The organism is Streptomyces sp. NPDC051064, assembly GCF_044455985.1.
Classification (GTDB): domain Bacteria; phylum Actinomycetota; class Actinomycetes; order Streptomycetales; family Streptomycetaceae; genus Streptomyces.
In genome coordinates this window covers 110,334-166,481 of sequence record NZ_JBITFK010000002.1, presented here as the reverse complement: position 1 = coordinate 166,481, position 56,148 = coordinate 110,334, and the positions used below count along the sequence as shown (strand labels likewise).

Below are 56,148 nucleotides of genomic sequence, written 5' to 3'. Positions count from 1 at the left end.
GACCTGTCGCTCCGTGCCGGGAGCGGCCTCGGTCACCAGACCGCGGTAGTAGTCCTGTTCGTCCATGCCGGGGAAGGTCGCGTGCGGGCTGTCGACCATGCCGTCCTCGAGCCCCGCGAGCAGCTCGTCCTTGGTGTAGATGAGGCTCTCGCGGGTGGTGTTGGCGAGCTCGAAGTCGTTGGTCATGGTCAGTGCCCGGGTGGGGCACGCCTCGATGCAGAGCCCGCACAGGATGCAGCGTGCGTAGTTGATCTGGTAGACGCGGCCGTAGCGCTCGCCCGGGGAGTAGCGCTCCTCGTCCGTGTTGTCCGCGCCCTCGACGTAGATCGCGTCCGCCGGACACGCCCAGGCGCAGAGCTCGCAGCCGACGCACTTCTCCAGCCCGTCCGGGTGGCGGTTGAGCTGGTGCCGGCCGTGGAAGCGCGGCGCTGTCACCTTCTGCGTTTCCGGGTACTGCTCCGTGAGCCGCTTCTTGAACATGGCCTTGAAGGTCACGCCGAAGCCGGCCACTGGATTCTGGAACTTCTCCCCTGAGGGTTCTGATGACTCAGACACCGTCAGCCTCCCTTCCGTCGCTCGAACTTCCGGCACCCACCTGGTCGTCACTCCGAGTGTCCGGCCCGCCACTGACAACGAGCTCCCGCTCGCGTCGCGGCCTGCGGCGCGGCACCGGCGGCAGGGACTGCCCGGGCAGTGGCGGCACCGGATAACCGCCCGCCATCGGGTCGAACGCCGGCTCCGGTCCTGCCGCCTCCTCGGCGGCCTTGGCCTTCCGGTCGCGGAACATGTCGGCGACGAAGGAGATCAGCAGGACCGCGATCACGGCTCCGGCGACGTACAGCAGGATCTTCGAGTAGTCGTAGCCCTCGTTGTTCAGCGCCCTCACGGTGGCGACCAGCATCAGCCAGACCACGGAGACCGGGATCAGGACCTTCCAGCCCAGCTTCATCAGCTGGTCGTAGCGGACGCGTGGCAGCGTGCCGCGCAGCCAGATGAAGAAGAAGAGGAGCAGCTGCACCTTGATGACGAACCAGAGCATCGGCCACCAGCCGTGGTTCGCGCCCTCCCAGAAGGTGCTGACCGGGTACGGAGCCCGCCAGCCGCCCAGGAAGAGGGTCACGGAGACCGCGGAGACGGTGACCATGTTGACGTACTCGGCGAGCATGAACATCGCGAACTTGATCGAGGAGTACTCGGTGTTGAAGCCGCCGACCAGGTCGCCCTCGGACTCCGGCATGTCGAACGGGGCGCGGTTGGTCTCACCGACCATCGTGATGATGTAGATGATGAAGGAGACCGGCAGCAGGAGGATGAACCAGCGGTCCTCCTGCGCCGCCACGATCTCCGACGTCGACATCGAGCCCGAGTAGAGGAACACCGAGGCGAACGCGGCGCCCATCGCGATCTCGTAGCTGATCATCTGGGCGCAGGAGCGCAGACCGCCGAGCAGCGGGTACGTCGATCCGGAGGACCAGCCCGCCAGCACGATGCCGTAGATGCCGACGGAGGCGACCGCGAGGATGTACAGCATCGCGATCGGCAGGTCGGTCAGCTGCATCGTCGTACGGTGGCCGAAGATCGAGACCTCGTTGCCGGACGGGCCGAACGGGATCACCGCGATCGCCATGAACGCCGGGGCGGCGGCGACGATCGGGGCCAGGATGTAGACGACCTTGTCGGCCCGCTTGACGACGACGTCTTCCTTGAGCATCAGCTTGATGCCGTCGGCGAGCGACTGGAGCATGCCCCAGGGGCCGTGCCGGTTGGGGCCGATGCGCAGCTGCATCCAGGCGACGACCTTGCGCTCCCACACGATGGCGAAGAGCACGGTCACCATCAGGAACGCGAAGCAGAACACCGCCTTGACGACGACGAGCCACCAGGGGTCGGTGCCGAACATCGAGAGGTCCTCGGCGGCGAGGACGGTGCCCTGCGGTGCCGCGGCGAGTTGGGCGAGGCCGGTCACTCTCCTACCTCCGTAGTCACGACGTGGGAGCCCGGGGCGGCCGGACCGATCCGGACGAGTCCGCCCGGCTGGGCGCCGGTGTCGGCCGGGACGCCCCGGCCGACGGAGTTGAGCGGCACCCACACGACCCGGTCCGGCATCTCGGTCACCGCCAGCGGGAGTTCGGTGGTGCCCGCGGGGCCGGTGACGGCCAGCAGATCGCCGTCCTTCACTCCGGACTCGGCCGCGGTGGCCGGGGAGAGCCGGGCGACGGCCGCGTGCCGGGTACCGGCCAGCGCCTCGTCACCCTCCTGGAGCCGGCCACGGTCGAGCAGCATCCGGTGGCCCGCGAGGACCGCCTCGCCGTCTCCGGGCCGGGGCACCGGGCGGGACGTCGCCCGCGGGTCGTCGGCGTAACCGCCCTGCCGGCCGCCGAGGCGGTCGAGTTCGCGGCGGGCCGCCCTCAGGTCGGGCAGTCCGAGGTGTACGTCGAGGGCGTCGGCCAGCATGTGCAGCACCCGCGCATCGGCCGGGCAGAGCGTCCTCGGCAGCTGCTCGGGCTTCAACGCCGCCTCGAACATCCGCGCCCTGCCCTCCCAGTTGAGGAAGGTGCCGGGCTTCTCCGCCACGGCCGCGACCGGGAGCACCACGTCGGCGCGCTCGGTCACAGCGCCGGGCCGCAGCTCCAGCGAGACGAGGAAGCCGACCTCGTCCAGTGCCTCGATCGCGCGGGCCGGGTCGGGCAGGTCCTCGGGGTCGACCCCCGCGACCAGCAGCGCGCCCAGCTCACCGGTGGCCGCTGCCTCCACGATCTGGCCGGTGTCGCGGCCGAAGCGGGCGGGGAGTTCGGCGACGCCCCAGACGGACGCCACCTCCTCCCTGGCCCTGGGGTCCGTCGCGGGACGGCCGCCGGGCAGCAGGGACGGGAGGGCGCCCGCCTCCAGTGCGCCGCGTTCGCCGGCCCGGCGCGGGATCCACACCAGTGCGGCCCCGGTCGCGGTGGCGGTGCGCAGGGCGGCGGTCAGTCCGCCGGGCACCGCGGCGAGCCGCTCGCCCACCACGATCACGGCGCCTTCGCCGCGCAACGCCTCGGCCGCTGCGGCGCCTTCGGCCTCCAGGCCGACCCCGCCCGCGAGGGCGTCCAGCCATTCGGTCTCGGTGCCGGGAGCCGCGGGGAGCAGGGTGCCGCCCGCCTTCTCCAGGCCCCTGCTGGCGTGCGAGGCGAGCGCGAACGTCCGCTGCCCGTGCTTGCGGAAGGCCTTGCGGAGCCGCAGGAAGACGCCGGGCGCCTCCTCCTCGGACTCGAAGCCGGCCAGCAGGACGGCCGGCGCCTTCTCCAGCGCGGTGTAGGTGACCCCGCTGCCGTCCAGGTCGCGGCCGCGCCCGGCCACCCGCGCGGCGAGGAAGTCGGCTTCCTCCCCGCTGTGGACGCGGGCCCGGAAGTCGATGTCGTTGGTGTCGAGGGCGACCCGCGCGAACTTGCTGTACGCGTAGGCGTCCTCGACCGTCAGCCGCCCTCCGGTGAGCACGCCGGTCCTGCCGCGCGCACCCGAGAGTCCGGCCGCCGCGGCTTCCAGCGCCTCCGGCCAGCTCGCCGGCTCCAGCACTCCCTCCGCGCTGCGTACGAGCGGAGTGGTGAGCCGGTCACGCTGCTGGGCGTAGCGGAAGCCGAAGCGGCCCTTGTCGCAGAGCCACTCCTCGTTGACCTCGGGGTCGTTGGCGGCGAGCCGCCGCATGACCTTGCCGCGCCGGTGGTCGGTCCGGGTGGCGCAGCCGCCGGCGCAGTGCTCGCACACCGAGGGCGTCGACACCAGGTCGAAGGGCCGGGAGCGGAAGCGGTACGCCGCCGAGGTCAGCGCCCCGACCGGGCAGATCTGGATGGTGTTCCCGGAGAAGTACGACTCGAAGGGGTCGCCCTCGCCCGTACCGACCTGCTGGAGCGCACCACGCTCGAGCAGCTCGATCATCGGGTCGCCCGCCACCTGGTTGGAGAACCGGGTGCAGCGCGCGCAGAGCACGCACCGCTCGCGGTCCAGCAGCACCTGGGTGGAGATGGGGACGGGCTTCTGGAAGGTGCGCTTCTTCCCGTCGAAGCGGGAGTCGGCGTCGCCGTGCGACATCGCCTGGTTCTGCAGGGGGCACTCGCCGCCCTTGTCGCAGACCGGGCAGTCCAGCGGGTGGTTGATGAGCAGGAGCTCCATCACCCCCTTCTGGGCCTTCTCCGCGACGGGCGAGGTGATCTGCGACTTCACGACCATGCCGTCGGTGCACGTGATGGTGCAGGACGCCATCGGCTTGCGCTGGCCCTCGACCTCGACGATGCACTGCCGGCAGGCGCCGGCCGGGTCGAGGAGCGGGTGGTCGCAGAAGCGCGGGATCTCGATGCCGAGGAGCTCGGCGGCGCGGATGACCAGGGTTCCCTTGGGGACGCTGATCTCGATGCCGTCGATCGTGAGCGTGACGAGGTCCTCGGGCGGAACGGCCGCCTCGCCGCCCCCGGAGGGCGCACTCGTGGTGACTGTCATGCGTTCACCCCCCGGTGAGCGTTCTTGTCGTCTTTGTCGTCGGCCCAGAGGGTCGACCTGGCCGGGTCGAAGGGGCAGCCCTTGCCGGTGATGTGCTGCTCGTACTCCTCGCGGAAGTACTTCAGCGAGGAGAAGATCGGCGAGGCGGCGCCGTCGCCGAGTGCGCAGAACGACTTGCCGTTTATGTTGTCGGCGATGTCGTTGAGCTTGTCGAGATCGGCCATCCGGCCCTTGCCGGCCTCGATGTCGCGGAGCAGCTGGACGAGCCAGTAGGTGCCCTCACGGCACGGCGTGCACTTGCCGCAGGACTCATGGGCGTAGAACTCGGTCCAGCGGGTGACGGCCCGCACCACGCAGGTGGTCTCGTCGAAGCACTGCAGCGCCTTGGTGCCGAGCATGGATCCGGCGGCGCCGACGCCCTCGTAGTCCAGCGGGACGTCGAGGTGTTCGTCGGTGAACATCGGGGTGGAGGAGCCGCCGGGCGTCCAGAACTTCAGGCGGTGCCCGGCCCGGATGCCGCCGCTCATGTCGAGCAGCTGCCGCAGGGTGATGCCGAGCGGGGCCTCGTACTGACCGGGGCTGGTGACGTGCCCGCTGAGCGAGTACAGCGTGAAGCCAGGGGACTTCTCGCTGCCCATCGACTTGAACCAGTCCTTGCCCTTGTTCAGGATCGCGGGAACCGAGGCGATGGACTCCACGTTGTTCACGACAGTGGGGCAGGCGTACAGACCGGCGACCGCGGGGAAGGGGGGTCGCAGCCGGGGCTGGCCGCGCCGTCCTTCGAGCGAGTCGAGCAGCGCGGTTTCCTCACCGCAGATGTACGCCCCGGCACCCGCGTGCACCGTGAGTTCCAGGTCGAGCCCGGAACCCAGGATGTCCGTCCCGAGGTAGCCCGCCTCGTACGCCTCACGCACGGCCTCGTGCAGCCGCCGCAGTACGGGGACGACCTCGCCGCGCAGATAGATGAAGGCGTGCGAGGAGCGGATCGCGTAACAGGCGATCACGATGCCCTCGATGAGGCTGTGCGGGTTCGCGAAGAGGAGCGGGATGTCCTTGCAGGTCCCGGGCTCCGACTCGTCGGCGTTGACCACGAGGTAGTGCGGCTTGCCGTCGCCCTGCGGGATGAACTGCCACTTCATCCCGGTGGGGAAGCCCGCGCCCCCGCGTCCGCGCAGACCGGAGTCCTTGACGTACGCGATGAGGTCGTCGGGCGCCATGGCCAGGGCCTTGCGCAGACCCTCGTATCCGTCGTGGCGGCGGTAGGTGTCCAGCGTCCAGGACTCCGGCTCGTCCCAGAAGGAGGAGAGGACGGGGGCCAGGAGCTTCTCCGGGCTGGTCCCGTTCTTGTCGATCTCGGCTGCCAAGGTCATCACTCCCCCTCCTCGGCGGCGGGCCCGGCCGGGTGCTCCGGGTCGGAGGCCGAGGTCTGCTGCGGTGCGTCGTGCGAGCTGAGGTGCTCGGAGCCCTTCTGCGGCTGTGCGTCCCGGGGTGCCTCGCCCCTCTGTCCGACCACGCGCGCGTGCGGTGCGCCCTCACCCCTGGCCAGCTTCAGGCCGACCAGGGAGGCGGCGCCCGCTCCGCCGCTCGCCTCGACGGCGCCGGGGCGTTCGTCGGGGAAGCCGGCCAGGATCCGGGCGGTCTCCTTGTACGTGCAGAGGGGAGCGCCCCGGGTGGGCTCTACGGTGCGGCCGGCGATCAGGTCGTCGACGAGGCGCGTCGCGCTCTCCGGCGTCTGGTTGTCGAAGAACTCCCAGTTGACCATCACGACGGGCGCGAAGTCGCAGGCCGCGTTGCACTCGATGTGTTCGAGGGTGACCTTGCCGTCCTCGGTCGTCTCGTCGTTGCCGACGCCCAGGTGGTCCTTGAGCCGGTCGAAGATGGCGTCGCCGCCCATCACCGCGCACAGGGTGTTGGTGCAGACGCCGACCTGGTACTCACCACTCGGCCGGCGGCGGTACATCGTGTAGAAGGTGGCGACCGCGGTGACCTCGGCGGTGGTGAGTCCGAGCTGGTCGGCGCAGAAGGCCATGCCCGTACGGGAGACGTACCCCTCCTCGGACTGCACCAGGTGCAGCAGCGGCAGCAGGGCGGAGCGGCTGCCGGGGTAGCGGGCGATCACCTCCTTCGCGTCCGCTTCGAGCCGGGTGAGCACCTCGGCCGGGTAGGCGGGGGCGGGGAGCTGCGGCATCCCCAGGCTGACTTCTTGGTTGGACGCGGTCACCGGTCGACGCCTCCCATCACGGGGTCGATGGACGCGACGGCGACGATGACGTCGGCGACCTGGCCGCCCTCGCACATCGCCGCCATGGCCTGCAGATTGGTGAAGGACGGGTCGCGGAAGTGGACCCGGAAGGGGCGCGTGCCGCCGTCCGAGACGACGTGCACGCCCAGTTCGCCCTTGGGGGACTCTATGGCGGTGTACGTCTGCCCGGCCGGGACCCGGAAGCCCTCGGTCACCAGCTTGAAGTGGTGGATCAGGGCCTCCATGGAGGTGCCCATGATCTTCTTGATGTGGTCGAGCGAGTTGCCGAGTCCGTCGGGTCCCAGCGCGAGCTGCGCGGGCCAGGCGATCTTCTTGTCGGCGACCATGACCGGTCCGGGCTCCAGCCGTTCCAGGCACTGCTCGACGATCCTCAGCGACTGGCGCATCTCCTCCAGCCGGATGAGGAAGCGGCCGTAGGCGTCGCAGGTGTCCGCGGTGGGCACGTCGAAGTCGTACGTCTCGTAGCCGCAGTACGGATCGGTCTTGCGCAGGTCGTGCGGGAGCCCGGCGGACCTGAGGATCGGGCCGGTGGCGCCGAGCGCCATGCAGCCGGTCAGGTCGAGATATCCGACGTCCTGCATACGGGCCTTGAAGATGGGGTTGCCGGTCGCGAGCTTGTCGTACTCCGGCAGGTTCTTCTTCATGGTCTTGATGAACTCGCGGAGCCGGTCGATCGCGCCCATGGGCAGGTCCTGGGCGAGGCCGCCGGGCCGGATGAACGCGTGGTTCATGCGGAGGCCGGTGATCAGCTCGAAGAGGTCGAGAACGAGTTCACGATCGCGGAAGCCGTAGATCATGATCGTCGTGGCGCCGAGCTCCATGCCGCCGGTGGCGATGCACACCAGGTGCGAGGAGATCCGGTTGAGCTCCATCAGGAGCACCCGCAGGACGGTGGCCCGGTCCGGGATCTGGTCCTCGATGCCGAGGAGCTTCTCGACCCCGAGGCAGTACGCCGCCTCGTTGAAGAACGGGGTCAGATAGTCCATGCGGGTGACGAAGGTGGTGCCCTGCGTCCAGTTCCGGAATTCGAGGTTCTTCTCGATGCCGGTGTGGAGGTAGCCGATGCCGCAGCGGGCCTCGGTGACGGTCTCGCCGTCGATCTCCAGGATGAGCCGCAGCACGCCGTGCGTGGACGGGTGCTGGGGACCCATGTTGACGATGATGCGCTCGTCGTCCGACTTCGCGGCGGACTCGACGACCTCGTCCCAGTCGCCGCCGGTGACTGTATATACAGTCCCCTCGGTCGTGGCCCTGGGATCGGAGAGGGGCGTCCCGGAGGGACCCGATGAGGGGTGGTGGCCGGGTGACGGGTGGGCATGGGGAGTAGTCATCAGCTGTACGACCTCCGCTGGTCCGGAGCCGGGATCTGGGCGCCCTTGTACTCGACGGCGATGCCGCCGAGGGGGTAGTCCTTGCGCTGCGGGAAGCCCTGCCAGTCGTCCGGCATCATGATCCGGGTCAGGGCGGGGTGCCCGTCGAAGATCAGGCCGAAGAAGTCGTAGGTCTCGCGCTCGTGCCAGTCGTTGGTCGGATAGACCTCGACCAGGGACGGGATGTGCGGGTCGCTGTCCGGGGCGGACACCTCCAGGCGGAGCAGCCGCCCGTGGGTGAGCGAGCGCAGGTGGTAGACCGCGTGCAGCTCGCGACCCTGGTCGCCCAGGTAGTGGACACCGCTGACGCCCGTGCAGAGCTCGAAGCGCAGGGCCGGGTCGTCGCGCAGGGTGCGGGCGACCTGGACCAGGTGCTCGCGGGCGATGAAGAAGGTGAGTTCGCCCCGGTCGACGACCGTCTTCTCGATGGCGTTGTCCGGGAGCAGGTCCTGTTCCTCCAGGGCCCCTTCCAGCTCGTCCGCCACCTCGTCGAACCAGCCGCCGTACGGGCGGGAGGTGGCCCCCGGCATGGTCACCGTGCGGACGAGTCCGCCGTAGCCGGAGGTGTCACCGCCGTTGTTGGCGCCGAACATGCCCTTGCGTACGCCGATGACCTCACCGGAGTCGTCGGGCGGGACGGGCACCTGGCCGCTGCTGCTTTCGGGTGCGTCGCTCATCGCAGCAGCCCCTTCATCTCGATCAGGGGAAGTGCCTTGAGGGCCGCCTCCTCCGCCTCGCGGGCGGCCTCCTCCGCGTTGACCCCGAGCTTGGAGCCCTGGATCTTCTGGTGGAGCTTGAGGATGGCGTCGATCAGCATCTCGGGACGCGGCGGGCATCCCGGCAGATAGATGTCGACCGGGACAATATGATCAACACCCTGAACAATGGCGTAATTGTTGAACATTCCGCCAGATGACGCGCAAACCCCCATGGAGATGACCCACTTGGGGCTCGGCATCTGGTCGTAGACCTGCCGCAGGACGGGCGCCATCTTCTGGCTCACCCGCCCGGCGACGATCATCAGGTCCGCCTGCCGCGGCGACCCGCGGAAGACCTCCATGCCGAAACGGGCCAGGTCGTACCGCCCGGCGCCGGTCGTCATCATCTCGATGGCGCAGCAGGCGAGGCCGAAGGTGGCAGGGAAGACGGACGACTTCCGTACCCAGCCGGCGGCCTGCTCGACAGTGGTCAGAACAAAGCCGCTCGGCAGCTTCTCTTCGAGTCCCATGGTGTGCCCCTCAGCCCCTCAGTCCCATTCCAGGCCGCCCCGGCGCCACACATACGCGTAGGCGACGAAGACGGTGAGCACGAAGAGCAGCATCTCCACGAGCCCGAAGATCCCCAGGGCGTCGAAGGTGACCGCCCAGGGATAGAGGAAGACGATCTCGATGTCGAAGACGATGAACAGCATCGCCGTCAGGTAGTACTTGATGGGGAAACGGCCGCCTCCGGCTGGAGTGGGGGTGGGTTCGATACCGCACTCGTACGCTTCGAGCTTTGCTCGGTTGTACCGCTTCGGGCCGATTAGCGTGGCCATGACCACGGAGAAGATCGCAAACCCTGCCCCGAGGGCGCCGAGCACGAGGATGGGCGCGTAGGCATTCACGCTCCTCGCTCCTTCCAGTCGTCCTTGACCGTTGGACCGCATCGGGCGACCGGCTCGCCACCTCATCAAGATCGTGCACATGTGAGGCAGTTCACAAGCCCGACTGCCCCGCATCCTATGCCTGCCGTCCTGTGATCTGCGACACGGGGTGCACCAACGTCTTTGTGATCTCCACCACCTGACGAACGATCATGAAGTCGGATGAGCGGTGATCTTCGTACGCGAAGCGGCCGTGTGGTTACGAGACGTGACATCTCGCGGCGTCACCGCTGGTCAAAGGCGCATGGCTCTATCAATCGACGGACCGTACAAGCAAATTGGCGATGGACACCGTACTGGTGATATAGGGATCGACCCCAGGCGGGAGACACCCGGACGGGGGGCCTCCGGTACCGATGTGGACAATGCGCACGCATTCACGAAGTTCCGGGCGGCCGGAGAGCGCCGGACCCGAGCGCGTCGCCCGGACGCGCGGAGCGGTGGAGCCTTCCTCGGCCGGGCCATCCGCGAACGGGCCACGCGAGCGCCGACGGGCGGCCATGGAAACGGACATGACTCATCAATGGGGCAGGTCGTCGCGAGGTGGCGGCCGGCCTCGCTCCGCACGCGGCGCGCGACCGCGCGGTTGCCTCTCACAGGAGAGCCATGCTGTGACCTGCACCACTCCATGGACGCTTCAAGAGAAGCGGGCTTGGCCAACCGTGTGAACGGATGGTAAGCGACGGGCAATTCGGGCGTATTGAAAGAATGCCGTGATCACAGCGGTGCGCAGACGTGCCCGTTTTGTCCGTTAGGGCGTCAATAAGGGCCCGTAATAAGCGGATTCATAGATTCCGAACGTAACTGTGTCGCAACACACGTTTCTTGATGGGACCCCTACGGCCCTGATAGCGCTAGTACTCATGTCCCACACCGCTCACATACCCAGCCACCGGAAGCCCCGCCAGAGTGCCTCGAAGACGGCGCTGCGGGCAGGAGTTGCCGGTGGCGTCCTCAGCACCATCGCGGTCGCAGGTGCCGCCGGTCCGGCTCAGGCCGAGCCGGTGACCCAGACCATCGAGATGCCCACCATCACGGCCGGGCTCTCCACTTCCGTCGCCGCGTCCGCGCAGGCAACCCAGGCGGTCGCCCTGGACCTGGAGACCCAGGCACAGGAGGACGCCGCCGCCCAGACCGCCGCCAAGGCCGCCAAGAAGGCCAAGGCCGAGGCGGTCCGCAAGGCCGAGGCCAAGAAGAAGGCCGAAGCAGCCGCCAAGGCCAAGGCGGAGGCCGCCGAGCGCGCCTCCCGCACCGCCGAGCGCACCACGCTCAGCGCGGCCTCCGACTCCTCGTCGTCCTCTTCCTCCTCCTCGTCGTCGAGCGCCACCGGCTCCGCCGCGTCCGTCATCGCGTTCGCGCAGTCCCAGGTCGGCGACGCGTACGTCTCCGGCGGCACCGGTCCGAACTCGTGGGACTGCTCGGGCCTGGTCCAGGCCGCCTTCGGCTCGGTGGGCATCGACCTGCCGCGCGTCTCGCAGAGCCAGTCGACGGCCGGGACCCAGGTCTCGCTCGACAACCTGCAGCCCGGCGACATCCTGTACTGGGGCGGTGCCGGCAGCGCGTACCACGTCGGGATCTACGTGGGCGGCGGCGAGTTCGTCGGTGCGCAGAACTCCAGCACCGGCGTCGTGCAGAAGTCCCTGGACTACGACCCGCCGTCGGGCGCCGTCCGCGTTCTCTGATTCACAAGCTCCGCACGCCTGAGCACGACCGCGGGCCGTCACTCCTCCACCCGGAGTGACGGCCCGTCATCGTGCTCGGGTGACGTCCGCCTCCACGTCCGCTTCCACGTCCGCCTCCACGTCCGCCTCCACGGCGGCTTCCGCCGGCAGGCGCTGGCCCGGCACGTGGCCGCGCCCCGCTTCGGCCCTTTCCCTGCGCAGGAGCACCAGGCCCGCCACGCACACGAGGGCGGCCAGCACGAAGCCGTACGGCGGGGTCGAGCCCTTGGGCTGCGTCTCGTAGACGAGCGCGGCCGACAGCACGGTCACCGCGGCCACCGCCCGGCCGCCGCTCACGGTGGCGGCGAGCACCGCCGTCGCCCACAGCAGGTACCACGGCTGCACCATCGGCGAGAGCGCGACCAGGGCCAGCAGCGCGAGGCCCAGGGCGGGGACGGGTTCCGTACGCCCGGTCGTCGCCTGCCAGGCGAGGCGGGCGATCAGCACCAGGGCGACCAGCAGACCGAGGTTCTGCACGGCGGACTTGACCGGATCCGGATCGGTCCCGGCCAGCAGCCGCAGGAGTTCGCCCAGCCCCAGGCCGAGGTCGCTGCTGACGGAGAGCGCGGTGTGGATGCGCCCCGCGACGCTCTGGGTCCCGATCCAGCCGAAGCCCGTGCCGCCGAGGAACGTCACGCCGACCACGACCGCCCCGGCGACCAGCCCGGGCGCCAGCAGCCCCTTGGCCACCCGCCGTACGACCGGACCGCTCGCGGCCCGGCCCACCACGACGCCGACGAAGAGCAGCGCCACGCCGGCGGGTGACTTGACCATCATGGCGAGCCCGACGAGCGCCGACCCGGCGATCCACCGCCCGCGCAGGGCGAGCAGCACACCGGCCAGCATGAGGCCGGTCATCAGCCCGTCGTTGTGGACGCCCCCGACCACATGGATGAGCAGCAGCGGGTTCAGTGCCCCGAGCCACAGGGCGGCGCTCTCGTCGCGGCCGTGTTCCCGGGCGAGGTTCCGCAGGGCCCACACGATCAGCACCAGCGCGCCCAGGGCGATCAGACGCATCCCCAGCACGGCCGGCACGATCGTGCCGTCGGTCGCCCAGGCCACACCCCGCGCCAGGATGAGGAAGAACGGGCCGTACGGCGCAGGGGTGTCGGTCCAGTGGCCGCCGACGCTCGCCGCGGCGTCTCCGCCCGGCCCTGCGGGGTCGAGGACGGACGGGCCCACCTCGTAGACGTCATGGCCTTCGAGGACCATCGCGCCCTGCGCGATGTAGCTGTAGACATCGGCGCTGTAGAGCGGTGGGGCCACCACGAACGGCGCGGTCCACCACCCCACGGTGACCAGACTGTCCCGTACGCCGGCGCCGGTCCTGCCGTACATCCACCACGCGACGACGAGCACGGTCAGCCCGCCGTACGCCAGGGCGTAGCCGACCGCTGTGACGGTGGTGCCGTGCGGCACCCAGAGCCCCCACGGGTCGTGCGCGGGCAGCGTTCCGACGGCCCAGCCGCCCGCGACGGCCGCCGTCGCCCCTGCCGCCCCCAGCAGGCGGTACCTTCCGCCGTCCCCTGTCCCCGTTGCCCGCATGGTCCGCAACCTATCGCAGCGGGTCCGGACGGCCTGCCGGTCCGTGCGCCCCGATGGTTCCAGCGGGACGCGGGGGAACAGGCACCCGCGGGCTGTCGCACCGCGGGCCGGGGCCCGGGCCGCCCCCGGCCCGTCGGATCAGGCCTTCGGGGCGACCTTCGAGAGACCGTTGATGATGCGGTCCATCGCGTCGCCGCCCGTCGGGTCGGTGAGGTTGGCGAGCATCTTCAGCGTGAACTTCATCAGGACGGGGTGGGTCAGACCGCGCTGCGTCGCGATCTTCATGACCTTCGGGTTCCCGATCATCTTCACGAAGGCGCGGCCCAGCGTGTAGTAACCGCCGTAGGTGTCCTTGAGGATCTTCGGGTAGTGGTGCAGGGCCAGTTCCCGCTGGGCCGGGGTGGCGCGAGCGTGCGCCTGGACGATGACGTCCGCGGCGATCTGGCCCGACTCCATGGCGTACGCGATGCCTTCGCCGTTGAACGGGTTGACGAGACCGCCCGCGTCACCGACGAGCAGCAGGCCCTTGGTGTAGTGCGGCTGGCGGTTGAAGGCCATCGGGAGCGCGGCGCCGCGGATCGGCGTCGTCATGTTCTCGGGGGTGTAGCCCCAGTCCTCCGGCATCGAGGCGCACCAGGCCTTGAGCACCTCGCGCCAGTCGAGCTCCTTGAAGGCGGACGAGGAGTTGAGGATGCCGAGGCCGACGTTGGACGTTCCGTCGCCCATGCCGAAGATCCAGCCGTAGCCGGGCAGCAGACGGTCCTCGGCGCCGCGGCGGTCCCACAGCTCCAGCCAGGACTCCAGGTAGTCGTCGTCGTGGCGGGGCGAGGTGAAGTACGTACGGACCGCGACGCCCATCGGGCGGTCCTCGCGGCGGTGCAGGCCCATGTGGAGGGAGAGCCGGGTGGAGTTGCCGTCGGCGGCGACGACGAGCGGGGCGTGGAAGGTGACCGGGGTCTTCTCCTCGCCGAGCTTGGCGTGGACTCCGGTGATACGGCCGGTGCGCTCGTCCTTGACCGGCTCGCCGACGTTGCAGCGCTCGTACAGCCGGGCGCCCGCCTTCTGGGCCTGCCGGGCGAGCTGCTCGTCGAAGTCGTCGCGCTTGCGGACCAGACCGTAGTCCGGGTACGAGGCGAGGTCCGGCCAGTCCAGCTGGAGGCGGACGCCGCCGCCGATGATGCGCAGGCCCTTGTTGCGCAGCCAGCCGGCCTCTTCGGAGATGTCGATGCCCATGGAGACGAGCTGCTTGGTGGCGCGCGGGGTGAGACCGTCACCGCAGACCTTCTCACGGGGGAAGGCCGTCTTCTCCAGCAGGAGGACGTCGAGTCCGGACTTGGCGAGGTGGTACGCGGTCGTGGAGCCGGCTGGGCCCGCTCCGACGACGATCACGTCCGCGCTGTGCTCGGAGAGGGGCTCGGTCACGGTCGGATCTCCCGAAGACTCGAATTCGCGTGCCGCGCGGCACATGTCGCGTGCAGTCTATGGGTGCCTGCTGATCAACCTTCCGAAGGGCTCCCCGATGCCGCACGTGCCTGACTCGACTCCGTCCGTCCATCTGCGTGTCCCCACCGACGAGGACGCCATGGCCTGGCACCGGGTGTTCGACGATCCGGAGGTGATGGAGTTCCACGGCGGCCGTTCGGCGGAGTACTCCGTGTACGAGGAGTTGACCGCCCGCCAGCGCCGCCACGACGCGGAACTCGGCCACTGTCTGTGGACGGTGCTGGACGACGCCGGCGAGGTGCTCGGCTTCACGGGCGCCCAGCCGTGGCCGCACGAGTCGTTCGGACCGGTGGGCGAGATCGAGATCGGCTGGCGGCTGGGCCGGGCCGCCTGGGGGCGCGGTTACGCGACCACAGCGGCGCGCCTCACGCTGGAGCGGACGAGGGCGCTCGGGTTGCGGGAGGTCGTCGCGATGATCAACACGCGGAACGCCCGCTCGGTGGCGGTGGCCGTACGCCTCGGCATGCGGCAGGCCGAGACGTACACGTCCCCCGTGACGAAGCAGGAGGCGTACTGCTTCCGGCTGGAGCTCTGAATCCGGCCGGAAGGCCTCAGTCGCGTACGCCCCGGTGGAGTGCCACCACTCCGCCGGTGAGATTGCGCCAGGCCACCTTCGACCAGCCGGCCTTCTGCAGCAGTGTCGCGAGGCCGGCCTGGTCGGGCCAGGCGCGGATCGACTCGGCGAGGTAGACGTAGGCGTCCGGGTTGGACGACACCGCCCGCGCCACCGGCGGCAGCGCGCGCATCAGGTACTCGGTGTAGACGGTCCGGAAGGGCGTCCAGGTCGGCTGGGAGAACTCACAGATCACGACCCGGCCGCCGCGCTTCGTGACCCGGTACAGCTCGCTCAGCGCGGCGCCGGTGTCCTGGATGTTGCGCAGCCCGAAGGAGATCGTGACGGCGTCGAAGGTCTCGTCCTTGAACGGGAGCTTCGTGCCGTCGCCCGCGGTGAACGGCATCCACGGGTGGCGCGCCTTGCCGACCCGGAGCATCCCGATCGAGAAGTCGCAGGGCACCACATAGGCGCCGGCCTGGGCGAACGGCTGCGAGGAGGTGGCCGTGCCGGCCGCCAGGTCGAGGATCTTCTGGGCCGGCCGGGCGTCGACGGCCCGGGCGACCTCCTTGCGCCAGAGCCGCGCCTGTCCGAGCGACAGCACGTCGTTGGTGAGGTCGTAGTTCGCCGCCACGTCGTCGAACATCGAGGCGACTTCGTGCGGCTGCTTGTCCAGGGATGCTCGGGTCACCCTCCCATTCAAGCAGCCCCGCCCCCGATATCCGGCGGCGGCGTGGACGACGCGTGGAACGGCCTTTCGAATTCGGGAACAGCAACGCCCGGATCGTCGTCTCTCCCGACGAGAAGAAAGGGGTTTCCGCCCCGGTGACACCCAGCAACTCCTGTACGGCGTGCGGGAGAACGGACCGCTGGACATCGTGCGGCAGGCGGACGAGCACCCGGTGCTCGAGGAACAGGTCAGCGTGCGGGGCGGGTGATCATCCGCCCTGGACGGCCACACCGAGACCACGGATACTCACCACAACATGCACAGTGACGACACACATCGAATACGGAACGCCGCCGGCTCCCGGCGGGGGGCCGGGACGCCCGCCCAGGAATCCAGACCCTCGCGCGCGCAGTCCCGGAAGCGCTCCACGGCCCTCCGAAGACGGACGCGGCGACGGCGCGCGGCCCTCGCCGGGGCGGTGGTCGCGGTAGCCGCGGCCGCGACGTTCCTCCTTGTCGACCCACCGTGGCAGGACGACGGCGCCGCCGTGGCGGCCGACCGGACCACCCCGCCGCCGGCCACGACCGCACCGGAGGCTTCGGCCTCACCGAAGGCCCTGGTGAGCCCCGAGGCGTCGAAGTCCCCCACGGCCCCGCCGAGCGCCTCGGCGAGCGCCGAGGAGTCCGTCGATCCGGACTCGGTTCCGAAGTCGGGGTCCGGCACCTTCACCGTGGCCGGAGAGGGCGCCTCGTCCGGCGGCGACGGCAGCCGCTACCGCGTGGAGGTGGAGGACGGCATCGGCGTGGACCCGGACAGCGCCGCCGAGGACGTGGCGGAGATACTCGCCGACCCACGGGGCTGGAGCAAGGGCGGGACCCGCACCTTCACCCAGGTCGACGACGATTCGGCCGGGCTGGTGATCAAGATAGGGACGGCGAAGACCACCGACCGGCTCTGCGGGCAGTACGGGCTGAACACCGGGGGCGAGGTGAACTGCCGCGGCGGGAAGAACGTCATGGTCAATCTGGACCGGTGGCAGCTGGGTTCACCGACCTTCGACGGTCCGGCGACCGAATACCGCGCCCTGATCATCAATCACGAGGTGGGCCACTGGCTCGGGCACGGTCACGAGACCTGCCCCGGCGCCGGCAAGCCGGCCCCCGCGATGATGCAGCAGATCAAGGGGCTCAAGGGCTGCACCTCCAACGCCTGGCCGTACGACGGGAACGGCCGCTACCTGGGCGGCCCGTCCGTGCCGTAGGCCGCGTGGGCCCGGTGCGCCCGTCCTCGCGGGCGGCCCTCACCGCCGCCGGTGGACCAGCCGTCCGCCGAGCACCGTGGCGACGCAGGTCCCGGCGCCCGCCGCGACCAGCGCCGCCTCGTCGGGCACGTCGAAGACCGCGAGGTCGGCGCGGCCGCCGGCCGCGAGCGGGGCGTGCACCGAACCCGGCAGGTCGCGGCCGCGGGCGAACGGGTCGAGGTCCGGCTCGCCGGGGAGGCCGCCGGGAGCCCCGGCCACCGCCGTGAGACCCGAGCGGGCCACGGCGGTGCGTACGGCGTGGTCGTCGAACGGGCCCGCGACGTGGGTGGTGCCGTGGCTCAGCATCCGCTGCAGCCCTCGGCGTACGCTGCCGGCCCGGCGGGGCTCGTCCATCCGCCCGGCCAGCCGCTCGAAGTCCTCCCCGGTCAGCGGCTGTTCGCCGAGCTCGTCCGCCTCGCGCGGGTCGGGGTGGTAGCAGCGGGTCAGCAGGGGGACGGCGTCCCACTGGCGCAGACCGGGGGTGAGGACGCCCGGCCACTGCCGGACCCGGGCCCCCGGGTGCGCCGCGGTCACCACGCCGTACGGCCCGATGGCCACGATCCGGTCGCCGTCCACCGCGACCGCGCCGCCGTCGACGGCTGCCGCGCCGACCGGAAGGACCAGCGGCGCGGCGTGAATCGTCAGCACCGAGACGTCAGTTGGCGTTCAGGAGCTTGAGCTCCGGGTGCGCCGTGCCGCCCGCGATCGCCGTGGACGAGATGTGCGAGACGACGCGCTCGTCGACCGGGTCGTTCGCCGGGTCGTCGTGGACGACCAGGTGCTCGTAGGTCGTGGCGCGCTGGGCGGGGACCCGGCCCGCCTTGCGGATCAGGTCGATGATCTCGAGCCGGTTCGAGCGGTGCTTGGCGCCGGCCGAGGAGACGACGTTCTCCTCCAGCATGATCGAGCCGAGGTCGTCCGCGCCGTAGTGCAGGGAGAGCTGGCCGACCTCCTTGCCCGTGGTCAGCCAGGAGCCCTGGATGTGGGCGACGTTGTCGAGGAAGAGCCGGGCGATGGCGATCATCCGCAGGTACTCGAAGAGGGTGGCCTGCGTCTGTCCCTTCAGCTTGTTGTTCTCCGGCTGGTAGGTGTACGGGATGAAGGCGCGGAAGCCGCCCGTGCGGTCCTGGACGTCGCGGATCATCCGCAGGTGCTCGATGCGCTCGGCGTTGGTCTCGCCGGTGCCCATCAGCATGGTGGAGGTGGACTCGACGCCGAGGCCGTGCGCGATCTCCATGATCTCCAGCCAGCGCTCGCCGGACTCCTTGAGCGGGGCGATCGCCGTACGCGGCCGGGCGGGCAGGAGTTCGGCGCCGGCGCCGGCGAAGGAGTCGAGGCCGGCGGCGTGGATGCGCTCGATGGCCTCCTTCGCGGAGACGCCCGAGATGCGCGCCATGTGCTCGATCTCTGAGGCGCCCAGCGAGTGGATGACCAGCTGCGGGAACGCCTTCTTGATCGCGGAGAAGTGCTCCTCGTAGTACTCGACGCCGTAGTCCGGGTGGTGTCCGCCCTGGAACATGATCTGGGTGCCACCGAGCTCGACGGTCTCCGCGCAGCGGCGCAGGATGTCGTCGAGGTCGCGCGACCAGCCCTTGGCGGTGTCCTTGGGCGGCGCGTAGAAGGCGCAGAACTTGCAGGCCGTGACGCAGACGTTGGTGTAGTTGATGTTGCGCTCGATGATGTACGTCGCGATGTGCTCCGTACCGGCGTAACGGCGGCGGCGCACGGCGTCGGCGGCGGAACCCAGGGCGTGCAGCGGAGCCGACCGGTACAGGTCGAGGGCCTCTTCCGGAGTGATCCGGCCGCCTTCGGCGGCTCGGTCGAGGATGGGCTGGAGGTCGGCCTTCTCGGTCACCGGGCTGTCACCTTTCGGCGGTTTTTCAACGGATCTACGGACCGATCCAGCGTACGCCAGCCCTTGCCGGGGTCAGCCGCCGGACCGGCTGAGGGTGCCCTTCGGGTTGCCCGCCGCCTCTTCGTGGGACTCGTAGCGCAGGGTGTCCTCGGAGGTGAGGGTGAAGACGAGGTCGGCCTCGCCCCCGGTGCACAGCGCGCCGGTGCGGGCGTCCGGGTCGGCGCGCTCCCGGATCTTCAGCTCGGTGGCCGTGCCGGAGACGAGCGTGCCGATGCCCTTGCAGACGACCGTCGTTCCGAGCGCGTCGAACCTGTACGACAGCCGGACCACCTCCTCACTCTTCTTCCCCTCGACGAAGACGGCGGTGACCGTGCCGTGCGGCGCGCCGCTGCGTTCGGTGGCGGAGCCCTTCCACGTACCGGCGAACGCCTTGGGCAGCGCGCTCACCGGTGCGGAGGGCGCGGGGGTCTTCGACGCGGCGTCCGTCGGCTTCTGCGACTGGCCGGACGCCGGGGGCTCCGCCCCGTCGTCGCCGTGGTCGTTGCTCCCGCCGCCGGGGAACAGGTCCCCCAGCATCGCGACCCCCACGGTCACCACGGCGAGCGCCCCGGCGACGGCCAGCGCGACGGTGCAGCTGACCCGCCGCCCCCGCCGCGCACCGGGCTGCCGGCCGGTGTCCACGGTGACGGCGATCCGGGCGTCGGGGTCCCGCTTCCCCGGTGTGTCAGCGGGGGCCGGCGGGGGCGGCAGCGGCGGGCCGAAGATGCCGAGCGCCGCGCTCCCCAGTGAGGCGTTGCTGAACGGCACCGGCCCGGACTGCACGGGGGCATCCTGCGGCTCCAGGTCCAGCAGGGCCACCGCCGAGGTGCTGACCTCCCGCACCAGCGGACCCGGCAGCCAGCCCGGCGCCACCAGTGCGGCGGCCCCGCCGGGCGCGAGCCTGCGGGCGAGTTCGGCGGGGGCGGGCCGGTCGGCGGGGGCCTTGGCGAGGCACCCGGCGACCAGTTCCCGCAGTTCGCCCTCCAGGTCCCCGAGTTCGGGTTCCTCGTGCACCACCTTGTAGAGGAGTACGGCGGAGGAGTCGCCGGGGAAGGGTGCGGTGCCGGTGGCCGCGTAGGCGAGGACCGCGCCGAGCGAGAAGACGTCGGCCGCACCGGAGATGTCCAGGCCGCGGATCTGCTCCGGTGCCATGTAGCCCGGCGAGCCGACGGAGACGCCGGTGGAGGTGAGGGAGACCGTGGCGCCGAGGGCCCGGGCGATGCCGAAGTCGATCAGCCGGGGGCCGTCGAGGGCGAGCAGGACGTTGGACGGTTTCACGTCACGGTGGATCAGGCCATGCGCGTGTACGGCGTCGAGCGCCTCGCCGAGCCCGGCTCCCAGGGCCCGTACCGCGTACTCGGGCAGCGGGCCGTGGCGGGTGACCGCGTCGGAGAGCGGCGGCCCGGCCACGTAACCGGTCGCGACCCACGGCACGGCCGCGTCGGGGTCGGCGTCGAGGACCGGGGCGGTCCACCGCGCGCCGAGGCGCCGCGCCGCGTCCACCTCGCGGCGGAAGCGCGCGCGGAACTCCTCGTCGAGGGCGAAGTGGGGGTGCACGACCTTGACCGCGACGGTGCGTCCGCCCGCGCTGCGGCCCAGATAGACCCGGCCCATCCCACCGGCGCCGAGCCTGCCGAGCAGCCGGTAGGCGCCGATGGTGTGCGGTTCGCCGGCTTCCAGCGGCTGCATACGGTCTCCCCCTGTGGTCCCCGGGACTCGGACGGCAGCCTAGGCGGCCCGGGTCGCACGGTCACGGAGACCCCTTCCGCCGATATCGCCCCTATGGGCACGAAGCAGGGATTTCGCCACACGGAAAGGCGTGAATACGTCGTTCGTCCGCACCACCCGGGGGTTCACCGGAGGGAAACCGGAAGGCGTCACGGGAGACGTCCGCTATTCCCTCGCGCGTCCTTGGAGAGGCCCTTCGCGACAGAACTCCGGACATTCGCTCCCTTTCAAGGGAACGGAATGGAGCAGTCGTGCGTCAGGGCCCGCCGGGAGGAAAGGGCGGCCGGGGAAGGAAGGCCCGCGGGGGAAGGCCGGGGAAGGCCCGGGAAGGTACGGGATTCACCTTCTCTCCCGCACCATTCCCATGTGCCCGAGGGTCAGCGCCCGAGCAGCTCGACCTTGACGTCCGCCGGGAAGCCGGTCGTCGGACCGGTCCGACGGGCGAACTCGCGCACGCCCGCCAGCTGGTCCGGACCGAAGCGGAAGTCCAGGGTGGTGAAGTAGCGCTCCAGCACCTCGGCGTCGAAGGCCTCCCAGCGCGCCGCCTGCTCGGCCACCTTGGTGACCTCCTCCAGCGAGACGTCGCGGGAGGCCAGGAACGCCTCGTGCACCTTCTCGACGTAGTCCGGGTGCGAGGCCAGGTAGTCCTTGCGGGCCGCCCAGACGGCGAAGACGAACGGCAGCCCCGTCCACTCCTTCCACATCTGGCCCAGGTCGTGGACCTGCAGCCCGAGCCTGGGGGCGTCGTGCAGGTTCGCGCGCAGCGCGGCGTCACCGATGAGGACGGCCGCGTCGGCCTCCTGCATCATCAGGCCGAGGTCCGGCGGGCAGGTGTAGTAGTCGGGGGCGACGCCGTACCGCTCGGCGAGCAGCAGCTGGGCCAGCCGTACGGAGGTGCGTGAGGTCGAGCCGAGCGCCACCCGGGCCCCGTCCAGCTGCTCCAGGGGCAGCTGGGAGACGATCACGCACGACATGACGGGGCCGTCGCAGCCGACGGCGATGTCGGGGAGGGCGACCAGGTCGTCGGCGTTGCGCAGGAACTCGACCAGGGTGACGGGACCGATGTCGAGGTCCCCCCTGACCAGCTGCTCACTGAGTCTTTCCGGGGTGTCCTTCGAGAGCTCGAGGTCGAGCAGGGTTCCGGTCCGCGCCAGGCCCCAGTAGAGGGGGAGGCAGTTCAGGAACTGGATGTGGCCGACGCGCGGCCTGCTGCGACGGTCGTCGCCTTCTGCGGGAGAGACGGTTGAATTGTCCACATCGCGAGGCTAGACCTGCCCCTCCCGGCCGGCATCGTCGGGGCTCCCGGAGTGCTCCGCGGGGGCTTGTCCGTCAGCTCTCCGAGGGCTCAATCAAACATCCGGGTGAAGTGATCTTTCCCTCTACCGCTCCCCGCAGACTGCGTGCTAGGCTCGCCGCAAGTTGCAGTTTGGTTTCCCTTGCAGTACAGAGCCTGCGGAGCATGTAACCCGCAGGCTTTTGTAGTTTTCAGACTTGTTTGCAGGTTCTGGAGCAGGGCAACCCTTTGGCCCAAGGAGGGCTTATGGCTACCGGAACCGTCAAGTGGTTCAACGCTGAAAAGGGCTTCGGCTTCATCGCCCAGGACGGCGGCGGCCCGGATGTCTTCGTCCACTACTCCGCGATCAACGCGTCCGGGTTCCGCTCCCTCGAGGAGAACCAGGTCGTGAACTTCGACGTCACTCAGGGGCCCAAGGGTCCGCAGGCTGAGAACGTCACCCCGGCCTAGTTGCCCGGGTCGGCCGATCGCGGCCGAGTGAGCAGTACCCAAGGAGCCCCGCTCCCCCGCTTCGGCGGAGGAACGGGGCTCCTGCCTTTTCCGCCCGGTTTTCCGGAAAAGGGGCCGGACTGCTACGGCATCGCCGCCTCGGAACCGGGCGCCCGCCACCTCACCCTCGCGCTGGGCAGGAGCGGCCGCCGGGCCCGTCGCCCCCCATCATGTCGAGGGCCTGTGCAGAGCACCACCCGATACTGACGAGCCCGCCCATAACAAGGCAGACTGTTGACCGCGATACCAACGGTATGAAGCAGAGCGGCATCAGCAGGACCGGCGGGGCAAGCAGGACAGGGGGCATCATGGACCGCGACAACGGACCCGGTGTGCGCGTTCCGGAGCAGCGCGCTCCACGGGAACGGCCGGCCGGCACCGAACTGCGCTTCACCGTACTCGGCCCGGTACGCGCCTGGCGCGGCAGTGAACTCCTGCCGTCCGGGTCCCCGCAGCAGCGCGCCCTGCTGGCCGCCCTCCTCCTGCGCGACGGCCGTACGGCCACCGCCGGCGAACTCATCGACGCCCTCTGGGGCGACGACCCCCCGTCGCAGGCGCTGGCCACCGTGCGGACGTACGCCTCCCGGCTCCGCAAGATCCTGGGCCAGGACACCCTGGTCAGTGAGTCCGGGGGCTACGCGGTCCGGATCCCGCGCGAGGCACTCGACCTGACGCTCGCCCAGGACCTGGCCGCGGAGGCGGAGAAGGCGCGCGGCGGCGGGGACCGCTGCCAGGCCCGCACCCTGATCAACAAGCTGCTCGGCCTCTGGGACGGCGAGGGACTCGCCTCCCTCCCCGGCCCGTACGCGGAGAACCAGCGGACCAGCCTGGAGGAATGGCGCCTCCAGCTCACCGAGACCCGGCTGGACCTGGACCTGGAGCTCGGCTGCCACGCGGAGGCGGTCTCCGAACTCACCGCCCTCACCGCGGCGCACCCCCTGCGCGAACGGCTCCGCGAGCTGCTGATGGTCGCCCTGTACCGCAGCGGCCGGCAGGCCGAGGCCCTCGCGGTGTACGCCGACACCCGCCGCCTCCTCGCGGAGGAACTGGGCGTGGACCCGCGCCCCGAGCTCGCCCGGCTCCAGCAGCGGATCCTCCAGGCCGACGAGGAACTGGCCCGCCCCGCCGACGAGCCTGCGCCCGCCACCGCCGCGGTCCGCCCGGCCCAGCTCCCGGCCACCGTCCCGGACTTCACGGGCCGCGACGCGTTCGTACGCGAACTGGGCGCCCGGCTCGTGACCGCGGAGGGCTCCGTGATGGCGGTCTCCGCGCTCGCCGGCATCGGCGGCGTCGGCAAGACGACTCTCGCCGTGCACGTCGCCCACCAGGCCCGCCCGCACTTCCCGGACGGCCAGCTGTACGTCGACCTCCAGGGCGCGGGCGCGCGGGCCGCCGAACCCGAGACCGTCCTCGGCGCGTTCCTGCGCGCGCTGGGCACCGCCGACTCCGCCATTCCGGACTCCCTGGACGAGCGGGCCGCGCTCTACCGCTCCACGCTGGACGGCCGCCGCATCCTGGTCCTGCTCGACAACGCCCACGACGCGGCCCAGATCCGGCCCCTCCTCCCCGGCACGGAAGGGTGCGCGGCCCTGGTCACCAGCCGCGTACGCATGGTCGACCTGGCCGGTGCGCACCTCGTGGACCTGGACGTGATGTCCCCCGAGGAGGCCCTGCAGCTCTTCACCCGCATCGTCGGCGACGAACGCGTCCGCTCGGAGCGCGAAGCGGCCCTGGACGTGGTGGCCGCGTGCGGCTTCCTGCCGCTGGCCATCCGCATCGCCGCCTCCCGGCTGGCCGCCCGCCGCACCTGGACGGTCTCGGTGCTGGCCGCGAAGCTCGCCGACGAACGCCGCCGCCTCGACGAGCTCCAGGCCGGCGACCTCGCGGTGAAGGCCACCTTCGAGCTCGGCTACGGCCAGTTGGAGCCGGCCCAGGCCCGCGCCTTCCGCCTCCTGGGTCTGGCGGACGGCCCGGACATCTCGCTCGCGGCGGCGGCCGCCCTCCTGGACCTGGACCCCCACACGGCGGAGGACCTCCTGGAGACCCTGGTCGACACCAGCCTCCTGGAGTCCGCCGCCCCGGGACGCTACCGCTACCACGACCTGGTGCGCCTCTACGCGCGTGCGTGCGCCGAGCGCGACGAACAGTCCCCGGCGGGCCGGGAGCTGGCGCTGTCGCGGCTGCTGGACTTCTACCTGGCCACGGCGGCGGGGGTGTACGCGCTGGAGCGGCCGGGGGACCGGACGGTCGACCACCTGGAGCCCACCCGCTACCCAGGGCTCACCTTCGCCGAACGGTCGCACGCACTCGACTGGCTCTACGCCGAGGCGGACTGCCTGCTTGCGTGCGTACTCCAGTCACACGGCGACCGGTCCCTGCGACGAGCAGTCGATCTGCTGATGGCCGTGAAGGATCTCGCGGAATCAGGAGCGAACGCCCGCCGTTACGAAACGGCTGCTCTCGCCCTACGCGACGCCGCCATGGCCGCGGGCGACGCCCGGGCGGAAGGGCGCGCACGCACCACGCTTACGCAGGTGTACAGCACAGCCGGACGGTTCGAGCAGGCCGACAGCGAGGCGCACCACGCCATGGCGCTCGGAATCGCCGCGGGCGATCCGTGGACCAGTGGCAACGCTCCCAATGAACGAGGCATTCTCTCCATCTACCGCAACCATCCCGAGGACGGGGAGACCTATCTCCAGGAGGCCATCAAGGCGTTCCGCTCGGACGGCAACAAGCCCGGTGAAGCCAGCGCGCTCTGCAACCTCTCCAGGATCTACCTCGCTCTCGCCCGGACGGACAGCGCCGTGGAACTCGCCCAGCAAGGGATCACCATCTACGACCGGCTGGGGCTCGCGCTGCGCCTGGCAAACGGACGGTACGCGCTCGGTCTCGCTCTCACCCAGGCAGGGCGCCTGTCGGAAGCGCTCGAGCAACTGACCCAGGCTTTGGGCATCTTCCACGAGAACCGCCAGCCGCTCTGGGAAGGCGTCACACACTTCCGGCTCGCGGAAGTACATCTCGCGGCACGGCGCTTCACCCTCGCCGCCGCTCACGCGGAGCAGGCCATCGCCCTCCGGGGTATCGGCGGTGAGTGGCGCCGGGGCACCGTGCTCACCGTGCTCGGCCGTGCGCTGGAGCAGCTGGAACAGCCGGACCGAGCCCGAGCGTGCTGGCACGAGGCTCTGGCGATCTACGAGCAGTTGGGCTCGGCCGAGACCGACGAGGTCCGTCGGCTGCTGACGCCCGTCGCGGCCGCATAGGACGCCTTCAGGGCGTTCATCGTTCGTTTATCGGCTGCCGTCACTCTTACACCCATCGAGCCGTCGCGTCGGGGGGCAGACGGATCGACGAGCGGCCGCCCCCATATGGTGAACGGCCCAGAGGTGCCCGCCCGGCGATCCACGGGGGAATGGCCGGGCGGGCACGCCGATCTGTACGACCGCATGAGTAACGGGAGTTGACACACGATGAGCGACGCCAAGAAGCCCACAGTCAAGCCGCTGGACAGCCACGCCTCCGGCGAAGAGCTCACCGTCCTGGACAGCCACGCCTCCGGTGAGGAGCTCACGGTCCAGGACAGCCACGCCTCCGGCGAAGAGCTGACCACGATGGACAGCCACGCGTCGACTCCGGCACCCAAGTAGACCTCACCCGCACGGGGAGCGGCCGCGGCGGCGCGGAGGGGGAGCCGTCGCGGCCGCTGCACGTCCGCGCGTAGGAAGGAGGCCCGAGCCGGTCGGCTCGGGCCTCCTTCCTGCGCCTCGCGGCGTCAGTAGCGCGGCTCCGCCGTCACCAGGCAGCGCTTCACGCGGGAGACAGAGCGCGGGCTGTCCATGGGGACCGAGATGATCTGCTTCTCGCCGGCCTCGAGGCCGATGTCGGCCTCGCCCGTGTCGACGGTCAGGCCCTTGGCGTCGACGAACGTCACGACCACGTCGTACGTGTGCTCGGTCATCGCCGTCGAGCGGATCTCGACCGACGAGGCGGTGTACGCCCTGCGCTTGCCCTTCTTGGGCTGGGCGCAGCGGATGACGCGCAGGGAGGGCGCCTCCGAGGCGGTCGCGGAGGGGGTGGCCGACTCGTAGGTGGAGCCGCCGGACGAGCTCGACGAGCTGTCGTAGTCATCGTCGTCGTAGTCGTGGTAGCTGCCGTTGCTCTTCTTGGAGCTGGAGCAGCCGCCCCCGCTCGAACCGCCGCTGCTCCGGCTCTTCCCGCTCTTCCCGCTCTTGCCGCCGTGGCTGGACGTGGAGAATCCGGTGAGCGCGAGCACCACCACGACCAGTACCGCCGCGAACCTCATCTGTCGCCGCATCATCGACGCAGCCCCCCTTGCTGTAGTCGGCTTCATGGCCGTCGCACGGCCGCGCGACACCGTAACGCACAGCATCCCGGGCGCTTACCCATGGCCCCGTCATGACCCTGTCACGGTCTCGTCATCGTCCCCGATGGCAGGGAAGATCGGCCGGGCGTAGCGTCGATCGCGGGGAGCGGTGCGCACAGCCGTGCGCCTTGGCCCGGGAGGCTGTCGATGATCCGCAATGTCCTCGGCTCCGTCGTAGCGCTGGTGGGAGCGGCGGCGGCCGTGCAGAGCCCCTTCCACAGCTGGTTCGATGACCGCCTCGGGCGGGACTACCGCATCCAGGACCTGTTCAACGGCATCAGCGGCGTCTCGTCGTCCGTGATCGGCTCGATCCTGCTGCCGTTCCTCTTCGCCGCCCTGGTGACCCTCGTCGGCATCGTGTTCCGCTCGCGCTGGGTCGTGGCCCTCGCCGGCCTGATCGTGATCGGCTTCACCGTGCTGTGGATGGTCCGGCAGGGCCAGGAGGCGGGGAGCCTCACGGTCGACGGCGACGGGCAGGGACTGCGGTGGGGCGTCGCGCAGGCGCTGGCGGGCGGTCTCCTGCTCCTGCTGGGCGCACTGCTGATGTCGGGGCGGAAGAAGCGGGCGGCCCGGGCGGGGTACACCGCCGAGCCCTACCCCGTGCCGCCGGACGACCGTCCTGACACCTGGCCGCCGACGCAGGAGCCGGGGCCGGCCGCGTACACGGCTCCCGGGCCGGAGCCCGAGGCGGATCCGTACACCGGGCCGGGCCGGCACCGGGCGTCCCCCGCCGACGAGGACACCGCCCAGTACCCGGTCCAGCACCCCGACGAGGGGGATCAGCAGGACCCGGACCGGCCGGACCGGTATCACCCGCCCCACCCCTGAGGGGGTCAGGCCCGGGCCCTGTTTCCCGTCCCCGTGCCCTTCAGCGCGTCCAGGGCGTACACGCAGCGGTCCTTGCTGCACGCGTAGACCACGCCCGCCTCCGCCACCGGGGAGCCCGTGATCTCGCCTCCCGTGGCCAGCTTCCAGCGGAGCTGGCCACCCGCCGCGTCCAGGGTGTAGAGGACGTGGTCCGCCGAGCCGAAGTGGACCCGGCCGTCCGCGACCACCGGTGCGCCGACGACCTCGCCACCCGCGGCGAAACGCCACTTCGGCGTGCCGGTGACCGCGTCCAGGGTGTACAGCGCGCTGCCGCTGCCGACGTGCACGTTGCCCGCCGTGACCAGCACGGGCTCGATGGACTGCCGGGCCTCCGTCGCGATCCGCCAGCGGTCCTTGCCGGTGGAGGCGTCCAGGGCGTACACGGTGCCGAGGTAGTCGGCGAGGTACACCCCGCCGCCGGTGACCGCGGGTCCCGGCGCGAAGGCGGGCGGGGAGAGGAAGACCGCCGGTGACTCGAAGTGCCAGCGCACCCGGCCGGAGACCGTGTCCACGGCCAGCACCCGGGTCCCCGCCGCGACGTACACGAAGCCGTCGGGCGCGGGCGTGACCCGCACCGGGACACCGCCGCAGGAGGCGGCGTCGCCGACGGGGTACGACCACCGCTCCGTGCCCGTGCGCGCGTCGACGGCACGCAGCCGGGCGTCCTGCCACAGGAACACCGTGCCGTCGTGGATGACGGGACCGGCCTCCGGCGTCTCGAAGTCCGTCTGGACTCCCGAGGTCTCCCACAGCTTCTCGCCGCTGGACGCCTCCCATGCCTGTACGCCGCCGCCGCGCGTCCCGGTCAGGACGGTGCCCCGGTCGGCCTTGAGGGAGTACACCCAGGCGTCGGTCTGGAGCCGCCACCGCTCGGTGCCGGTCGCCGCGTCCAGGGCGTACAGGGACGGGCCGTCCGAGGCGTGGATCCGGCCGCCGTCGACCGCCATCGACCAGGCCACGTCGCGGGTCTTGAACTGACGCCGCCCGTTACCCACGTCCAGGGCGTGGACCTCGAAGGACGTCACGTAGAGCAGGTCGCCCACCACGACGGGCGTGCCCCACACGTCGTTCGACATACGGAAACGCCACGGGCGCCAGCGCTCCGGAGCGGCGGGTGCCGCGTCCGGGGCCGGTGCCGGGGCGGGCACCGGGGCGGCCGGCGCCGCCGAGGTCTGTCCTCCGGGTGCCCGCACCCAGCCGGTGGCCGGGTCGGCGTGCGCGGCCGCCGGCCCCCGTACGTCCACGGGACGCGGCCCGGGACCGATCGGCACCTTGGCGTTGGGCAGCCGCACGGGGCCGCCGTCGGGGGCGGGCGCCGACACGGGCGCGGGGGCCGGCGCGGTCCGGAGATCGCCGCCGCTGCGCCACGCCCCGTCCCAGTCGGCACCGGGCGGCGGCTGGGACGGGGGCGGAGGCACGACCACGGGGGCGGGTGCGGGTGCGACGGCGACGGCACGGCCACCGCCGCGGCGCTGCTCGATCATCGCGGTCGCAGCGGTCGGCAGCCAGGCCGACGCCGTGCCGCTGTCGTCGCCGCCGGAGGCGAACAGGTGCGGGGCCAGCTGCGACTGCAGGTCCGCGGGGCTGGGCCGCCGGGCCGCGTCCATCTGCATGCAGGACTCGATGAGCGGGCGCAGATCGTCGGGCAGCCCCTCGGTGTCGGGGCCCTCCCGCAGGAGCATGAACACGGTCTCGACCGGATTCCCCCCGTGGAAGGGCGCGTGTCCCGTCGCCGCGAAGACGAGGGTCGAGCCGAGCGAGAACACATCGCTGGCACCCGTCACGCTGCGCGAGTCGCGGGCCTGCTCCGGAGACATGTACGCGGGCGTTCCCACCGCGACGTTCGTCATGGTCAGCCGGGTGTTGGAGACGCCGGACGCGATACCGAAGTCGATCACCCGCGGCCCGTCCTCGACCACGAGGACGTTGGACGGCTTCAGGTCGCGGTGGACGAGACCGGCCCCGTGGATGGACTGCAGGGCCTCGGCGATCCCGGCGGCCAGCCAGCGCACGGCCTGCGTCGGCATCGGCCCGCACTCATTCACTATCTCCTCGAGGGAGGGGGCGGGGACGTAGGCGGTGGCCAGCCAGGGCACGGCCGCCCTCGGGTCGGCGTCGACCACCGCGGCGGTGTAGAAACCGCTGACCGCGCGAGCGGCCTCCACCTCACGCGTGAAGCGGACCCGGAACAGCTGGTCCTCGGCCAGTTCCGTACGGACCGTCTTGATCGCCACCCGCCGGCCCGACGCCGACCGCGCGAGATAGACCAGCCCCATGCCGCCGGCCCCGAGCCGTCCCAGCACCTCGAACGGGCCGATCCGCCTCGGGTCATGCTGCGTCAGCTGCTCCACTTGCCTGCCACCTCCCCGTACGGACCTCAGGAACAGAAGCCCGCGAAATCCCGCCCTGTGCAGCGTCTCACCACTGGGCACCACTTGGCGGTGCGCACCCTGATTCTTCCTGGCTCGGGGCCCGGTTGCGAACCCGGGGGCGGAACGGAGTGTTGTGTGGCACTCCATCCCTTTCAGGACACCTCCTGAAAGGGCTACGGCAGCGGCTCGGTCGGCTGGAGCACGGCGAAAGCCGCACCCTGGTCGTCCTGGAGGACCGCCATCCGTCCGTACGGGATGTCCAGGGGAGGGGCCGTGATCCGGCCACCGAGGTGTGCGGCGGCCTCGGCGGTTCCGTCGCAGTCGACGACGGCGAAGTAGCTGAGGAAGTAGCTGGGCAGCATCGCGGGGAACGCGTCCGTGAGGACCGCGCGCCCGACGACCGCGGTGTCCTCACCGGGCTCGGTCCCGGCCGGGGACCAGATCCGGAACGGCTCGGCCGCCCCGGTGCCGCCCGGCGGTCCTGCCAGGTGGATGTCCGTCCCCTGGAAGCCGAAGACCTCCTCGTAGAAGGCGTCCACGCGCTCCGGCTGCCGGGTGTGGACCTCGGTCCAGCAGAAGGCCGCCGGCCTGTTCCGCTTCTCGAAACCCGCGCGCTCGCCCGCCTGCCAGAGACCGAAGACCGCGCCGCCGGGATCGGCCGCCTGGGCGAGCACCCCGGCTGCGCCGGCCCGCACCGGATCGGTGATCACCTGGCCGCCCGCCTTCCTGACCAGGGCCACGGTGGCGCGGATGTCGTCGGTCGAGAAGTAGACACCCCAGGTCGTGGGCATGCGGCCGTCCCGCTTGGCCGCGAGCGCGGCGACGAGCTCGCCTTCGCTGTACGCGTCCGCGAACGGCATGCCGTCGCCAGCCCGGAAGGTCCAGCCGAAGAGCCCGCCGTAGAAGCGCTTGCCGGCCTCCAGGTCGGAGAGCTGCACATCCACCCAGCACGGCGCGGACTGCGCGAATACGGCCATGGCCCGGGTCCTTCCGTCGCATGGATCACCGTGACGCCCGTCACACTCAACGTAGCGTCGGGGGCCTTCCGGCGCGCCCCGAGGGGCTGAATAGAACCTTTGCCCGAATCGTGAAGGTCCTGCGACCTGCGTGGACAGGGGTTGTCCACCGAAGTTATCCACAGGCTGTTGATAACAACATCGCACCGGAGCCCCCGCACGCGGCAATGAAGAGAAATTCCATAAACAGGTACGCCCGCGCGGAAAACCGATCACACAGCTCCGGGAATTGCGCTGTTCACCCCGCCCGCACTGGGGCGTTCCCCATTTGCAGTCGGTCAGATCGCGCTCGGATCACCCCTCGGTAAGCTGACGGCATGACAGGACAAGTACGCACCGTCGACGGCCGCGTGGCTGGTCGGCGAGGTCAGGCGACGCGGCAGAAGCTGCTCGACTGCCTCAGCGAGATGCTCAGCTCCTCGCCGTACCGGGACGTCAAAGTCATCGACGTCGCACGGAAGGCGGGGACTTCACCCGCGACTTTCTACCAGTATTTCCCCGACGTCGAGGGCGCCGTTCTCGAACTCGCCGAGGAAATGGCCAAGGAAGGTGCCGGACTGACCGAACTGGTCGGTGACCGCTCCTGGGTCGGCAAGGCCGGCTGGCTGGCCTCCGAAGAACTCGTCGAGGGGTTCCTCGACTTCTGGCGGCGCCACGACGCGATCCTCCGCGTCGTCGATCTCGGCGCGGCCGAGGGCGACAAGCGGTTCTACAAGATCCGCATGAAGGTCCTGAGCTCCGTCACCAACTCCCTGACGGACGCGGTCAAGGAGCTCCAGTCCAAGGGCAAGGTGGACAAGGACGTCAACCCCGGCGCGGTGGCGGGCTCCCTGGTCGTCATGATGGCGGGGGTCGCCTCGCATCAGAAGAGCTTCACCACCTGGGGCGTGAAGCAGGCCGAACTCCGGCCGAACCTCGCCCTGTTGGTCCATCTGGGCATCACCGGCAAGAAGCCGGTCAGGTAGGCGGCCAGGACTCCCCCGCACACGCCGGGCGCCGCGCTCCCTCGCGGCTCCCCCACGTCCTGTCTCACCGACGGCGGACCGCACCCTGCGGTCCGCCGTCGGCGTTTCCGCACCGGCGCGGGACGCTGTGGAATGGACCCATGAGCGATGCACAGAAGGAATTCCGCGACCTGCTCCACGCGCAGCGCGTCTGGGACGTGTCCCTCCCCCGCTTCGACCCGTCCGCCGCGCCCGCCGCGCCGCTCCCCCTCTTCCACACCTGGTTCGCCGAGGCGGTGGCCGCCGGGCAGACCGAGCCGCACACCATGACACTGGCGACGGCGGACGCGGACGGCCTGCCCGATGTGCGCACACTGATGCTGCACGACGCGGACGAGCGCGGCTGGCACTTCGCCACGCACGCCACCAGCGCGAAGGGCCGGCAGCTCGCCGCCCGGCCGTACGCGGCGCTCGGTTTCTACTGGCCCGCGCAGGGCCGCCAGGTGCGCGTCCGGGGCACGGCCGCCCCCGCGGCCCGGGAGGAGAGCCGGGCCGATCTGCGGGCCAGGTCAACCGGCGCGCTGGCCGCCGCACTGACCGGCTCGCAGAGCGAGGTGCTGCCCGCGTACGAGGACCTCGTACGGGCCTCCGAGTCGGCCTGGGAGCGGGCGCGGGCGGAGCCTGACACCGAGGCGGAGACCTGGACGCGGTACGTCGTCGAGCCTCGGGAGGTGGAGTTCTTCCAGGGCGACGACCGGCGCCGGCACGTGCGGCTGCGCTACCGCCGGGACGGCGCGGGCTGGACCCGCGAGCTCCTCTGGCCCTGAGTCCTCTTCATCCGGTTCCTACCGGAAAGGAGCACTATGGGAGTCAGGTGAGCTGCTGGAGGCACCCATGGCACGAACACGTTCCCGTTACGCCCCGGACCGAGGCCTGACCACCCGCATGGTGGGCACGATGTTCTTCATCGGCCTGCTGTACGTGGTCATCGTGGGTGTGCTGCTCGCCGCCCTGCGCGGCTCCTGGCCCGTCATCCTGGTCATCACGGGCGGTCTGTTCATCGCCCAGTTCTGGTTCAGCGACCGCATCGCGGCGTACGGCATGGGCGCCCGGGAGGTCACCCCGCAGGAGGCGCCGGAGCTGCACGGCGCGATCGACCGGATCTGCGCCCTCGCGGACATGCCGAAACCCCGGGTGGCCATCGCGCGGAGCGACGTCCCGAACGCCTTCGCCACGGGTCGCAGCGAGCGGACCGCCCTGGTCTGCGCCACGACCGGGCTGCTGCGCAGACTGGAGCCCGAGGAACTCGAAGGCGTCCTGGCCCACGAGATGTCGCACGTCGCGCACCGCGACGTGGCCGTGATGACCATCGCGTCGTTCCTCGGGGTCCTCGCCGGCATCGTCACCCGGGTCGCCCTGTGGGGCGGCTTCGCCCGCAACAGCCGGGGCAACGACCCCGCGGGCATCATCATCATGCTCATCCCGCTGATCAGCGCGGTGGTGTACGCCCTGAGCTTCCTGCTGACCCGGCTGCTCTCCCGCTACCGGGAGCTCTCCGCCGACCGTACGGCCGCCCTGCTCACCGGGCGGCCGTCGGCGCTGGCCTCCGCCCTCACCAAGGTGAGCGGACAGATGGCCAGGATCCCGACGGAGGACCTGCGGAAGGCGGAGCCGTACAACGCCTTCTACTTCGTGCCCGCCTTCGCCGCCAAGGAGAGCCTGGGCCGGCTGTTCTCCTCCCACCCGACCCTCGAACAGCGTCTGGACCAACTGGCCCGCATCTCCGCCGGCCTGTCCCACCCGTAAGGAGCCTCCGTGGGCCTGCTCGACAGCATCCTGGGCCGCAGCAAGCCGGTCCGCCCCGATCTCGACCAGCTCTTCGCCGTGCCGTCGGCCGCGCTCACCCTCCAGGCCGGCACCGGTTTCTCGCCGACCGGGCTCGGGTCGGTGTGTTTCGCGAGGGTGGAGGGCGGCACGTTCGCCCGCATCCAGCAGGACGTCCGGGAGTTGCTCGACGCGGACACGGGGCGGGGCGGGGTCCCGGTCGAATTCAGCCGGGACACCTACGGCTACACCTGGCTGCTCGCCCGTCAGGAGCCCGATGACACGGCCGCCCTGGTCAACGACCTGCACGCGGTCAACACCCTCCTCCAGGACGGCGGCTTCGGCCCCCATCTGCTCTGCTCGATGATCGGGTTCCGGAACCCGGAGGGGCGTTCGCTGGCCCTGGTCTACCTCTACAAGAGGGGGACGTTCTATCCCTTCGCCCCGGCCCCCGGCGGCGGCGAGAAGCGCGACAACCAGCTGGAACTCCAGGTGCGCGCCACGCTCGGCGACGACCTCCGGGTGGAGGACGACCTCTCACGCTGGTTCCCGGTGTGGGGCGCCCCCGGGCTGTGAAGGCCGCCGCCGGGTCTCGTGATCATTTTGCAACCGATTCCCGTCCGGACCGGAACCCATCATGTCCATGTCCTATTACGCTCCGAACCATGCCCGAATCGACCCCCACCTCCGGTGAAGCCCTGCCTGCCGCCATCGACCGCACCGACGGCCGGCCGGTCTATGTGATCGGCGGCGGCCCGGGCGGCCTCGCCGCCGCGGCGGCCCTGCGGGAACAGGGCGTACGAGCGGTGGTGCTGGAGAAGTCCGGCAGCGTCGGGACGTCCTGGCGCAACCACTACGACCGGCTGCACCTCCACACGACCCGGCGCTGGTCGGCGCTCCCGGGGCTGGCGATGCCCCGCCAGTTCGGGCGCTGGGTGTCGCGCGACGACATGGTGCGCTACCTGGAGAAGTACGCCGAGCACCACGAGCTGGAAGTCGTGACGGGCGTCGAGGTCTCCCGGATCGAGCGGACCGCCGACGGCACGGGCTGGCAGCTGAGCGCGACCGGTGGCCGGGTGCTCACCGGGCGGGCGGTGGTGGTGGCCACCGGCTTCAACCACACCCCGCGGATCCCGCGGTGGCCCGGTCGCGAGGACTTCACCGGCGAGCTGGTGCACGCGGCGCGGTACCGCGGCCCGGCCCCGTACGCCGGCAAGGACGTCCTCGTCGTCGGCATCGGCAACACGGGCGCCGAGATCGCCGTGGACCTGGTCGAGGGCGGCGCGTCCCGGGTGCGGATCGCGGTCCGCACGACGCCTCACATCGTGCGCCGCTCCACGGCGGGCTGGCCCGCCCAGGCCACCGCCGTCCTGGTCCGCAGGCTGCCGGTCGGCCTCGTCGACCGGGCAGGGAGGGTGATGTGCCGCGTCTCCGTCCCCGACCTGGCGGAACAGGGCCTCCCCCGCCCCGACACGGGCCTGTACTCCCGGGTCAAGGAGGGCGCGATCCCCGTCCAGGACGTCGGGCTGATCGACGCGGTGAAGCGCGGCCGGGTGGTGCCCGTGGCAGCGGTCGAGTCGTTCGACGGGGACGCCGTGGCACTGGCCGACGGCACCCGGATCACCCCGGACGCCGTGATCGCGGCCACCGGATACGAACGCGCCCTGGAGGGCCTGGTCGGCCACCTCGGCGTACTGGACAGCCGCGGCCGCCCCGTGGTGCACGGCGCACGCACCCCGGAGGGGGCACCGGGCCTCTACTTCACCGGCTTCACCAACCCGATCAGCGGGATGCTGCGGGAGATCGCGCTGGACGCGCGGAAGATAGCCGCCCGCGTCGCGAGGACGGGCTGACCGCCGCCCCTCAGTGGACGGCCGCCACCGGGGCCGTCCCCTTGCGGCGGATCACCAGGGCCATCAGGGCCGCCGTCGCGCAGAGGGCCCCCGCGGCGTACCAGACGAGGTCGTACGAGCCGGTCACGTCCCGCACGACCCCGCCGAGGAACGCCACCAGAGCCGCCCCCACCTGGTGCGATGCCAGGACCCAGCCGAAGACGATCGCACTGTCGTCGCCGTACTGCTCCCTGCACAGGGCCAGTGTCGGCGGGACCGTCGCGACCCAGTCCAGTCCGTAGAAGACGATGAAGAAGACCATCGGCGGATGCACCGTCGGGGCCATCAGCACCGGCAGGAACAGCAGTGAGATCCCGCGCAGGGCGTAGTAGACGGCCAGCAGCCTGCGGGCGTCGAAGCGGTCCGTGAGCCAGCCGCTGAAGATCGTGCCGATGACGTCGAAGACACCGATGACGGCCAGCAGCGAGGCCGCCGCGGTGATCCGCATGCCGTGGTCGTGGGCCGAGGGCACGAAGTACGTGCGGATCAGACCGTTGGTGGAGGCGCCGCAGATCGCGAACGAGCCCGCCAGCAGCCAGAAGGGGCCCGTGCGGGCCGCGTCGATCAGGACGCGTACGGCGCGGGTCGCGGCGCCCGTCACGGGGCCCGGCTTCTCCACGTACGCGCCGCCGTACGGGGCGAGGCCCACGTCGGCCGGGTGGTCGCGCATCAGGAGCCAGACGAACGGGACGACGACGAACGCCGCCAGCCCGACCGTCACCGTCGCCGGCTGCCAGCCGTGCCTGTCGACGATCCAGGCGCACAGCGGGAGGAAGACCAGCTGGCCGGAGGCGCCGGCCGCGGTCAGGATGCCGGTCACCAGACCGCGCCGGGCCACGAACCAGCGGTTGGTGACGGTCGCCGAGAACGCCATCGCCATCGAGCCGGTGCCCAGCCCGACGAGCAGGCCCCAGTAGAGCATCAGCTGCCAGACCGCCGTCATCCAGTAGCTCGCCAGAGCCCCGGCCGCGACCGCGCTGAGCGCGACGACCACGACCCGGCGGATACCGAACCGGTCCATCAGCGCCGCCGCGAAGGGCGCGGTCAGCCCGTACAGCGCCATGTCGAGGGAGACGGCGAGGCCGATCTCGCCACGTGACCAGCCGAACTCCTCGTTGAGGGGCTCGATGAGCAGGCCCGGCAGGGAGTTGAAGGCGGCGCCGCCGATGATCGTCACGAAGGTGACGGCGGCGACGATCCACGCGCGGTGTATCCGCAGGCGGGAGCGGTGGCGGGGGGCGCGCTCGATCGTCGCGCCGTCGGTTGTCCGAGTCACGCCGCTCAGCATCCGGCCCGAGGCCACCTTCGCACGAGTGGCCGGACGGACACCCTTCGCAGGGATCGGGCCACCGGGGTCAGGACCGTGCGAGGGAGCGCCCGGACTGCAGGAGGCTGTGGGCGGCCCAGGCCAGGCCCGCTCCCACCCCGTACCAGAGGAGATCCGGCGCGTTGAACGTCGAGCCGAGCACCAGCCGTGCCACCGCGCTCCGTGGTGCCAGCTCGGCCGGTACGCCGGTGAGCTGGGCCAGTTCCACCGCCCAGCTGAAGGCCAGCGCGGCGCTCGCGGCCGTCAGCGGCCGCACGCGGGGCACGAGGAGGACCACCAGGGCGTGGATCAGCACGGTGTAGAGCGCGTCGCCCGCGTATTTCGCCACGTCCCCGCTCGCCGCCGATCGGACGCCGAGCGCCGTCGCCACGGTCACGAGCGCCGCCGCAGCAGCCGCCGCGCGGACGACGGCGGGCCGGGGAATGGATGCGCGGACGGTCGGCTTCTCCTTCATGGTCGGTACGTTTATCAGGCCGGAGACGGCCGCACCCAATCCGCGGGAGAGCATCCGCGGGAGAGCAGGAGCCCGCATGTGTCACCGCGTCGTCGTGCTCGCCCTGGACGGAGTGATCCCCTTCGAACTGGGCATCCCGCAACGCATCTTCGGCCGCACACTGAGCGCGGAGACGCCCGGCGCGGGCAAGAGGCTGTACTCCGTCGTGACCTGCTCCGTGCGCCCGCCGGGCCCGGTCCGCACCGACGCCGACTTCAGCATCATGGCCGAACACGGCCCCGAGGCGCTCGCCACCGCGGACACCGTCGTCGTCCCGGCCTCGTACGAACTCGGACCCGTCCACGAGGAGGGCCGGCTCACCGACGAACTGGCCGCCGCGCTCGCGTACATCAGGCCGGGGACCCGCATGGTCTCCATCTGCACGGGCGGCTACGTCCTCGCCGCTGCCGGATACCTCGACGGGCGGCCCGCCACGACGCACTGGTCATCGGCCGACCACTTCCAGCGGCTCTTCCCGAAGGTCCGCGTCGACCCGGACGTCCTGTTCATCGACGACGGCGACGTACTGACCTCGGCCGGTGTGGCCGCAGGGATTGATCTCTGCCTGCACATCGTGCGCCGCGACCACGGCACCGCCGTCGCCAACGACATCGCCCGCCGCACCGTCGTGCCCCCGCACCGCGACGGCGGTCAGGCGCAGTTCATCCTGCGGCCGCTTCCCGAGTCCGGGCTCGCCACGACGACCGCCGCACGGACCTGGGCGCTCGGGCGGCTGGACCAGCCGATCCTGCTGCGCGACATGGCGCGGCAGGAGTCGATGAGCGTGCGCACCTTCACCCGCCGCTTCCGCGAGGAGGTCGGCGTGAGCCCCGGGCAGTGGCTCGCCCAGCAGAGGGTCGAGCGGGCGCGGCAGCTGCTGGAGTCCACGGGCCTGTCGATCGACCAGGTGGCGCGGGACGCCGGCTTCGGTACGGCCACCTCGCTGCGGCAGCATGTGCAGGCCGCGCTGGGGGTGTCGCCCACGGTCTACCGGCGGACGTTCCGCTCGACGGTCCCGGGGCGCTGAGCGGCGCCCCGGGCGGTGTCCTCAGGCGCCGGCCCGGTCGCCGGGCGGTGTCCTCATGCGCTGGCCCGGTCGCCGGGCTGCTCCTGGATCACCGGGACCATCACCGGGGCGCCCCGGTCGACCTCGCACCAGATCCGCTTGCCCGCGCCCTCCGGCTGCCAGCCCCAGCGGTCCGCCAGACCGTCCACCAGCTCCAGGCCACGGCCGTTGGTGTCCTCACCTTCCGCATGACGCGGCTGGGGCGGACGGCAACTGGTGTCGGCCACCTCGACCCGCACCGTCCCCGCCGAACCGGCCGGGTTCGCAGAACCGAACAGCATCCGCAGCACGGCCGGACAGCCCGTGTGGACCACCGCGTTGGTGACGAGCTCCGAGATCAGCAGGATCAGAGTCTCCGCGAGCGGCTCGTCGTCCTCCATCCCGGACCCGATCAGCCGCGACCGCGCCCATCTGCGGGCCCGCCCCACCTCTGCGGGATCCGGCCCGACCTCCAGCTGAACCTGAAGCACCTGCACCGCTCACACCATCCGAACCGGCGGACACATCGCCTAGCGCCTCCTCAGGGTCACGGAACGTGACTCCCCTGCGAGACAGCATGGTTGACGTACAGTCACCGCAACAAGCGCTTCGGGCATATTCCAGCGCGAAGGAGTACGCGTGGTCCATACTGTGCGACGCGTGCTGCGGAGAGTCGAACAGAAGCGCACCGGCACCCCGGGGACCGAGTCCCCGGCAGGCCCGTCGCAGCTCCGTGGGTCACGAGCAGGGCACCGCGCACCGCCCGGGGCGGCCACAGGGGCCGAACCCGGATCCTCCGGTTCCAGTACCACTCGCATCCAACGGAGCGTACCCGAGCGCGGGCCCGCGACTCCGTCCGGTGACAGTTCACCCCGGGGGCGCACCCGCGATCCGGATGCGTTCCGTCACCCGGTCCGCACGGTCCGTACGCCCCCCGGTCAGCCACGACCACCCCGGACCCCGCGCCGCGGCCCGGCCGGGGCGCACCCCGAGCCGGGCCGCGGAAGGGCACGAACTGCTCATGCCGTTGGGCGTGTTGACGCACGGACACGGGCGATCGCGCTGGCTGCGCGCCGGTTTCGCCCGCGCGGGCTACGCGTCGGGCTCGATCACGGTGAAGTACGCGGAGAAGGCGGCGACCGCCTCCGTCTCGGCGATCCGGCCGTCCTGGTCGGTGTCCAGGCTCCGGGCCGCGACGCTCGCGATGTCGTCCGCGGCGCCCAGCACCCGCAGGGCGCGCTCCACCGCGGCGACCGGCGCCGAGGCGGGCCCGCCGCCCTCGGGGTCCGTGCCGGCGGCGACGGTGATCGCCGCGCGCAGGAAGGGGCGCGCGATCTCCGCGAAGCGTTCGGGGTTGTCACGCAGCCGCTTCACGGCCCCGCCGACGAACTCCTCCCGGGTGACGCGCTGGTCCCCGTCCACGTCGGCGATGCCCGCCATGCCCTGCCAGAAGGCCTCGGCGCCCGTGTAGAGGGACTGGCCCCGGTCGCAGCGGGCCGTCGTACCGAACTCGGTGAGCAGACGGGCCGCCGCGGCGTTGAAATCGGCGCGATCGATGTAGCCGTTGCCGTCCTGGTCGAAGGCGGCGAAGCGGTGCGCGATCTTGCGCTCGTACTCTGCGCTGTCCATGCGGGGAGCGTACGACGCCGAGCGGCGTCACGTGTCACCGATGGTCGGCAGGGGTGTGACAATTTCGCGCCGGTCCGGCGTTTCAGGCGGTGAGCGGCTGGGACTCGTCGTCCGTGGCCGCGTCCGAGTCGGGGTAGACGTCGAAGAGCCGGCGGACCCCGAGGGCGCCGAGCACCTTGTTGACGTGCGAGCCGTCGACCGCGCCGCGGGCCGGGAGGATGAGGCGCAGCCGGCCGCCGCAGGACTTCATGAGGCGGCGGGAGGCGATCAGGACGCCGACACCGCTGGAGTCGCAGAAGAGGACGCCGGAGAGGTCGAGGACCACGTCGTGCCGGCCCGCGGCCACCGCCCCGTGGACGGACTGACGCACGACGGGTGAGCTCACGAGGTCGAGTTCGCCGTGGATCCGCAGCACCGTCCACGCGTCCTGCTCGGTCTCGTACACCTTCAGCGTCACGCGACTCGGCCTCTCGTCCGGGGCTCCGGAGGATCCGGAAGTTTCCGTTCCTCCTCGCGGCTGCCCGCGTACCCGCCCCGTGAAACACCCTTCCGCCCACCGGCCTGGCACAGGATTCATCCAGAAAATGATCGCTTCAGGATCGTTTACCCGGTCAGGTAAAGGCAAGGGGCAAAGCATTCCCTATCATTCGGCGCCACTTGAGGGACGTACTTGCCGCAAAGGTACGTGCCCGGACCAGGCCGCCGACTACATTCGACATGACGAGAGGCACAGGGCTGGGGGCTGGATGGCGAAGGACGCACCACCGCGCTGGGACCGCCGGATGCAGCAGCGGCTGGCGCGTGGCGAGGCGGCCGCCCTCGGTGAGCTCTACGACCGGTTCGCCGCCCTCGTGCACAACCAGGCCCACCGCATGCTGGACGACGAGGACGCCGCGGACCAGGTGACGCGCGAGGTCTTCGGCTACGTCTGGGAGAACCCCGACGCGTACGACCCCAAGCACGGCTCCATGCGCTCCTGGGTGGCACGGCTCACACACCGCCGGTCCGTGCAGCGGATCCGCAGCACGCACGGCGAGGCCGACGGGCCCGACGCGGACGCGCGGGCCGAGGAGCTGGAACACCGGGTGCTCAAGGCCACAGCGGCGGCCCGGGCCGACTACATCGTCGCCTCCATGCCCGCGCCGCTGCGCGCCGCCCTGGAGCTCGCCTACGTCCAGCGCCGGGACTACCGGCAGGCCGCCGCCGACCTCGGTGTCACCGGGGACGAGGCCAGGCGCCGGCTGCGGCTCGGCCTCCAGCTGCTCGCCACCGCTAACACCCGGCCGCCGGCCGGCTCGGCGCCTCCCGGCTACGGGCCGACGCCGTGAACGGCGGCCACGGCGGCAGCGGCCGCGACGGGGAGCAGCCGGTCGAGCGCCGCATACCGGGGCCGAGGGCTGCCGCGGACGACCGGGAGAGGCTGCCGCCGGTCCCGCCCGACGGCTCGGAGCCGCCCGAACCACCGGCACCTCCCGATCCTCCGGAACCGCCCGGCCCTCCGGATCCTCCGGAACCACCCGCACCGCCGCTGCCCCACCAGGTGCTCAAGTCCCTCCTCGGCGCCTGGGCCCTGGCCGCCTGCTCCGCAGAGGAGACGGCGGCCGTAGAGGAGCACCTCACCTCGTGCGCGCCCTGCGCCGACGAGGCGCTGCGGCTGCGCGACGCGGTGGGACTGTTGCACAGCGACGGCACCCTGGACCTGGATCCGATGCTCCGGTCCCGGGTCCTGGAGGGCTGTCTGGGCCGCCGCCCCGCGCGCATCCCCGTGCCGGCGTGGGCCACGCCGTACGACGCGGAGACCGCACGGCTCGACGCGCTGCTGCGGGACATCGGCGACTCGGAGTGGCACGCTCCGGTGCGGCTGAAGTGGTTCGAGGACGACCGGCAGGTGAACCGCAAGACGACGGTCGCCGGGGTGATCGGCCATCTCATGGCGGTCGACGGTCTGGTCTCCAAGGCCCTCGGCCTTGACGACCCGCTCGGGAAGGGCGACCGCCCCCTGCCGCCGACCGCGCGCACCGAGGCGTACTGGTCGGCCGCGCAGCGGCCTCCCACCCGGGCCGTGCGGGAGCCCTGGCGTGACCAGGGTCACTCCCTCGTCCGTACGGTGTCGTTCGCCGGCCGCGGCGTCTCGGAGCTCTCCGTCCCGTACGGCGGCTTCGCCCTCCCGCTGCAGGACTCGCTCCTGGAGCGGGCCTTCGAGTGCTGGGTGCACGGCGGTGACATCGCGGACGCGGTGGACTACCCCTACGAGCCGCCCGCCGCCGCCCACCTCCACCGGATGATCGACCTGGCCGCCCGGCTGCTGCCCGCCACTCTGGCCGAGCGCCGCCGCGCGGGGCTGGCCGCACCGGCCCGCCACCTGGTCACCGCGGGCTCCCCCGGTCGCTCCCTCCACCTGGAGGTCGAGGGCCGCGGTGGCGGCGACTGGTACATCGCCCTGGACTCACCGGCCGCCCTCGGCTCCCCCGCCCACACGGTCGCGCAGGTCGCGCTCGACGGGGTGGAGTTCTGCCGGCTGGTCGCCGGTCATGTGCTGCCGGTGGAAGCCGCGGCGGGCCAGGAGGGCGACCGCGAGGCGATCCGCGACGTCCTGTTCGCCGCGGCCTCCCTCAGTCGGCTCTGAATCCCTACGGGAAGACGACCGTACGGCGGCCGTTGAGCAGGATGCGCCGCTCCGCGTGCCACTGGACGGCGCGGGCCAGCGCCTGGCACTCCACGTCGCGCCCGACGGCGACGAGCTGGTCCGGCGTGACACCGTGCCCCACGCGCTCGACCTCCTGCTCGATGATCGGCCCCTCGTCGAGGTCGGCGGTCACGTAGTGCGCCGTCGCGCCGATCAGCTTCACACCGCGCGCATGGGCCTGGTGGTACGGCTTGGCGCCCTTGAAGCTCGGCAGGAAGGAGTGGTGGATGTTGATGATCCGGCCGCTCAGCTGCTTGCAGAGATCGTCCGAGAGCACCTGCATGTAGCGCGCCAGGACGACGAGTTCGACGTTCTCCCCCCGGACCAGCTCCAGCAGCTGCGCCTCGGCCTCCGGCTTGTTCTCCCTGTTCACGGGGATGTGCCGGAAGGGGACGCCGTACGAGGCGACGAGCTCGGCGAAGTCGGTGTGATTGGAGACGACCGCCACGATCTCGACCGGCAGCGCGCCGGTGCGGGAGCGGAACAGCAGGTCGTTGAGGCAGTGCCCGAACTTGCTGACCATCAGCACGATCCGCATCCGGTCGCTCGCCCGGTGGATCTGCCACTCCATCCGGAAGGAGTCCCCGATCGCGGCGAAGCTGGCGCGCAGCTTGTCCACGGTGACCGTGGCGTCCGCCGAGAAGTGGACGCGCATGAAGAACAGACCGGTGTCGTGGTCGCCGAACTGCTGACTGTCCTCGATGTTGCAGCCGGTCATGAAGAGGTAGCTCGACACGGCGTGCACGATGCCCTGCTTGTCGGGGCAGGAGAGCGTGAGGACGTACTGCTCGGCGACGGTGTCCGAGGCAGCGGGTACGGATTCGGCGGGCTGCGGCGCGGTCATTCCCGTAGGGTGCCACACCCTCCGCAGGTCACGCCGATCTGGTCATGATGCGGAGCACGTCCAGGGACCGCGGCGGGGTGTCGGGGTCCTCGCCGTCGTTGGTGGCGAGCATCACATGGGCCTCGCGGGCGGCCACGACCGCCTCCTGCCAGCCCGGGTGCTCCAGATAGGCGGAGACGGGGGCGTCGGCGCCTATCTGGTGCATGATGCGCAGCACCCGCAGGGCGGCGACGTCCACGAGGGCGGCCTCGGCGGAGTCGCGGAAGATCGTCCCCACGTATTTCTCGGCGGACCAGTTGTCCAGCCAGGTGTCCTCGACCAGGCGGTACACGGCGTCGGTGACGTCGCCGTACCCTTCCCGGCCGGCCAGCCAGCACTCGTGATGGAAGACGGGGTCGGAGAGCATGTGCAGCGCCGAGCGCACGTTGCTGCGCCAGCGCCACCACGGCATGTCATTGAGCGGCATGCCGCCCATGGTGGAGGAGCGACGGCCGCGACGGGAAGTGTTCTCCGAACCTTGCTGCACGGTTGCCGATCGTACGTTCCCTCGCCGGGGCCGTGTGCGGCCCCCCGTAATTCACCTCCAGGTCACCCTGCGTTGACCGGAGCACGCTGTGGCGTTACCCGTGAACCGCAAAAATTCATGCCCATGACCGGATGGCGACGCCTCACCTCCCTCCGCCCCTACAGGCTCCTCACATCGGTGGCGGCAGGGGCACTGCTGATATCCGGCTGCGGTGTACTCCCTGGAGTCTCGGGGGGCTCCAGGGAGCCCGTCACCGTGATGACGTGGGCCCCCGACACCACCGGAGCCGACACCGTGAACATGGCGGGCATGCCGGCCATGGCCAGGACCTACGCCCGCTGGATCAACGAGAAGGGCGGCATCGACGGCCACGAGCTGCGGGTCCTCACCTGCAACGAGCAGGACACCGCGACCGGCGCGTCGAAGTGCGCCCGGCGGGCGGCCGACGAGGACGTGGCGGCGGTCGTCGGCTCGTACAGCAGGTACGGGCGGGCGTTCCTGGCGCCGCTGGAGGCGGCCGGGATCCCGTACATCGGCGGGTACGGTGCCTCCGCCGACGAGTTCACCAGCTATCTCTCCTACCCGGTCAACGGTGGCCAGCCGGCACTCGTCGCGGGCAACGGCGAGCAGCTGGCGGCCAGTTGCGAGCGGGTGTCGCTCGTGCGGCCCGACACCCTGGTCGGCGACACCATGCCCGGGCTCCTCGACACGAGCCTCAGCCGGAGCGACCGCCCCGCCTCCTACGACATCAGCACGGCCGAGGAGGCCACGTCGTACGACTCCGAGGCGGCCAAGGCCCTCGCCCAGGCCGGCGACGGCTGTGTGACCGCGGTGCTCGGCAAGGGCACGGAGACGTTCTTCGACTCCTTCCGCAGGCTCGAACCCGAGGACAGCGACGTGCGGATCTCGTCCGTGCTCGGCAGCGTCGGCCAGGGCCTCATCAACCGGTCGGGCGGCGCGCACAGCCCCTTCGAGGGGGCCCTCGTCACCGGCTGGTACCCGGCGTCCGGGGACGCCCGCTGGAACGAGATGCGCGACGTGATCACGGAGTACGCCTTCGGGGACAACCGGATCGATCCCGAGGACACGGGCGTGCAGACGACCTGGATCGCGTACACCGCGCTCAAGGCGGTCGTCGAGGCGATGGACCGGCCGGACATCACGGCGGGCGGGATCTCCGTCAGCCTCAACCGCGGAACCGAGGTGGACACCGGCGGCCTCACCCCGGTCCTGCGCTGGCGCTTCCAGGACATGGTCGGTACGGCGGCCTACGGGCGCATCGTCAACGGACGGGTGACGTTCCAGGTGGTCCGCGACGGGCGTCTCACCGCCGCGACGAAGGGCTTCGTGGATGTGACGGAGACCCTCGTGAACACCCGGTCCGGCGGCTGACGCAGCTCACCTCGTTCCTGGGCCTCCGCCCCGGCCTCCGACCGCGGTGAGCACCGGGGCGGAGGCCGCCGTGTCAGAGCTGCGTGGGGGCGCGCTCGGTCAGCCCGTACTTCCGCGCGATCTTGTTCCACAGCCCCGAGGCCGTGCGCTTCTGGATGGTGGCGTCGCTGCTCGACGCGGCGGCCCTGGCGGTCGCGTCGGTCGATCCGGCCTTGCCGCCCTTGCAGACCTTCTTGTTGTTCTTGGCCTGGCTCGCCCACGTGGCGTAGTGGTCGTCGGCCTCCGCCGACGCCTGCCAGGCCTTGGTCAGGGAGGTCTTCAGCTGGTCGTGGGAGGGGAGCTGGTCGACGCTCAGCGCCTCGAGCCGGGTCACGAGGTCCCGGCGCTGCGCGGCGGCGCCCTTCAGATCGGTGACCGCCTGGTCGAGGGCCTTGCAGGCCTTGATCTTCTCCACCGCGCCGATCACCGCCGAGCGGCTGTTGTTGCTGTCCGCGAGCAGCTTGTCGAGCTCCACGGCCTGGGGCTGCGCGGGGTCGTCCGCCGCCTTCTCGGACGCCTCGGACGCGGGCGAACTCTGCGAGGCCACCGGCTGCTTGTCGTCCGAGGGGCTCTCGTCGCCCCCGCTCATCAGCGCGCCCGCGCCGAGTCCGATGACGGCACAGCCGACGACGACGGCGGCGATCAGCGGGATGTGCGCGGACCGTCTGCGCGGCGCGTCACCGCCCTGGCCCGGCTCCTCCGGGCCGTTCCCCCCGTGCCCGCCGTGGAAGCCCTGCGGGCCCGCCTGGTAGGGCTGGGCGCCCTGCGGCGGCTGCTGCGCGCCGGCGTGGGGCTGGTACGGCTGCTGGGGGCGCTGCTGCTGGGGCGGCCCGTCGAAGCGGGGCATGTGCTGGGTGGCGCCCGCGGGCTCGTCGCTGCGGAAGAGGCTGTCGAACTCCGCGGGCGGCTGCCGGTCGCCCGGGGTCCCCGGCCGGATCCCGTACGGGGCGCCGCCGGGAACCGGGGGTATGTACTGGGTCGCGTCGGCGTCGGACGGCTGGGCGGGGGCGGCGGACCGGCCGAGGTAACGGGTGGAATCCGCCGGGCGCTCGGGCGGCAGCCCTCCGGGGAGGGGGCCGCCGGGCACGGGCGCGATGTACTGCGTGGCGTCCGCGTCCCCGCCCTGCCCCATGCCCTGCCCGGGCGCGGCGGCCTCGGGCGGCAGGGGCTGGGCGTACGGCTGCTGCTGGTGCTGCTGGTGCTGCTGGTAGGAGTCCTGCTGGTACTGGCCCTGCTGGGGCGCGTACTGCTGAGGCTGCTGGTACTGCCCGTGCTGCGGCTGCTGGTACCCACCCTGCTGCTGGTGCCGCTCCGGCGGCAGCTGCCCCGGTGGCGGGCCGTCCTGGTGCGCGGCCTGCGGCCCCCAGGGCTGGCCCCACGGCTGCCCGCCCGCGGGGACGGCCTGGTCCGGCTGCCCGCCCGCCGGCCCCGCGTTCCAGGAGGCACCGCCCTCCGCGGGCAGCACGACACCTTCGTGGGCGTGCCGTACAGCGGGAAGCTGCGGCTCGTCACCCTGTCCGCTCTGCGTCACCGGGACTCCTACGTGTGAACCTATGGAATCGTCGGCTCACGCTACCGGGTGCCCGGAGCCCGGCGCCAAGCGCCCAAGAGCCTCACGACCCCTTCACACAAGGGGTAACACCTGGGGCCCCCACGGCGCTGTTCATGGTCAACTCGCCGAAGACGCCGGTCAGGCGGCCTGGAGCTCCAGCCTGGCGCCGAACTCGCGTACCGCCGGCTCGTCCGCGTACGGCTCGAACCGCTGCTGGAGGTCATCGAGATATTCGGCACCCCGGCTGGAGCGCACCGTCCCCAGCAGCTCCATCGCCCGCAGCCCCGTGTGACACGCCTGCTCCACGTCACGCTGCTGCACCTGCGCCGAGGCCAGCAGCACCAGGCCGATGCCCCGGCGCCGGGTCCGGGACTCCGGGAGGGCCGCCAGGGCCTCCTTCGCCCGCCGCGCGGCCGGCTCGGCCTGCCCCAGGTCCCGGTGGCAGTGCGCCAGTTCGTCGGCGAGGTAGCCCGCGTCGAAGTGCGTGATCCAGGCCGGGTCGTCGCCCTTCTCCGGGTCGGCCTGCTCCAGGGCGGCCAGCGCCCGGCCCGCCGCGGCCTGGCAGGTGCGGGCATCGCCCATCAGCGCGTGGCCCCGGGCCTCCGCCGCATGGAACATCGCCTCCGCCCGCGGGGTCACGCGTCCCCGCGCGCCCTCCTGCGCGGCCCGCGCCAGCTGGGCGATCTCGCGCGGATTGCCGAGCTGGGCGGCGAGATGGCTCATCGACGCGGCCAGCACATAGCCCCCGTACGCCCGGTCGTCCGCGGCCTGGGCCAGACGCAGCGCCTGGATGTAGTACCGCTGGGCCAGTCCCGGCTGGCCGGTGTCCACGGCCATGTACCCGGCGAGCTCCGTGAGTCTGGCGACCGCGCCGAACAGCTCCCGGCCGACCGATTCGCGGTACGACCCCGAAAGGAGCCCGGACACCACGCTGTTGAGGTAGTGCACCAGGACGGGACGCACATGTCCGCTGCCGAAGCGGTGGTCGAGGTCGACGAGCGCGGCCGTCATCGCACGCACCGCCTCCACGTCCGGCATGCCGACCCGGTCCCCGGAGGCCCGCGCCACCTGCGGGTCGGCGCCCGTGATCAGCCAGTCGCGGCTGGGCTCGACCAGGGCGGAGGCGGCCACCGCCGATCCGGACAGCAGGTCCCGGCGGCCCACGTCGCTGCGCCAGAGCTCGCAGACCTGTTCGACGGCGCCGAGCACGGTGGGCGCGAACTGCAGGCCGACGCCGGACGCCAGACTCTTGCCGTCGGCCATGCCGATCTCGTCGATCGTGACCGTGCGGCCGAGCTTGCGGCCGATCGCCTCGGCGATGATCCCCGGCGCCCTGCCGCGCGGTTGCTGTCCGCGCAGCCAGCGGGCCACGGACGTCTTGTCGTAGCGGAGATCGAGCCCCCGCTCCGCGCCGACCATGTTCACCCGGCGGGCGAGGCCGGCGTTGGAACACGCCGCTTCCTGGATGAGCGTCTGGAGCCGTTCGTTCGGCTGACGGGCGACGAGAGGCCTGGCTGCCATATTTTCCCCCTGGGACCGCAGTGATTCGGTGCAGGAATCAATGCCCGGCACGGCACAAGAAATGCGCATATTCATCTGTATCCGGCACGAGTCGTGGCGAGTTGGCGCAGTCCTGCACCTGATTACCCGCACATCGGTGCCTTTTCTCCCACGCGCCCCCGACCGTGCATCCGTGCGCCCCGTGTGCAGGATCGATCCCTCTCCAAGGGCGCACGCGCGCCCGTAACCCCTGGTGACGGCGGGAGTTGAGCGGGGCGTGGAAGAGCCCATCGGAGTGACGGAAGCCGCCCGGATCCCCCGACAGCGAAGTGAACAGCTGCTCGAGGCCGCGGCCTGGTACGCGCAGGAGCGGCACTGGGACGTGTTCCCGGGCACCTGGCTCGAGGCCGCAGGGGGGACGGAGCGCTGCTCGTGCGGTGACGTCGGCTGCGCCGCTCCCGGAGCCCATCCCACCCGGCCGGACTGGGCGGGCCAGGCGACCGGCAGCGCGGCCGCGGCCCGCCGGATGTGGGCCAGGCAGCCCGGGTCGTCGGTCCTCCTGCCCGCGGGCCGGACCTTCGACGCCCTGGACGTACCGGAGTCCGCCGGCTTCCTGGCCCTCGCCAGGATGGAGCGCATGGGCCTCACGCTCGGCCCGGTGACCCGGACCCCGGACCGCCGGATGCTGTTCTTCGTCCTGCCGGACGCGGCCGCCAAGGCACCCGGGCTCGTACGCCAACTGGGCTGGGACGCCGAGGCGATCGGGCTGACGGGAGCCGGCGAGGGCCATTACGTGGCCGCGCCGCCGACCCGGGTGGCCGGGCGCGGTGCCGTGCAGTGGGCCCGCCGGCCCTCCCGCGCCGATCTCTGGCTGCCCGACGCGGAGGAGCTGATCAGCCCGCTCGCGTACGCCTGCGCGCGGGAGGCGGCCGACGCCCGGACACGTCTTTCGTAGGGTGGTCCCCACACGTGGGGATATCGAAAGGCAGTGCCATGCCGGACCAGTCGGACAGCGCGGGCAGGACGGATACGGCGGGTCTGGCTGCGACGCCACGGCCCGCCGTGCGGGTCGAGGGGCTCTGGAAGCGGTTCGGGGATCAAATCGCGGTCGGCGGGATCGATCTCGAGCTGCCGGCCGGCAAGTTCATCGGCCTGGTGGGCCCGAACGGCGCGGGGAAGACGACCACCCTCTCGATGGTGACCGGACTGCTCAGGCCCGACATGGGCCGGATCGAGGTCGGCGGCCACGACGTGTGGCGCGACCCGGTCGAGGTGAAGGCCCGGATCGGCGTGCTGCCGGAGGGTCTGCGGCTCTTCGAGCGGCTCTCCGGGCGTGAACTCCTCGGCTACACCGGGCGTCTGCGCGGGCTTCCGGGCGCCGAGGTCGACAAGCGGGCGACCCAGCTGCTCGACGTACTGGATCTCGCGGGGGCGCAGCACAAGCTGGTCGTGGACTACTCGACCGGGATGCGGAAGAAGATCGGGCTGGCGTCCGCCCTGCTGCACAACCCCGAAGTGCTGTTCCTCGACGAGCCCTTCGAGGGTGTCGACCCGGTGTCCGCGCAGACCATCCGCGGGGTGCTGGAGCGCTACACCCGCTCCGGCGCCACCGTGGTCTTCTCCAGCCATGTGATGGAGCTCGTCGAGTCCCTCTGCGACTGGGTGGCCGTCATGGCGGCGGGGCGGATCCGCGCCCAGGGCACGCTGACCGAGGTACGCGGCGAGGCGCCCTCCCTCCAGGACGCCTTCCTGGAACTGGTCGGCGCGGGCGCCCGGGACACCGGGGACTCCCTGGACTGGCTGGGCGGTGCCCGATGACGGTGCTGGACGCCCCCGCCGGTTCCGCCGTCACTGCCGTCCCCGGGCGGGGCATCGTCCCCGTCTTCGTACGGCTCAAGCTGACGCTGCTGCGCAACGGACTGCGCCAGTCGTCCGGGCGCCGGGCCGCCTATGTCGCGTCGCTCGTCGTCACACTGCTGTTCGCGGCGGCCCAGGTGATCGGCCTGGTCGCGCTCCGCGGCCACGCCCAGGCGGGCACCCTGGTGGTGCTGCTGACCGCGGTGGTGGCGGTGGGCTGGGCGGTGATGCCGCTGTTCTTCCCGAGCGGCGACGAGACCCTGGACCCGAGCCGGTTGGTGATGCTGCCGCTGCGGCCCCGCCCCCTGATCGGGGCGCTGCTGGTGGCCTCGCTGATCGGCATCGGACCGCTCTTCACGCTCGCCCTGGCCTTCGGCTCGGTGATCGCGGTGGCGCACGGCGCCGCCGCGGTGGTGTTCGGGGTGGTCGCCGTGCCTCTGACGCTGCTGGTCTGTGTGGCGCTGGCGCGCTCCGTCGCCACGGCCAACATCCGGCTGCTGACCTCGCGCAAGGGCCGCGACCTCGCGGTGCTCAGCGGGCTGGTGATCGCGGTGGGCATCCAGTTCGTCAACTTCGGCGCGCAGCGCCTCGGCCGGGCGGGCGGGCTGTCCTCGCTGGAACCGGTCGCGGACGTGGTGCGCTGGCTGCCGCCGGCCTCGGCCCTCGGCGCCGTGGGGTCCGCCTCGGAGGGTTCGTACGGGGCCGCGCTCGGCCAGCTGCTGGTCTCGGTGCTCGCGCTGGGCGGCCTGATGTGGCTGTGGCAGCGGAGCCTGGTGAAGCTGATGACGTCACCGGACGGCTCCACGCTCGCCGCCGCCGAGCCGTCGGCCCGCCGGTCGGGCACCGAGCGCTCCGGGCCCTTCTCGCTGCTGCCCGAGGGGCGCACGGGCACGGTGATGGAGCGCAGCCTGAGGTATGTCGTACGCGACCCGAAGACCAAGGCGTCCTGGGTGACAGCCCTGGCGATCGGCCTGATCGTGCCCGTGCTCAACGCGGTGCAGGGATCCGGGTCGGTCTACTTCGCGTGCTTCGCGGCCGGGATGCTCGGCATGCAGATGTACAACCAGTTCGGGCAGGACACCTCCGCCTTCTGGATGGTGGCGCTGTCGGTCTCCTCGACCCGGGACGCCTATCTCGAACTCCGGGCGCGTGCGCTGGCACTGCTCCTGATCACCCTGCCGTACACGGTCCTGGTGACGGTGGTGACCGCGGCGGTGCTCGGGGACTGGACGGCGCTGCCGGGGGTCATGGGGCTCTCGTTCGCCCTGCTGGGCGCGATGCTGGCGACGGGGGCCCTGGCTTCGGCGCTGTTCCCCTACTCGATCCCTCAGGACGGGGCGTTCAAGAACGTCGTGCCGGGACAGGCCGGGCTCGCCTGGATCTCCATCTTCGGCGGCATGGTCGCGGCCGCGGTGCTCAGCGGGCCGGTGATCGGGCTGACGATCTGGCTGCACGTGGCGGGCCATCAGGACCAGCTGTGGCTGCTGCTGCCGGTGGGAGCGGTCTACGGCGGGCTCATCGGATGGCTGGGCGTGCGGCTTGCGGCGCCGCGCACGGCGGACCGGCTCCCGGAGATCCTGGCCGCGGTCAGCAAGGGCTGAGGGACCGGCTGACGGGGCGGGGCGCCCGGGTCAGGGGCTGACGGCCTCCCGATCGTCCCGGAAGCCGTCGGAGAGGCGCTCCAGGAAGGGCTCCACGGCCCGGCGCCAGCCCTCCGGCCGGTCGTAGTGGACGAGGTGGCCGGCGTCCTCCACCTCGGCGTACTGCCCGCGCGGCAGGACGCGGACCATCTCCTGGGCCTCGGCCCTGCCCAGCTCCCCGTCGATCCCTCGCAGGACCAGGGTGGGGCAGCGCACCTGCGCCAACTCCTCCCAGTGGGCGTCGTAGACCCAGGTGGCCCGGGACGTCAGCATCTGCTCCCGGGAGAAGACGGGCCGCCAGCCGTCGGCGCTCTCGGCCATCACCTCGGCGAAGAACTCACCACGGGAGGGGTTGGGCCGCTCCACCCAGGGGTCGTCCTCGCCGAACCACTTCCGTACGTCGGCGAGCGTCGCGAAGGGGAGCGGCCAGGTGTTGAACCAGTCCGCCCATTCGCGCTGCGAGGCCGCCCCGAGCGCGGAGGCCCGCATGTCGCAGATGATCAGCGCCTTGACGAGATCGGGGCGCTTCGCGGCGAGCTGCCAGGCCGTGAGCGCGCCCATCGAGTGCCCGATCAGGGTGACCGGGCCGAGGTCGAGCTGTTCGATCGCGGCCTCGGCGTCCGCGACGTAGGCGTCGCGGGTGTACGGGCCGTCGGCCGGCTTCTCGCTGCGTCCGTGACCGCGCTGGTCGAGGCCGACCGGCCGGTGGCGCTCGGAGAGCCAGCGGGCGGTGGAGGCCCAGTGCGTGGCCCGGCCCATCAGCCCGTGGAGCATTAAGATCCCGGGGGCGTGCGCGGCCTCCGCGCGCCCTTTGGGCGGATCGGCGAACTCCCAGGCCGCGAGGCGTACGCCGTCCGATCCGGTCACATCGATGCGCCGCACCATAGGTTCTGGCACCCCCTTCTGGTCCTCGTTCACCGTGGGCTCATGCATGCAGACTATCGAACCTTTATTCGAAAACTCGCTTGCGGCCCGCAACATCCCACGTTTGAGTGACAGCGGTTCAGGATTGACGACGTCTCCCCAGGGGAGACCTTCTCCGGGAAGCGGACCACTCGGGGAAAGGGGTCCGCGGGGACTGACCTCGAGAGCTCGGGGCTCCAGGTCAGCGCAGGGGAGGACAGGCCCCGGCGCCTTCGGGCGCCGGGGCCGTCCCCTGTTCCGGAACGCACGGCTCCGCACTCACGGCGGACCGCTGGGATCGCCCGGCCGGCCGTCGGGGCGGCGCGGAGGCCCACCGGGGCGATTCGAACGCCCCGCACGGCCACGGACGCGCCGGGGGCCATGACGCCGGAAGGCGTGACACCGGGATACGTGGCACCGGAAGGCACGGCACCGGGATACGTGGCGCCGGGCGTGAAGACCCTGGGACACGTGGCACCGGGCATGAGGACCCCGGGACGCGTGAGGGCGCCCGGCGTACGGGCGCAGGAAAGTCCGGCAGTCACCTCACGGTGCACGTGCCAGTGCGACGGGCGCATTCCCTGCTCCCTCCCCGACCGCCCGGCAGGTTCTGCCGGCACCCTCAGGTCATAGGCCTGGCCACAGCCTGGCACGCGTTTCGCCCGGGCGCTGCGATTCCGGGCGGAAAACAGAAACCGGGCTTACCGGTTCACATCTGCACGTGCATCCGCACCGGCGCCTGCACTTGCGGGCAGGGCACCGGTGCGTGGAAAGGCCCTGCTCAGCGCTTCGCGACGAACACGTGCGAGGCGACTTCGGCGTCCAGCTCGGCCGCCTCACCGCTGGATCCGACCAGCACCCCGCCGGCCGACTCGGTCACGCTGACGACCGAACCGGGCTGCACGCCCGCCCGCCGCAGCGAATACATCAGCTGGGCGTCGGTCTGGATCGGCTCACCGATCCGGCGCACGACCACGGTCTTGCCCTCCGAGCCCGGGTCGAGCTCGGCCAGGCTGACCATGCCCTCGTCCAGGAAGGGATCGGCCTCGGACTTCTCGCCCAGCTCCTCCAGGCCCGGGATCGGATTCCCGTACGGAGACTCCGTCGGGTGCCGCAGCAGCTCCAGGACCCGGCGCTCCACGGCCTCGCTCATCACGTGCTCCCAGCGACATGCCTCGGCGTGGACCTGCTCCCACTCCAGGCCGATGACGTCGACGAGCAGGCACTCGGCGAGCCGGTGCTTGCGCATCACCCGCGTCGCCAGGCGGCGCCCCTCCTCGGTCAGCTCCAGATGGCGGTCTCCCGCGACCTGGACCAGGCCGTCCCGCTCCATGCGCGCCACCGTCTGGCTGACCGTCGGACCGCTCTGGTCCAGCCGTTCGGCGATCCGGGCGCGCATGGGGACCACGCCTTCCTCTTCGAGCTCGAGGATGGTGCGGAGATACATCTCCGTAGTATCGATCAGTCCGGACATACGTGCCCCTCGATGCTGTGACATGAAGTCGTCGTGCGATGGCCCTCCACCAATTCTGACGCATAGCACCGACAACCGTGCCCCGCCGTCGGGAGTCCGTGCTGACGGACGGTCCGGAGCGCTATTGACAGCCCACTGGTCCAGACCGCAACGTGATCCGCGACACGGGCACCGCACGGACCCCCACTCCCCGCAGGAAAGGCCTCCTCGATGAGCGACAGCAAGCTCGCCGGTCAGTTCTTCGACGCAGCGATCGGCCTGCTGGAGCGGGTGCGCGACGAGGAGCCCGGAGCGATCGCCGCCGCGGGTGCCGCGATCGCCGACACCGTCGCCGCGGGCGGGCGGCTCTTCGCCTTCGGCGCCGGGCACTCCTCGCTCGCCGCGCAGGACGTCGTCTACCGCGCGGGCGGACTGGCCCTGATGAACCTGCTCGCCGTCCCCGGCACCGTCGGCGTCGACGTCATGCCGGCCACGCTCGGCTCCGCGCTGGAGCGGGTGGACGGCCTCGCGAGCGCCGTGCTCGACTCCAGCCCGGCCCGGGCCGGCGACCTCCTCGTGATCATCTCCCTGTCCGGGCGCAACGCACTGCCCGTGGAGATGGCGCAGAACGCGCGCGCCCTCGGGCTGACGGTCGTCGGGGTCACCTCGGTCGCGTACACGACGGGCACCAAGTCCCGGCACGTCTCGGGCGGATTCCTCCGGGACCACTGCGACATCGTGCTCGACAGCAAGATCGCGATCGGCGACGCGGAACTGAGCGCGGAGGGCGTCGAGGCGCCGTTCGCACCCGCGTCGACCGTCGTCACCAGCGCCCTGATGCAGGCCATGATGGCCACCGCCGCGGAAGAGCTCGTCGCCCGCGGCATCGAACCGCCGCTGCTGCGCTCGGGCAACGTCGACGGCGGCCACGAGTGGAACGGGCGCGTGATGCGGGAGTACGGCGACCGCATCTTCTACCGGCACTGAACGCTCCGCCGCGGTGCCGGGAGGCGGCACGGGCGGGCACGCCGGCTCAGACCGGTTCCTGTCCGGCCGTCAGCCGGGCCAGGTCGACCGCCGAGGCGACCCGGACCGCCACACTCTCCGCGTACATCACGTCGGGCCGCTCGAACGCGCCCCGGTTCGCCGCGCGCAGGAACGTCACCACGCCCAGCGTCCGCCCCCGGCTCCGCAGTACCGCGCACAGGGCGTGCACCGAGTCCCCGGGCCACTGGTGCTCCACCGCCCACGTCCCGCCCGCACCCGCCGGCGCCACGGCGCGCACGGAACCCGTACGCTCCACGGCCTGGAGGGCGGGGTGTCCCGGCCCGTACCGCACCGGGAGTGACCCCCCGGAGACCGGCAGACACGGACCCGGCGCGTCGGGAGGCGTGGACGCGGCCCGTACGAGCTTCTCCCCCACCGCCAGATCCGCCATCAGGTCGACCACCACATGGTCGGCGAACCCCGCCAGGGCGTAGTCCAGCGACGTGGTCGCCGCCTCCATGGGGTCCTCGC

General features: G+C 71.6%; 51 protein-coding genes (2 of these 51 running past the window's edge). 20 read left to right on the top strand and 31 right to left on the bottom strand.

Annotated elements, in window-relative coordinates; genetic code table 11:
* The 9 genes in view from nuoI to ACIBCU_RS07460 are tightly spaced (at most 29 nt apart) and all read right to left on the bottom strand, a layout consistent with a single transcriptional unit that may run on beyond the window.
* On the bottom strand, nt 1–555 hold the 5' portion of the coding sequence (nuoI, locus tag ACIBCU_RS07500) for an NADH-quinone oxidoreductase subunit NuoI (RefSeq protein ID WP_362933642.1). 42 nt of this gene lie to the left of the window's left edge; the window shows 555 of its 597 coding nt (coding positions 1–555); the start codon lies at nt 553–555; its stop codon lies beyond the left edge, outside the window.
* A complete protein-coding gene (nuoH, locus tag ACIBCU_RS07495) occupies nt 548–1,966 on the bottom strand; it encodes an NADH-quinone oxidoreductase subunit NuoH (RefSeq protein ID WP_362933639.1) in 1,419 nt (472 codons plus the stop codon). The genes nuoI and nuoH overlap by 8 nt, the downstream gene beginning before the upstream one ends.
* Nucleotides 1,963–4,470 (bottom strand): NADH-quinone oxidoreductase subunit G, encoded by a 2,508-nt coding sequence (locus tag ACIBCU_RS07490; RefSeq protein ID WP_362933636.1) that lies wholly within the window; start codon nt 4,468–4,470, stop codon nt 1,963–1,965. Before ACIBCU_RS07490 ends, nuoH begins: the two co-directional genes overlap by 4 nt.
* On the bottom strand, nt 4,467–5,840 hold the full coding sequence (nuoF, locus tag ACIBCU_RS07485) for an NADH-quinone oxidoreductase subunit NuoF (protein ID WP_399229959.1): 1,374 nt from the start codon (nt 5,838–5,840) through the stop codon (nt 4,467–4,469). Before nuoF ends, ACIBCU_RS07490 begins: the two co-directional genes overlap by 4 nt.
* Nucleotides 5,840–6,658, bottom strand: coding sequence for an NADH-quinone oxidoreductase subunit NuoE (gene nuoE, locus ACIBCU_RS07480; RefSeq protein ID WP_362933803.1), 819 nt, complete (start codon nt 6,656–6,658; stop codon nt 5,840–5,842). The genes nuoF and nuoE overlap by 1 nt, the downstream gene beginning before the upstream one ends.
* A 29-nt stretch (nt 6,659–6,687) precedes the next feature.
* A complete protein-coding gene (locus ACIBCU_RS07475) occupies nt 6,688–8,064 on the bottom strand; it encodes an NADH-quinone oxidoreductase subunit D (RefSeq protein ID WP_362933630.1) in 1,377 nt (458 codons plus the stop codon).
* Complete coding sequence (locus ACIBCU_RS07470) at nt 8,064–8,780, bottom strand: NADH-quinone oxidoreductase subunit C (RefSeq protein WP_399229957.1); 717 nt, start codon at nt 8,778–8,780, stop codon at nt 8,064–8,066. The genes ACIBCU_RS07475 and ACIBCU_RS07470 overlap by 1 nt, the downstream gene beginning before the upstream one ends.
* Nucleotides 8,777–9,331: an NADH-quinone oxidoreductase subunit B family protein gene (locus ACIBCU_RS07465; protein WP_014154689.1), complete on the bottom strand. Its 555-nt coding sequence runs from the start codon at nt 9,329–9,331 to the stop codon at nt 8,777–8,779. Before ACIBCU_RS07465 ends, ACIBCU_RS07470 begins: the two co-directional genes overlap by 4 nt.
* Nucleotides 9,332–9,349: 18 nt before the next feature.
* Complete coding sequence (locus ACIBCU_RS07460) at nt 9,350–9,709, bottom strand: NADH-quinone oxidoreductase subunit A (protein WP_003992243.1); 360 nt, start codon at nt 9,707–9,709, stop codon at nt 9,350–9,352.
* Between the two features lie 902 nt (nt 9,710–10,611).
* On the opposite strand from ACIBCU_RS07460, the gene ACIBCU_RS07455 reads away from it, so the two are divergent.
* On the top strand, nt 10,612–11,430 hold the full coding sequence (locus ACIBCU_RS07455; RefSeq protein WP_399229954.1) for a C40 family peptidase: 819 nt from the start codon (nt 10,612–10,614) through the stop codon (nt 11,428–11,430).
* Nucleotides 11,431–11,496: 66 nt separating this feature from the next.
* Here ACIBCU_RS07455 and mptB read toward each other — a convergent pair whose 3' ends face one another.
* Together mptB and ACIBCU_RS07445 are read right to left on the bottom strand one after the other, a co-directional pair.
* Nucleotides 11,497–13,014, bottom strand: coding sequence for a polyprenol phosphomannose-dependent alpha 1,6 mannosyltransferase MptB (gene mptB / locus ACIBCU_RS07450; RefSeq protein ID WP_399229952.1), 1,518 nt, complete (start codon nt 13,012–13,014; stop codon nt 11,497–11,499).
* 138 nt (nt 13,015–13,152) lie between these two features.
* Nucleotides 13,153–14,436 carry a geranylgeranyl reductase family protein gene (locus ACIBCU_RS07445; RefSeq protein WP_362933618.1) on the bottom strand — a complete coding sequence of 428 codons (1,284 nt, stop codon included), beginning with the start codon at nt 14,434–14,436 and terminating at the stop codon, nt 13,153–13,155.
* Nucleotides 14,437–14,533: 97 nt separating this feature from the next.
* On the opposite strand from ACIBCU_RS07445, the gene ACIBCU_RS07440 reads away from it, so the two are divergent.
* Nucleotides 14,534–15,052 carry a GNAT family N-acetyltransferase gene (locus tag ACIBCU_RS07440; RefSeq protein WP_399229950.1) on the top strand — a complete coding sequence of 173 codons (519 nt, stop codon included), beginning with the start codon at nt 14,534–14,536 and terminating at the stop codon, nt 15,050–15,052.
* A 16-nt stretch (nt 15,053–15,068) separates the two neighbouring features.
* Here ACIBCU_RS07440 and ACIBCU_RS07435 read toward each other — a convergent pair whose 3' ends face one another.
* A complete protein-coding gene (locus tag ACIBCU_RS07435; RefSeq protein WP_362933612.1) occupies nt 15,069–15,761 on the bottom strand; it encodes a demethylmenaquinone methyltransferase in 693 nt (230 codons plus the stop codon).
* 295 nt (nt 15,762–16,056) lie between these two features.
* Here ACIBCU_RS07435 and ACIBCU_RS07430 point away from each other — a divergent pair, with 295 nt between their 5' ends.
* On the top strand, nt 16,057–17,001 hold the full coding sequence (locus ACIBCU_RS07430) for a DUF3152 domain-containing protein (protein WP_399229948.1): 945 nt from the start codon (nt 16,057–16,059) through the stop codon (nt 16,999–17,001).
* A gap of 39 nt (nt 17,002–17,040) precedes the next feature.
* Here the strand turns inward: ACIBCU_RS07430 and ACIBCU_RS07425 are convergent, their stop codons facing one another.
* The 4 genes from ACIBCU_RS07425 to ACIBCU_RS07410 form a co-directional block, all read right to left on the bottom strand.
* Nucleotides 17,041–17,688 (bottom strand): imidazolonepropionase-like domain-containing protein, encoded by a 648-nt coding sequence (locus tag ACIBCU_RS07425; protein ID WP_399229946.1) that lies wholly within the window; start codon nt 17,686–17,688, stop codon nt 17,041–17,043.
* A 7-nt stretch (nt 17,689–17,695) separates the two neighbouring features.
* Complete coding sequence (mqnC, locus tag ACIBCU_RS07420; protein ID WP_362933603.1) at nt 17,696–18,895, bottom strand: cyclic dehypoxanthinyl futalosine synthase; 1,200 nt, start codon at nt 18,893–18,895, stop codon at nt 17,696–17,698.
* A gap of 72 nt (nt 18,896–18,967) precedes the next feature.
* Nucleotides 18,968–20,623 carry a serine/threonine-protein kinase gene (locus ACIBCU_RS07415; protein WP_399229944.1) on the bottom strand — a complete coding sequence of 552 codons (1,656 nt, stop codon included), beginning with the start codon at nt 20,621–20,623 and terminating at the stop codon, nt 18,968–18,970.
* A gap of 416 nt (nt 20,624–21,039) precedes the next feature.
* Nucleotides 21,040–21,918, bottom strand: coding sequence for a menaquinone biosynthesis protein (locus tag ACIBCU_RS07410; RefSeq protein ID WP_362933597.1), 879 nt, complete (start codon nt 21,916–21,918; stop codon nt 21,040–21,042).
* 284 nt (nt 21,919–22,202) lie between these two features.
* On the opposite strand from ACIBCU_RS07410, the gene ACIBCU_RS07405 reads away from it, so the two are divergent.
* The 3 genes from ACIBCU_RS07405 (at nt 22,203) to ACIBCU_RS07395 (ending at nt 26,092) form a co-directional block, all read left to right on the top strand.
* Entirely contained in the window at nt 22,203–22,406 is a 204-nt protein-coding gene (locus ACIBCU_RS07405) for a cold-shock protein (RefSeq protein WP_003967102.1), read from the top strand.
* Nucleotides 22,407–22,753: 347 nt separating this feature from the next.
* The gene (locus tag ACIBCU_RS07400; RefSeq protein ID WP_399229941.1) at nt 22,754–25,708 is read left to right on the top strand and encodes an AfsR/SARP family transcriptional regulator; all 2,955 of its coding nucleotides are present in this window, start codon (nt 22,754–22,756) and stop codon (nt 25,706–25,708) included.
* Between the two features lie 207 nt (nt 25,709–25,915).
* Complete coding sequence (locus ACIBCU_RS07395) at nt 25,916–26,092, top strand: hypothetical protein (RefSeq protein WP_362933594.1); 177 nt, start codon at nt 25,916–25,918, stop codon at nt 26,090–26,092.
* A gap of 125 nt (nt 26,093–26,217) precedes the next feature.
* Here ACIBCU_RS07395 and ACIBCU_RS07390 read toward each other — a convergent pair whose 3' ends face one another.
* On the bottom strand, nt 26,218–26,763 hold the full coding sequence (locus tag ACIBCU_RS07390) for a hypothetical protein (protein WP_399229939.1): 546 nt from the start codon (nt 26,761–26,763) through the stop codon (nt 26,218–26,220).
* A gap of 213 nt (nt 26,764–26,976) precedes the next feature.
* On the opposite strand from ACIBCU_RS07390, the gene ACIBCU_RS07385 reads away from it, so the two are divergent.
* Entirely contained in the window at nt 26,977–27,657 is a 681-nt protein-coding gene (locus tag ACIBCU_RS07385; protein WP_399229937.1) for a hypothetical protein, read from the top strand.
* Between the two features lie 5 nt (nt 27,658–27,662).
* Here ACIBCU_RS07385 and ACIBCU_RS07380 read toward each other — a convergent pair whose 3' ends face one another.
* A complete protein-coding gene (locus tag ACIBCU_RS07380) occupies nt 27,663–30,047 on the bottom strand; it encodes a PQQ-binding-like beta-propeller repeat protein (RefSeq protein WP_399229935.1) in 2,385 nt (794 codons plus the stop codon).
* Between the two features lie 194 nt (nt 30,048–30,241).
* Nucleotides 30,242–31,045 carry a VOC family protein gene (locus ACIBCU_RS07375; RefSeq protein WP_399229933.1) on the bottom strand — a complete coding sequence of 268 codons (804 nt, stop codon included), beginning with the start codon at nt 31,043–31,045 and terminating at the stop codon, nt 30,242–30,244.
* 356 nt (nt 31,046–31,401) lie between these two features.
* Between ACIBCU_RS07375 and ACIBCU_RS07370 the strand changes: the two genes are divergently transcribed.
* From ACIBCU_RS07370 to ACIBCU_RS07350, 5 genes are all read left to right on the top strand, one after another.
* Nucleotides 31,402–32,049: a TetR family transcriptional regulator gene (locus ACIBCU_RS07370; protein WP_362942522.1), complete on the top strand. Its 648-nt coding sequence runs from the start codon at nt 31,402–31,404 to the stop codon at nt 32,047–32,049.
* Nucleotides 32,050–32,189: 140 nt separating this feature from the next.
* Entirely contained in the window at nt 32,190–32,855 is a 666-nt protein-coding gene (locus tag ACIBCU_RS07365) for a pyridoxal 5'-phosphate synthase (protein ID WP_362942519.1), read from the top strand.
* 67 nt (nt 32,856–32,922) lie between these two features.
* A complete protein-coding gene (htpX, locus tag ACIBCU_RS07360) occupies nt 32,923–33,834 on the top strand; it encodes a zinc metalloprotease HtpX (protein WP_399229931.1) in 912 nt (303 codons plus the stop codon).
* Between the two features lie 9 nt (nt 33,835–33,843).
* Nucleotides 33,844–34,428, top strand: coding sequence for a hypothetical protein (locus tag ACIBCU_RS07355; protein WP_399229929.1), 585 nt, complete (start codon nt 33,844–33,846; stop codon nt 34,426–34,428).
* An 89-nt stretch (nt 34,429–34,517) separates the two neighbouring features.
* On the top strand, nt 34,518–35,705 hold the full coding sequence (locus tag ACIBCU_RS07350; RefSeq protein WP_399229927.1) for a flavin-containing monooxygenase: 1,188 nt from the start codon (nt 34,518–34,520) through the stop codon (nt 35,703–35,705).
* A 10-nt stretch (nt 35,706–35,715) separates the two neighbouring features.
* Here ACIBCU_RS07350 and ACIBCU_RS07345 read toward each other — a convergent pair whose 3' ends face one another.
* Both ACIBCU_RS07345 and ACIBCU_RS07340 read right to left on the bottom strand, forming a co-directional pair.
* Entirely contained in the window at nt 35,716–37,032 is a 1,317-nt protein-coding gene (locus ACIBCU_RS07345; protein WP_399229925.1) for an MFS transporter, read from the bottom strand.
* A 67-nt stretch (nt 37,033–37,099) separates the two neighbouring features.
* Entirely contained in the window at nt 37,100–37,525 is a 426-nt protein-coding gene (locus ACIBCU_RS07340; RefSeq protein ID WP_362942504.1) for a DUF2809 domain-containing protein, read from the bottom strand.
* A gap of 76 nt (nt 37,526–37,601) precedes the next feature.
* Between ACIBCU_RS07340 and ACIBCU_RS07335 the strand changes: the two genes are divergently transcribed.
* Nucleotides 37,602–38,591 carry a GlxA family transcriptional regulator gene (locus ACIBCU_RS07335; RefSeq protein WP_399229923.1) on the top strand — a complete coding sequence of 330 codons (990 nt, stop codon included), beginning with the start codon at nt 37,602–37,604 and terminating at the stop codon, nt 38,589–38,591.
* 53 nt (nt 38,592–38,644) lie between these two features.
* On the opposite strand, the gene ACIBCU_RS07330 is transcribed toward ACIBCU_RS07335, so the two are convergent.
* The 3 genes from ACIBCU_RS07330 to ACIBCU_RS07320 form a co-directional block, all read right to left on the bottom strand.
* Nucleotides 38,645–39,106, bottom strand: a complete 462-nt coding sequence (locus tag ACIBCU_RS07330) for an ATP-binding protein (RefSeq protein ID WP_399229921.1) — start codon at nt 39,104–39,106, stop codon at nt 38,645–38,647.
* A gap of 595 nt (nt 39,107–39,701) precedes the next feature.
* Complete coding sequence (locus tag ACIBCU_RS07325; RefSeq protein WP_362942495.1) at nt 39,702–40,238, bottom strand: EF-hand domain-containing protein; 537 nt, start codon at nt 40,236–40,238, stop codon at nt 39,702–39,704.
* Between the two features lie 82 nt (nt 40,239–40,320).
* Nucleotides 40,321–40,695, bottom strand: coding sequence for an STAS domain-containing protein (locus ACIBCU_RS07320; RefSeq protein WP_362942492.1), 375 nt, complete (start codon nt 40,693–40,695; stop codon nt 40,321–40,323).
* A gap of 289 nt (nt 40,696–40,984) precedes the next feature.
* Here ACIBCU_RS07320 and ACIBCU_RS07315 point away from each other — a divergent pair, with 289 nt between their 5' ends.
* Both ACIBCU_RS07315 and ACIBCU_RS07310 read left to right on the top strand, forming a co-directional pair.
* A complete protein-coding gene (locus tag ACIBCU_RS07315) occupies nt 40,985–41,566 on the top strand; it encodes an RNA polymerase sigma factor (protein ID WP_399229918.1) in 582 nt (193 codons plus the stop codon).
* The gene (locus tag ACIBCU_RS07310) at nt 41,563–42,864 is read left to right on the top strand and encodes a maleylpyruvate isomerase N-terminal domain-containing protein (RefSeq protein ID WP_399229916.1); all 1,302 of its coding nucleotides are present in this window, start codon (nt 41,563–41,565) and stop codon (nt 42,862–42,864) included. The genes ACIBCU_RS07315 and ACIBCU_RS07310 overlap by 4 nt, the downstream gene beginning before the upstream one ends.
* 4 nt (nt 42,865–42,868) lie before the next feature.
* Here ACIBCU_RS07310 and purU read toward each other — a convergent pair whose 3' ends face one another.
* Nucleotides 42,869–43,768, bottom strand: coding sequence for a formyltetrahydrofolate deformylase (purU, locus tag ACIBCU_RS07305; RefSeq protein ID WP_104788091.1), 900 nt, complete (start codon nt 43,766–43,768; stop codon nt 42,869–42,871).
* 28 nt (nt 43,769–43,796) lie between these two features.
* Entirely contained in the window at nt 43,797–44,243 is a 447-nt protein-coding gene (locus ACIBCU_RS07300) for a hypothetical protein (protein WP_104788089.1), read from the bottom strand.
* Nucleotides 44,244–44,417: 174 nt separating this feature from the next.
* Here ACIBCU_RS07300 and ACIBCU_RS07295 point away from each other — a divergent pair, with 174 nt between their 5' ends.
* Nucleotides 44,418–45,686, top strand: a complete 1,269-nt coding sequence (locus ACIBCU_RS07295) for an ABC transporter substrate-binding protein (protein WP_399229914.1) — start codon at nt 44,418–44,420, stop codon at nt 45,684–45,686.
* Between the two features lie 73 nt (nt 45,687–45,759).
* Here ACIBCU_RS07295 and ACIBCU_RS07290 read toward each other — a convergent pair whose 3' ends face one another.
* Both ACIBCU_RS07290 and ACIBCU_RS07285 read right to left on the bottom strand, forming a co-directional pair.
* Entirely contained in the window at nt 45,760–47,256 is a 1,497-nt protein-coding gene (locus ACIBCU_RS07290) for a hypothetical protein (protein ID WP_399229912.1), read from the bottom strand.
* Nucleotides 47,257–47,415: 159 nt separating this feature from the next.
* The gene (locus tag ACIBCU_RS07285; RefSeq protein ID WP_362939535.1) at nt 47,416–48,798 is read right to left on the bottom strand and encodes a transcriptional regulator; all 1,383 of its coding nucleotides are present in this window, start codon (nt 48,796–48,798) and stop codon (nt 47,416–47,418) included.
* 256 nt (nt 48,799–49,054) lie between these two features.
* On the opposite strand from ACIBCU_RS07285, the gene ACIBCU_RS07280 reads away from it, so the two are divergent.
* The 3 genes from ACIBCU_RS07280 to ACIBCU_RS07270 are packed head-to-tail and all read left to right on the top strand — an operon-like array spanning nt 49,055 to nt 52,235.
* Nucleotides 49,055–49,732, top strand: coding sequence for a bifunctional DNA primase/polymerase (locus ACIBCU_RS07280; protein ID WP_362939537.1), 678 nt, complete (start codon nt 49,055–49,057; stop codon nt 49,730–49,732).
* A 38-nt stretch (nt 49,733–49,770) separates the two neighbouring features.
* A complete protein-coding gene (locus ACIBCU_RS07275; RefSeq protein ID WP_399229909.1) occupies nt 49,771–50,595 on the top strand; it encodes an ABC transporter ATP-binding protein in 825 nt (274 codons plus the stop codon).
* Entirely contained in the window at nt 50,592–52,235 is a 1,644-nt protein-coding gene (locus ACIBCU_RS07270; RefSeq protein WP_399229907.1) for a transporter, read from the top strand. Before ACIBCU_RS07275 ends, ACIBCU_RS07270 begins: the two co-directional genes overlap by 4 nt.
* 30 nt (nt 52,236–52,265) lie before the next feature.
* On the opposite strand, the gene ACIBCU_RS07265 is transcribed toward ACIBCU_RS07270, so the two are convergent.
* Together ACIBCU_RS07265 and ACIBCU_RS07260 are read right to left on the bottom strand one after the other, a co-directional pair.
* Nucleotides 52,266–53,159: an alpha/beta hydrolase gene (locus ACIBCU_RS07265; RefSeq protein ID WP_362939630.1), complete on the bottom strand. Its 894-nt coding sequence runs from the start codon at nt 53,157–53,159 to the stop codon at nt 52,266–52,268.
* Nucleotides 53,160–53,958: 799 nt separating this feature from the next.
* Nucleotides 53,959–54,651 carry a metal-dependent transcriptional regulator gene (locus ACIBCU_RS07260; protein ID WP_362939545.1) on the bottom strand — a complete coding sequence of 231 codons (693 nt, stop codon included), beginning with the start codon at nt 54,649–54,651 and terminating at the stop codon, nt 53,959–53,961.
* A gap of 210 nt (nt 54,652–54,861) precedes the next feature.
* Here ACIBCU_RS07260 and ACIBCU_RS07255 point away from each other — a divergent pair, with 210 nt between their 5' ends.
* The gene (locus ACIBCU_RS07255) at nt 54,862–55,617 is read left to right on the top strand and encodes an SIS domain-containing protein (RefSeq protein ID WP_399229905.1); all 756 of its coding nucleotides are present in this window, start codon (nt 54,862–54,864) and stop codon (nt 55,615–55,617) included.
* A gap of 46 nt (nt 55,618–55,663) precedes the next feature.
* Here the strand turns inward: ACIBCU_RS07255 and ACIBCU_RS07250 are convergent, their stop codons facing one another.
* Nucleotides 55,664–56,148, bottom strand: partial view of a PAS domain-containing protein gene (locus tag ACIBCU_RS07250; protein WP_362939551.1) — the 3' portion only. It continues 907 nt past the right edge of the window; the window shows 485 of its 1,392 coding nt (coding positions 908–1,392); its start codon lies off the right edge, out of view — the gene reads right to left on this strand; the stop codon is at nt 55,664–55,666.

Coding starts and splice junctions, on each gene's coding strand:
- ACIBCU_RS07255 (WP_399229905.1), top strand. CDS start 54,862: ATGAGCGACAGCAAGCTCGCCGGTCAGTTCTTCGACGCAGCGATCGGC.
- mptB (WP_399229952.1), bottom strand. CDS start 13,014: ATGCGGGCAACGGGGACAGGGGACGGCGGAAGGTACCGCCTGCTGGGG.
- ACIBCU_RS07275 (WP_399229909.1), top strand. CDS start 49,771: ATGCCGGACCAGTCGGACAGCGCGGGCAGGACGGATACGGCGGGTCTG.
- purU (WP_104788091.1), bottom strand. CDS start 43,768: ATGACCGCGCCGCAGCCCGCCGAATCCGTACCCGCTGCCTCGGACACC.
- ACIBCU_RS07385 (WP_399229937.1), top strand. CDS start 26,977: ATGATCCGCAATGTCCTCGGCTCCGTCGTAGCGCTGGTGGGAGCGGCG.
- ACIBCU_RS07465 (WP_014154689.1), bottom strand. CDS start 9,331: ATGGGACTCGAAGAGAAGCTGCCGAGCGGCTTTGTTCTGACCACTGTC.
- ACIBCU_RS07415 (WP_399229944.1), bottom strand. CDS start 20,623: ATGCAGCCGCTGGAAGCCGGCGAACCGCACACCATCGGCGCCTACCGG.
- ACIBCU_RS07345 (WP_399229925.1), bottom strand. CDS start 37,032: ATGCTGAGCGGCGTGACTCGGACAACCGACGGCGCGACGATCGAGCGC.
- nuoE (WP_362933803.1), bottom strand. CDS start 6,658: ATGCCGCAGCTCCCCGCCCCCGCCTACCCGGCCGAGGTGCTCACCCGG.
- ACIBCU_RS07405 (WP_003967102.1), top strand. CDS start 22,203: ATGGCTACCGGAACCGTCAAGTGGTTCAACGCTGAAAAGGGCTTCGGC.
- ACIBCU_RS07300 (WP_104788089.1), bottom strand. CDS start 44,243: ATGGGCGGCATGCCGCTCAATGACATGCCGTGGTGGCGCTGGCGCAGC.
- ACIBCU_RS07295 (WP_399229914.1), top strand. CDS start 44,418: ATGACCGGATGGCGACGCCTCACCTCCCTCCGCCCCTACAGGCTCCTC.
- ACIBCU_RS07285 (WP_362939535.1), bottom strand. CDS start 48,798: ATGGCAGCCAGGCCTCTCGTCGCCCGTCAGCCGAACGAACGGCTCCAG.
- ACIBCU_RS07400 (WP_399229941.1), top strand. CDS start 22,754: ATGGACCGCGACAACGGACCCGGTGTGCGCGTTCCGGAGCAGCGCGCT.
- ACIBCU_RS07350 (WP_399229927.1), top strand. CDS start 34,518: ATGCCCGAATCGACCCCCACCTCCGGTGAAGCCCTGCCTGCCGCCATC.
- ACIBCU_RS07260 (WP_362939545.1), bottom strand. CDS start 54,651: ATGTCCGGACTGATCGATACTACGGAGATGTATCTCCGCACCATCCTC.
- nuoF (WP_399229959.1), bottom strand. CDS start 5,840: ATGACCTTGGCAGCCGAGATCGACAAGAACGGGACCAGCCCGGAGAAG.
- ACIBCU_RS07470 (WP_399229957.1), bottom strand. CDS start 8,780: ATGAGCGACGCACCCGAAAGCAGCAGCGGCCAGGTGCCCGTCCCGCCC.
- ACIBCU_RS07440 (WP_399229950.1), top strand. CDS start 14,534: ATGCCGCACGTGCCTGACTCGACTCCGTCCGTCCATCTGCGTGTCCCC.
- ACIBCU_RS07270 (WP_399229907.1), top strand. CDS start 50,592: ATGACGGTGCTGGACGCCCCCGCCGGTTCCGCCGTCACTGCCGTCCCC.
- ACIBCU_RS07475 (WP_362933630.1), bottom strand. CDS start 8,064: ATGACTACTCCCCATGCCCACCCGTCACCCGGCCACCACCCCTCATCG.
- ACIBCU_RS07390 (WP_399229939.1), bottom strand. CDS start 26,763: ATGATGCGGCGACAGATGAGGTTCGCGGCGGTACTGGTCGTGGTGGTG.
- ACIBCU_RS07365 (WP_362942519.1), top strand. CDS start 32,190: ATGAGCGATGCACAGAAGGAATTCCGCGACCTGCTCCACGCGCAGCGC.
- ACIBCU_RS07335 (WP_399229923.1), top strand. CDS start 37,602: ATGTGTCACCGCGTCGTCGTGCTCGCCCTGGACGGAGTGATCCCCTTC.
- ACIBCU_RS07395 (WP_362933594.1), top strand. CDS start 25,916: ATGAGCGACGCCAAGAAGCCCACAGTCAAGCCGCTGGACAGCCACGCC.
- ACIBCU_RS07315 (WP_399229918.1), top strand. CDS start 40,985: ATGGCGAAGGACGCACCACCGCGCTGGGACCGCCGGATGCAGCAGCGG.
- ACIBCU_RS07325 (WP_362942495.1), bottom strand. CDS start 40,238: ATGGACAGCGCAGAGTACGAGCGCAAGATCGCGCACCGCTTCGCCGCC.
- ACIBCU_RS07340 (WP_362942504.1), bottom strand. CDS start 37,525: ATGAAGGAGAAGCCGACCGTCCGCGCATCCATTCCCCGGCCCGCCGTC.
- ACIBCU_RS07265 (WP_362939630.1), bottom strand. CDS start 53,159: ATGGTGCGGCGCATCGATGTGACCGGATCGGACGGCGTACGCCTCGCG.
- ACIBCU_RS07430 (WP_399229948.1), top strand. CDS start 16,057: ATGCACAGTGACGACACACATCGAATACGGAACGCCGCCGGCTCCCGG.
- ACIBCU_RS07490 (WP_362933636.1), bottom strand. CDS start 4,470: ATGACAGTCACCACGAGTGCGCCCTCCGGGGGCGGCGAGGCGGCCGTT.
- htpX (WP_399229931.1), top strand. CDS start 32,923: ATGGCACGAACACGTTCCCGTTACGCCCCGGACCGAGGCCTGACCACC.
- ACIBCU_RS07370 (WP_362942522.1), top strand. CDS start 31,402: ATGACAGGACAAGTACGCACCGTCGACGGCCGCGTGGCTGGTCGGCGA.
- ACIBCU_RS07375 (WP_399229933.1), bottom strand. CDS start 31,045: ATGGCCGTATTCGCGCAGTCCGCGCCGTGCTGGGTGGATGTGCAGCTC.
- ACIBCU_RS07455 (WP_399229954.1), top strand. CDS start 10,612: ATGTCCCACACCGCTCACATACCCAGCCACCGGAAGCCCCGCCAGAGT.